The following is a 56,325-nucleotide window of genomic DNA, read 5'->3' on the forward strand; positions in this document are numbered from 1 at the left end:
GCCGGAACTCCGGCGGCTTGGCTGCAGGCACAAGGACTCCTCTCGGAGATGACATCGTCACCTCAGGACAGGTGTCCGGGGAAGCGGGTCAGGCTCCCGCGTGCTCGACCACTTCGCCGAGCACATGGCGCACTCGCCGAGCCGCATGGCGCCCGACTACGGCTACGAGTTCCGCTCGCTCGAGCGCACCGACGACGCCGAGCACCCCGTGACCGTGACGCTGGTGCGCACCGCGGGGGAGCGGGCGGGCGAGGAGAGGGTCGTGCGGGCGCGCTACGTGCTCGGCGCCGACGGCGCGCGCAGCCGCGTGCGGGAGTCGATCGGCTGCACCATGCGGGGCGACTCGGCGTTCCACGCGTGGGGCGTCATGGACGTCCTCGCGGTGACCGACTTCCCCGACATCCGCCTCAAGTGCGCGATCCAGTCGGGCTCGGGCGGCACCATCCTGCTGATCCCGCGCGAGGGCGGTCACCTGTTCCGGATGTACGTCGACCTCGGCGAGGTCACGCCCGAGGACCACCACGCGATCCGCAGCACGACGATCGAGCAGATCGTGGCGAGGGCGAACGCGATCCTGCACCCGTACTCGCTCGACGTGAAGGACGTCGCGTGGCACAGCGTCTACGAGGTCGCGCACCGCCTCACCGACCGCTTCGACGACGTGCTGCCCGAGGAGCGGGGCACGCGGACGCCGCGCGTGTTCATCGCGGGCGACGCGTGCCACACGCACAGCGCGAAGGCCGGCCAGGGCATGAACGTGTCGATGCAGGACGGCTTCAACCTCGCCTGGAAGCTCGGGTACGTGCTGACCGGCCGCAGCCCGGAGAGCCTGCTCGACACGTACTCCGCCGAGCGGCAGGTGGTCGCGCAGGCGCTCATCGACTTCGACAAGGAGTGGTCGGGCCTCATGGCGAGGAAGCCCGGTGAGCTCGACCCCGGGTTCCTCGCCGACTTCTACGTCCGGACGACCGAGTTCCTCTTCGGGTTCATGACGCGGTACGCGCCGTCGATGGTCGTCGCCGAGCCGGTGCACCAGGCGCTCGCGGCGGGCTTCCCGGTCGGCAAGCGGTTCCGGTCGGTCCCGGTCGTGCGGGTCGCCGACGCCAACCCGCTGCACCTGGGCCACCAGCACCGCGCCGACGGCCGGTGGCGCGTCTACGCGTTCGCCGACGCCGACGCGCCCGACGACGGCTCGGCGCTGGTCCGCTGGGCGCGGTGGATGGCCGAGGACGCCGACTCGCCGGTCCTCGCCCACACCCCGGCCGGGGCCGACCGCGACAGCGTCCTCGACGTGAAGCTCGTCCTCCAGCGACGCCACGCGGACGTCGAGGTCACGGCGGTGCCCGAGCTCTTCCTGCCGAGGACGGGCCCGTTCGGGCTGGTCGACTACGAGAAGGTCTTCGCGGCCGACCCCGCCGAGGACGTCTTCGACGCGCGCGAGGTCGACCGGCGCGGCTGCGTCGTCGTCGTGCGGCCCGACCAGTACGTCGCGGGCGTCTTCCCGCTCGACGGCACCGCCGAGCTCGCGGCGTTCTTCCGGCAGCACCTGCTCGTGCGGACGCCGTAGACCTCGACCGAGCGCGACGGGGGACGGTCGTCAGGTCGTACGGCGCGCGAGCAGCGTCGAGTCGTCGATCTGCACCGTCACGCCGTCGCGCACGGTCGTGCGCGGGCGCTGCTCGACGACGAGGGCCTCGAACCCGTCGGGCAGCGCGGGCACGAGGTCGTGCGCGACGAACATCGCGCGGCGGTGCGACGCCGCGAGGTGCGTGAAGACGTCCGACGGTGCGTGCCCGACGACGAGCAGGTGCCCGCCGGGCGCGACCGCGGTCGCGAGCCGTCGGGTCGCCTCGACCATGCCGCCGTCCGGCGGGTGCAGGAAGTGCGTCGTCACGAGGTCCCACGTGCGGCCCGCCGCGTCGAACGTGCGGGCGTCGACCTGCCACCAGTCCACGCGGTCGGCGACGCCGGCCTCCTCGGCGTGCCGTGCGGCGCGGGCGAGCCCGTTCGCGGAGAAGTCGGCGCCCGTCACGCGCCACCCCTGCCGCGCGAGCCAGACGACGTCGCCGCCCTCGCCGCACCCCACGTCGAGCGCGGTGCCGGGCGTCAGGCGCGACGCCTCGGCGACGAGCTGCGCGTTGGGGTGGCCCGACCAGACCGTCCCCTCGCCCGAGTACCGCTCGTCCCACGCGGCCGGCTCGAACATCTCGTCCGGGGCTCCGCCCTCGTGCTGGCCGTGCGCGTGCGCGCTCACCGGGGTGTCCTCGCGTGGTCCATGGGGTGAGCATGCGGCTCCGCTCGCGGGCCGGACAACTCCTGTTGCCGAACCGGCAAGTCCCCGCGCCCTTGTGGCGACGCCGAGCCGCGCGAGAATGGTCCCCCACCGGGAGGGAGGCCGCATGGAGCTGGGCCTGTACCTCGCCGCCGCGGTCGTCGGCGGCCTCCTCGCCACGGCGGTGCGCCTGCCTCCGCTCGTCGGGTACCTCGCAGCGGGGTTCGCCCTCGGGGCCGTGGGCGCGCCCGCGCCGGCCGGCCTCGAGCAGGTCGCGGACCTCGGCGTGGTGCTGCTGCTCTTCGCGATCGGTCTGAAGTTCGACGCGCGCACGCTCCTGCGGCGCGAGATCTGGCTCACGACAACCGTCCACCTGGTCCTGTCGACCGCGGTCGCCGTCGGCTTCCTGGGGCTGCTCGGGGTCGTGGTCCCGACGCTCGTCGGGGAGGAGGGCGTGGGGGCGTTCGCCCTCGTGGGGTTCGCGCTGACGTTCTCCTCGACGGTCTTCGTCGTGAAGGTGCTCGAGGACCGGTCCGACACGACCTCGCTCTACGGCCGCATCGCCGTGGGCCTGCTCGTGCTCCAGGACGTCGTCGCGGTGATCTTCCTGGCGCTCGCGGGCGGCGAGGTGCCGAGCCCGTGGGCGCTCGGGCTCGTCCTGCTCCTGCCCGCCGCGTGGCCGCTGCACCGGATCTGGGACCGGATCGGCCACGGCGAGCTCCAGGCGCTGTTCGGGGTCACGGTCGCGGTCGGGCTCGGCTGGGGGGTGTTCGAGGCGGTGGGCGTGCACGGCGAGCTCGGCGCGCTGGTGATGGGCGTGCTGCTCGCGAAGCACCCGAGCGCGTCCGAGCTGTCGCGGTCCCTGATGACCTTCAAGGACCTCATGCTCGTGGCGTTCTTCCTCCAGATCGGGCTGCACGGGCGCCCGGGCCCGGACGAGCTGCTGCTCGCGCTGCTGCTGCTCGCCGTCCTCCCGTTCCAGGTCGGGTTCTACGCCGTGCTGCTGTGGGCCATGCGGCTGCGGCGCCGCACCGCGTTCCTCGCGGGGCTCGTCCTGGCGAACTTCTCCGAGTTCGGCATCATCGTCGCGGCCGTCGGCGCGTCGTCCGGGCTCATGGACGAGCGGTGGGTCGTCGTCGTCTCGCTCTCGGTCGCGATGAGCTTCGCGGTGTCGGCGCTCATCAACCGGCGCGGCGTCGAGCTCGCGACGCGCATGGTCCGGCTCCTGCCGCACCACAGCACGTACCAGCTGCACCCCGACGACCGCCTGGTCGACATCGGCAAGGCGGACGCGATCGTCCTCGGCCTCGGGCGGATCGGCGCCGCCACGTACGTCCGGCTGCGCGACGAGTACGGGCTGTCGGTGGTCGGCGTCGAGCACGACCAGGCGCGCGTGCACGAGCTCGAGGCCCAGGGCTTCGACGTCGTCCGCGCCGACGCGACCGACATCGAGTTCTGGGCCCGCGTCGAGCGCGCGGGACAGGTGCGCGTCGTCGTGCTCGCGATGCCGTTCCACAACGCGAACCTGATCGCCCTCGCGCGGCTCCAGGCGGCCGGGTTCACGGGCAAGGTCGCCGCGGTCGCGCGGTACGACGACGACGTCGCCGAGCTGCGCCGCCACGGCGCGGACGCGGTCTTCCACCTGTACGGGTCGGCCGGTGTCGCGCTGGCCGAGCACGCGGCCGAGGTGCTGCTGCACCGCGAGGGCGCGGGTCACGCGGTCGACCCGGAGACCGCCGCTGGCCTCCCGCCGGCGGACTGACGCCGGCCGTCAGCGTTCGGGGTCGACCGTGCGGCTCACGATCCACGCGTGCTTGCCGACCTGCCTCACCCGGTCGAACCCGTGGTCGTCGAACAGCTCGACCGTGCCGGTGAAGAGGAACCGGCCGTGGGCGACGCGACCCTCCGTCACCTCCGAGATCGCCTCGACCAGGCCCCCGCCCTGGCGCGCGATCTCGTCGAGCGCGGCGCCGACCGCGATCCGCGCGACGCCCTGCGCTCCTCCTTGACCTCCCGGCGGCTGATGCCGCGCTCGCGCCCCTCCGGGTGCCAGCCGAGGCACCAGCACCCGCCGAAGATCCCGTTGTTGCGCTCGACGAGCTCGGCGAAGACGTCCCACGTCGACGCGTCGAGCAGGCGGACCGAGTACTCCTCGGGAGAGGCCTCGGGCGGGCCCATCCCCGGGCCCATCCCCGGGCTCATCCCACGACCTGCGCCAGCACGCGCGCGAGCTCCGCGGGTGCGCTGACCATCGGCCAGTGGCCCGAGTCGAGGTCGACGTACGTGACGGTCGCGCGCTGGAGCTCGGGGACGTCGCCGCCGTCGACCCACGCACGTGCCTGCTCGGGCGAGAACTCGGGGCACACGACGACGACCGGGACGTCGTACCGCCGCTCGTCCGTGTAGCGGACAAGGCCGTGCGCGACGCCCTCGGGGACGGGGATCGCATCGCGCTCGAAGGCGGCCCGGGCGTCGTCGTCCAGGTCGTCCGAGTCGGGGCCCTCGAACGGCTCCCAGCCCGGGAAGGCCATGGCGCCGTCCCGCACCGGGAAGAACTCCGCGTAGCGCTCGCCGTCCGCGGTCGGCACGCCGCCGATCAGCGCGACGCCCGCGACCCGGTCCGGCCGCGCGTCGGCCGCGAGCCACGCGAGGGTCGCCGCGGCCGAGTGGCCGACGACCCACACAGGGGCCTCGGCACCGTCGACCGCGCGGACCACGGCCGCGACCTGGTCGTCCAGCGTCGCGGCCGCGTCGCCGTCACCCTGGCCGGGCAGCGCGACGGGCACCGGGCGGTGCCCCTGCGCCTCGAGCGGTCCGACGACGGCGTCCCACGCCGACGCGTCGAGCCACAGCCCACCGACGAGCACGATCTCCATGGTCTCTCCGTCCCTCGGGGTGCGATGTCACGACAGTAGGGCGGTGCTCCGACACGGCCCCGACCCCGCCGTGGTGCGCCGTGCAGCGCCGTCGCGCCGCTCGCGCGCAGACGAGGTTCAGGAGCCTGCCGTGGCCCCCGCTCCGCCCGGTGGGGCGGCCCGGGACGGGTCGTCGTCGCCGGCCGGGACCAGGACGGTCGAGAAGAGCCGGCGCGTCCGGGCGCCGTCGGGCCGGTGCTCGAGCCGCGGGAGGATCACGGCGCGCAGGTCCGCGACCAGGTCGGCGAGCTCGTCGTCGGTGAGGTAGAGCGCGTGCTGGCGGTACCCGACGCCGTCGCGCGCCAGGTCGACGTCGTCTGCGTCGAGGTAGCGGTCGAGGTCGCCGACGAGCCCCGCGACGAAGGTGAGGAACGCCCTGCGGTGGTCGTCGAGGCTCATCGTGGCCGCGGCGTCCGCGTCGACGTACGCGGCACCGGCCCGCAGGCGGTACGTGCGCTCCACCGCGCCGCGCACGCGCCGCTCGTCGGCGACCTCGAGCACGCCGCCGTCGACCATCGCCGCGACCTGGCGGTAGAGCGTCGCCGTCGCGACGTCGGGGAGCGCGGCGCGCAGCTCACCCGTCGTCAGAGCGCGGTCGCCGAGGAACGCCTGGACGATCCGCAGGCGCACGGGATGGAGGACGACGTCGGCAGGCCTGAGCGTGGTCACGGACCCAACCATACGCATGATTGACAACATTCTCACTTGTGGGAATAGTGGGTGCGTGCCCACCGTCTCGACCCAGCCCGAGCAGGTCGCCGCGCGGCTCACCGCCGGCGGCCGGTGACGCTGACCGCCGACCGACCCCACCCGCGCCGCCTCAGAGCCACCCCAGGAGACACCGCCATGACCATCACCGACCTGACCTTCACGTCGGATGGGCACACGCTCGCCGCGAGCCTCGCCGTCCCGGCGGGCGACGGCCCGTTCCCCGCCGTCCTCGTGCTTCCCGGCTCGGGCCCGGTCGACCGCGACTCGAACCACAAGCGCCTGCCGCTCGACATCACGGGCGCCCTGCGGCGCGCGCTCGCCGAGGCAGGGCTCGTCGTCATGGCGTACGACAAGCGCGGGGTCGGCGCGAGCCCCGGCGACTGGATGAGGGTCGGTCTCGACGCCAGCACCCAGGACGCTCGTGCCGCCCTCGAGGTGCTGCGCGGACGGCCCGAGGTCGACGCGTCGCACGTCGTCGTCGTCGGCCACTCGGAGGGGGCGATCCACGCCGCTCGCCTCGCCGCGGAGGTCGAGGGGCTCGCGGGGGTGGCGCTGCTGAGCGCCTCCGCGACGCCGGGCGAGGAGCTGCTGCGCTGGCAGACGGGCAACGTCGTCGCGTCGATGCCCGGGTGGCTGAGGCGGGTGCTGTCGGTGCTGCGGGTGGACCTCGTGGCGAGGACCGAGCGCAACCGCCGGCAGATCGCGCGGACGACGACGGACGTCGCGCGGATCGGGGGTCAGCGGCTCAACGCCCGCTGGCACCGCGAGTTCATGTCGTACGACCCCCGCGTCGACCTGGCGCGGCTCACCGTGCCCGTGCTCGCCGTGACGGGGTCGAAGGACCTCCAGGTGCGGCCGTCGGACCTCGAGGTGATCGCGAGCACCGTGCGCGGCCCGGTCGAGGTGCACGAGGTGCCCGACGTCTCGCACATCCTCCGGCCGCAGGCGGGGGCCGCGTCGCTCGCGGGCTACCGCAAGGAGGTCCGGCAGCCCGTCGACGAGCGAGTCCTCCGGCTCGTCGTCGCGTGGGTGGGCCGCGCGGTCGGGGTGCCCGCGCAGCGGTGATCTGGGGAACGCTGCCGTCGCGCCGACGACCCCGGCGCTCGTCCCCTCCGGGGGAACGCCGGGGTCGCGTCACGCGGTCAGGCGCGCGGTCAGGCGCGCGGTCGCCGGTAGGTCGCGCGGGCCCACCACCAGCCGAGCAGCGCCAGTCCCACGCACCAGGCGACCGCCGTCCACGCCGTCCCGGCCGCGAGGTCGCCCCCGCCGAGCAGCCCGCGCAGGGTCTCGATGACCGGCGTGAACGGCTGGTGCTCGGCGAAGACCCGCACCGCGGTCGGCATCGTGTCGACGGGCACGAACCCGCTGCCCAGGAAGGGCAGCAGCAGGAAGATCATCGGCGTGTTCGACGCCGACTCGACGCTGCGTGCCGCGACGCCCATCCCGACCGTGACCCACGTCAGCGCGAGCGTGAGGAGCGTGAAGAAGCCGACCAGCGCGAGCCACTCGCCGACGCCGGCCTCGGGGCGGAACCCGAGGAGCACCGCGACGCCGAGCACCGCGGCCGTCGCGACGAGCGTCTGCACCACCGCGCCGACGACGTGGCCGCCGAGCACGGCCACGGGTGCGACGGGCATGGTCCGCAGCCGCGTGACGATGCCGCCGGTCATGTCCATCGCGACGCTGATCGCGGTGGCCTGCGCGACGGCGGTCGCCGTCATGACGAGCATGGTCGGCGCGATGTAGTCCAGGTAGGCGGCCCGCCCGGCGGCACCCGGGGCGACGCCCTCGGCGACGCCTGCCCCGAAGGCCCCGCCGAAGACGTAGACGAACAGCAGCAGCAGCACGACCGGCATGCCGACGACCACGCCCGTCAGCGACGGGTAGCGGGCCATGTGCAGCAGGCTCCTGCGCGTCATCGTGACGAGGTCCTGCGTCGGCCGGGGCGCGGCGGCGACGGGCACGACAGGGCCGACGGCGGCGGTCATCACGCCACCTCCTTCGAGTCGGCTCCGGACGGGGCGCCCGGAGCGGTGAGGGCGAGGAAGACGTCGTCGAGCGAGCCCGCGTCGTGCGCGGCCTTCAGCCCGGCGGGCGTGTCGTGCGCGACGAGCCGGCCCTCGTGCAGGACGGCGACGCGGTCGGCCAGCTGGTCGGCCTCGTCGAGGTACTGCGTCGTGAGGAGGACCGTCGTGCCGTGCCCGACGAGGGTGCGCACCTGCTCCCACAGGTCGCGGCGCGCACGGGGGTCGAGGCCTGTGGTCGGCTCGTCGAGGAAGACCACGCGCGGGTCCCCGACGAGCGTCATGGCGAGGTCCAGCTTGCGTGTCATGCCGCCCGAGAGCTGCTGGGCGGGCTTGCGGGCGGCGTCACCGAGGCCGAAGCGCTCGACGAGCCCGGCGGCGCGGCGGCGCCCCTCGGCCCGGGGCAGGTGGACGAGGTCGGCCATGAGCCGGAGGTTCTCGACGACCGTGAGCAGGGGGTCCACCGCGGAGAGCTGGCCGGTCACGCCGATGAGGCGTCGCACCGCCTGGGGCTCCCGGGCGACGTCGTGCCCGAGGACCCGTGCCGTGCCGCCGTCGGCCGGCAGGAGCGTCGAGAGGATCGAGACGGTCGTCGTCTTGCCGGCCCCGTTGGGGCCGAGCAGCGCCGTCACCGAGCCGACGGGGACGGAGAGGTCGAGGTCGGCGAGCACAATCTGGTCGCCGTACCGCTTGTGGAGCCCGACGACCTCGATCGCCGGGGTGGGGTCGGGCCCGGAGGGCCTGGTTGCGGGCATGGTCGCTCCTCGCGCGTAGCCGGGGGACTCCCGGCGGCGCCGGGAGCGTCAGATGTCGAGGTCCTCGACCTCGGGTTCGGTGGCGTAGGCCTCCACCAGGGATGCGAGCTCGGCCGGGACGGCCGCCCGGAGCTCGTCGAACGTCTCGAAGACGGTGAGGGCCGCCGATGCCGGGACCTCACCCCACTGCTGGTCCGAGCTGAGGTGCTTGCGCCAGCCCGTCAGCTCACCTTCCTTGCCGGCCGACCAGACGAAGCCCTTGGGCCGCTCGAGGTGGACGGCGAACCGGCCGGTGCGGGTCCGGTAGACCCGGTACCGCTCGTCGCCGTCCTTGGTCGAGCGGTGCCAGTCGACGAGCTCGACGCCCTGGAACCGCTGGACCTTCCGCCGTCCGACGCCGACGCGGACGGCGATCTCGTCGAAGCCCTGGAGGCGTCCCTCCTCGACCTCGACCAGCCGACGCAGCGCCTTGGAGATGGCCGCCGAGAGGTTGCCCCCGGTGAGCTCCTGCGCGCGCTGGAACACGGGCAGGTCGGCGTCGGAGACGTAGATCGTCTTGTTCGGCATGAGGCCATCGTAGGCACAGTCACGAGTATACGCATACGTGTGCGTACACAGAGCAAGCGCGAATCGCCGATGTGAGCATCCGCTCACGTCCTGAGCGTTTGCTTGCCGTGCCCCGAGGCGGCTCGTAGCGTGCGAGACGTCAACGACGACAGCGGGCGCGGCGAGGGGGCCGGCGCCCATGGAGGGGTGACGATGGACGCTCCCCGCGGCGGGCCGACCACGGTCGGGTCCCCGACGCCCAGGCTGCGCATCGCCGGCGTGAGCAAGCACTTCGAGGCGGTCCGCGCGCTCGACGACGTCTCGTTCGACTTCGCCCCCGGTGAGATCCACGCGCTCGTCGGTGAGAACGGCGCAGGGAAGTCGACGCTCGTCGGGATCATCACGGGGCTCCTCGAGCCGACCGCCGGACACGTCGAGCTCGACGGTGAGCGCGTCCAGTTCCGCAACCCGCTGCAGGCGCGCGCCGCCGGTGTGGCCGCGGTGTACCAGGACCCGAACCTCTTCCCGCACCTGTCCGTGGCGGAGAACATCGTCACGGGCCAGTACCCGCGCCGGGGCCCCGTGCTCGACCGCGCCGCGATGTCGCGCGTCGCTCGTGAACGCCTCCACGACCTGGGGTTCGACCTGGACGTGGACCGGCTCGTCGCGGGCCTGACCGTCGCCGAGGCCCAGTTCGTCGAGATCGCACGCGCCGTCTCCGCCGATCTGAAGGTGCTCATCCTCGACGAGCCCACGAGCGCGCTCACGCCCGGCGAGGCGCGCAAGCTCTACGCGGTCGCGGACCGGCTCAAGCGGCTCGGCACGACCGTCGTGTGGATCTCGCACCGCATGGAGGAGGTCCGGCTCCTCGCCGACACGCTCACCGTCCTGCGCGACGGCGCCCACGTGCGCACCGCCCCTGCGGACGAGCTCGACGACACCGAGCTGATCCGTCTGATGGTGGGCCGCTCCGTCGCGCTCGAGCGGGTGCCCCGGACGGAGCCCCTCGGACCCGCGCGGCTCGCCGTCGACGGTCTCGGGGTGCCGGGGGTCTTCGAGGACGTCTCGTTCGAGGTGCGCGAGGGCGAGATCGTCGGCGTCGCCGGGCTCGTCGGCTCCGGACGGTCGGAGATCGCCCAGGCGATCTTCGGGCTCAGTCCCGGGATGGTGGGCACCGTCCGGATCGACGGCGAGCGCGTCAACCCGCGCAGCCCTGCCGCCATGGCCGAGCGCGGTGTCGTCTACCTGCCGGAGGACCGCGACGCCGAGGGGGTCATCTCGTCGATGACGATCGCGGAGAACGTCGCACTGCCGAGCATCCGGCGGCTCAGCCGCCTCGGCTTCATGCGCCCGTCGCAGGAGCGGGCGCTCGCCGCCGAGCAGCGGACCGCACTGAGCATCAAGGGCCGGGTCGGGGACCTCGTCAGCTCGCTGTCGGGCGGCAACCGGCAGAAGGTCGCGATCGCACGCTGGCTCGCCACCGACCCGCAGGTGCTGCTCCTCGACGAGCCGACCCACGGCATCGACGTCGGCACCAAGGCGCAGGTCCACGACATCATGCGCGACCTGGCACGGCGTCGGCGCATGGCGATCCTCATGATCTCGTCCGACCTCCCCGAGGTCCTCGCCGTCAGCGACCGCGTCCTCGTGATCGCGCGCGGTCGGCTCGCGGCGGACCTGCCCATCGAGGATGCCGACCAGGAGTCGATCCTCGCCGCCGCGACCGGCGCGGCCGGCGGTACGGACGCCGTCGAGCCCGCCGACGAGCCCGCCGACGAGCCCGCCGACGAGCCCGGCGGCCCAGCCGCCGAGGGTGCGAGCGTCCCCGCCGACCCGAACCCCGGGAGGTCACCGCGATGAGCACCGTGCAGGACACCGCGACGGCCACGACGGCACCGCCAGGCCTCGCGGAGCGGCTCGGGATGACGGGGGGTGCCGCGGCCCTGCGGCTGCGGTTCGTCGGGGTGGTCGTCTTCCAGCTCCTCCTGGTCGTCGTCTTCACCGCGGTCGCGCCGCGCTTCCTCACGTGGGACAACGCCCAGAGCATCCTCTTCACCGCGGCGATCCTCGCCATCGCGGCCGCCGGCCAGACGCTCGTCGTGCTGACCGGGAACCTCGACCTGTCCGTCGGGTCGATCATGGGACTGAGCGCGTACGTCGTGTTCGACGTCGCGAGCGGCGCGCCCGTCCTGCAGCCGTGGGTCGTGCTGCTCGCGCTCCTCGTCGGAGTGGTGCTCGGGGCGTTCAACGGCTTCCTGGTGGCGGTCGTGCAGATCCCGTCGATCGTCGCGACGCTGGGCACGCTGTCGATCTACCGCGGGTTCGTCTCCTTCTACGCGGACGCCACCGAGGTCACGAGCGGCGAGCTCCCGCGGTGGATCCGCACGCTCGCGACGGAGAGCTGGTTCGGGTTGTCGTCGTACGTGTGGCTCGCCCTGGGGATCGTGCTCGTCGTGGGGTTCGCGCTGCGGTCCCTGCCCTGGGGCCGGCAGATCTACGCGTACGGGTCGAACCCCAGGGCCGCCTACTTCTACGGTCTCGGCTCCCGGCGCATCGTCATCGGCGCGTACGTCGGTGCGGGTGCGATCGCCGCCGTCGTCGGCCTGCTCCTCGGTGCGCAGGTCGGCAACATCAACTCGCTGCTCGCGTCCGGGATCGAGCTCCAGGTGCTCGCCGCCGTCGTGATCGGGGGCGTGAGCATCTGGGGTGGCTCGGGCAGCGTCTACGGCGCCGCATTCGGCGCCGTCGTGCTCGCGACGATCAACAACGGGCTCGTGCTCCTGGGTGTCCAGGAGTTCTACCGCCTGCTCTTCCAGGGTGCGGCGATCGTGCTGGCCGTCGCGGTCGACGCGATGGTCCAGCGACGCGTGCAGAGCGCCGGGAACCGGCGGCGGACGCTGGGGGTGACGGCATGACGCTCGTCCGGCGGTACTCGTCCGAGCTGCTGCTCGTCGTGCTCATCGTGCTCGCGGCGCTGTGGTCGAGCACGCTCTCGCCGTACTTCCTCAACGCCGTCAACCTGCTCTCGTCGGCGCAGTTCTTCGTGATCTTCGCCCTGATGGCGTTCGGGCTGTTCCCGATCGTCGTGCAGGGCGAGATCGACATCTCGCTCGCCTCGACGCTCGCGGTCGGCAGCGTGCTGTTCGCGACCCTCTCGGTCGAGGGCGTGCCGCTCGCCGCCGCGCTGCCGGTCGTCCTCGCCGTCACGGCGGCCCTGGGCGCGGTCAACGGACTGCTCGTCGCCTACGCCGGCCTCCCGTCGCTCGCGGTCACCCTCGGCACGCTCGGTGCGTACCGGGGTCTTGCGTACCTCCTCGCGGGGGACGCGGGCGTCACCGGCATCACGCCCGAGTACCTCCTGCTCGGGTCGTCATGGATCGGGATCGTCCCGTCGTCCGTCGTCCTCGCGCTCGTCGTCGCCGCGCTGTTCGCGGTGCTCATGGGCACGACGTCCTTCGGGCGGTACAGCTACGCGATCGGCAGCAGCCCGGGGGCGTCCCGCATGGCCGCCGTCCCCGTCCGGCGCACCCGGGTGATCGCCTACGCGCTCGCCGGCGCGATGGCGGGGCTCGCCGGGCTCGTGTGGGTGAGCCAGTACCAGTCGGCACGCGGCGACAACGCCGACGGCTCGATCCTCTTCGTCCTCACCGCCGTCGTCCTCGGCGGCGTGTCGATCAAGGGCGGCAGCGGACGGGCGCTCGGCGTCCTGCTCGCCACGGTGCTCCTGGGCACCATCCAGACGGGCATGAAGCTCGCCAACGTGCCGGGCACCAGCCAGACCCTGGTCATCGGCGCCCTCCTCATCCTCGCGATCGGGCTCCCGCAGGCGGTGCACCTCGTGCGCCGTCGGTTCCCCACCGCGCTGCCCCGCCGGGCGGTGACCAGCGGGAACGCCTAGTCGCACACCGAGCTCCGCCCCGGTACGAGCCGGGTCCGCACGACCGCGCTGCACCCCGCACCGCGACCCTCACGAAAGGTGACTCTGGTGAATGGACACCTCCGACGTCGGCGCCGCGCCGTCGTCACCGTCGTGGCCGCTGCCGCCGGCCTCCTGCTCGCCGCCTGCTCGACCGAGGCCCCCACGGCACCCGCGGCCGGGGGCGGCGGCGAGACGCAGGGCGAGGACGCCTCGGGCGACGAGGACATGAAGATCTTCATGGCCCCGAAGTTCACCGGTCTCGCGTACTTCGAGGTCGCCCGCGAGGGCGGCGAGCGCGCGGGCGAGGAGCTCGGGATCGAGTTCGAGTACATCGGCTCCGACAAGGCCGAGGCGACCGAGCAGATCGCGACGCTGACCAACGCGATCCCGCAGGCGCCCGACGCCCTGGTCGTGAGCGCGATCGACGGGGACGCGGTCGCACCCGCGCTGAAGCAGGCGCGGGACGCGGGCATCAAGGTCGTGACCTACGACGCCGACGCCGCCGTCGACGCGCGCGACCTCTTCGTCAACCAGCTCTCCTACGAGCTCGCGGCGTCGACCATGCTCGACGCCGCCCTGCTCAACTCTCCCGAGGGCGGTCTGGTGGCGTTCATCTCGGCCTCGCCGACGGCACCGAACCACACCGCGCACGTGCGGATCATGAAGGAGCTCATCGACACCGACCCGAAGTACTCGTCGCTCAGCTACGTCGACACCGTCCAGTTCGCCGGTGACGACGCGACCAAGAGCCAGGAGCTCGCGCTCAACCTCATCCAGGCCAACCCGGACCTGAAGGTGATCATCTCGTCCTCGGCCGTCTCCGCGCCCGCGGCGCAGCAGGCCATCATCAACGCCGGCAAGAGCGGCGAGGTCTTCGCGACGGGCGTCGCGCTGCCGAGCTCCGTGCGCGACTTCATCAAGGACGGGCACTCGACGGCCTTCATGATGTGGGACCCGGCCGAGCTGGGGTACATCGCCACCGTCGCAGCCCACCAGCTCGTGACGGGCGAGATCACGGCCGAGGAGGGTCAGATGATCGACGCTGGTGAGGCGGGCACGTACGAGGTGCTCGCCGACGGCGAGGTCCAGTACAACAAGCCCCTCATGTTCACGGCCGACAACATCGACGACTTCGACTTCTGACCGCGCGACCGTCCCGCCGTCCGTGCCGCAGGGGACGGGCGGCGGGCGGGAGCCTCGACCGAGACGGGGTGACCCATGGTGGGCGTCCGGGCCGGCGACGAGCGTGAGGAGCGTCGCGGCGTCGTGGTCCGCGCGGCGTGGATGTACTACAAGGACGGGCTGACCCAGGCGGAGATCGCGGAGCGGCTCTTCGTGTCACGGCCCACCGTGGGCCGCCTCCTCGACGCTGCGCGGGCGCAGGGCGTCGTGCGGTTCGAGATCAGCGCGGACCACCTGTCCGCCTTCGAGCTCAGCAAGGACCTCAGGAAGCGGTTCGGCCTCGCCGACGCCGTCGTCGTGCCCCGGATCTCCGACACGGGGCACGACACGCGGGTCAACCAGCGGCTCGCCGACGCGGCCGCCGAGTACGTCAAGCGGTACCTGCGCCCCGGGGCCGTCATCGGCGTCGGCTGGGGCGACACGGTCACGCGGGTCCTCTTCGCCCTGGACCGGGACGCGCTCCAGGGCGTCACGATCGCCGGCGTCGCCGGCGGGATCGACGCCTACACGCGCGAGGTCATGGCGCGGAACACCAACGGCGTCAACGAGCACCTGCGCCTCATCCCGGCGCCGCTCGTCGCGTCGTCGGCCGAGATCGCCGCCGCGCTGCGCCAGGACGGGTCGGTCACGTCGGTGCTCGCGCTCGCGGCGACGGCGGTCGCGACGCTCACGGGCATCGGCGCGGCCCGGCCGCCGGTCTCCTCGATCCGGTCCGGCCTCTTCACCGACGACCAGGTCAGGGCCTTCCGCGAGATGGGAGGCGTGGGCGACATGCTCGGCGCGTGGTTCGACCGCGACGGCGCGGTCATCCGCGAGGCGGCCTCCGACCGGCGGATCGGCATGACGCTCGACGAGCTCCGGGCCCTGCCGAACGTCATCGGCGTCGCGGGCGGCGTCGAGAAGACCGAGGCGATCGCCGGGGCACTGCGGGGCCGCTACCTCGACGTGCTCGTCACCGACGAGGCCGTCGGGGAGGCCCTGCTGGCGACGTGACCCGCCCTCGACCAGTCCACCCTCCGTCCACCACACCGCATGGAGAGACCCGCATGTCCGGTTCCTCGTTCCGCCTCGGCCGCCTGCTCGACGGGCAGTCGCGCCGATCGTTCATGGTGGCGTTCGACCGCACGCTCGCGATGGGGCCCGAGCCCTACGCCGAGGACAGCGGCCGCACGATCGCCGCGATCGCCGCCCACGGCGCCGACGCGATCCTCCTCAGCCCGGGGCTGCTCAAGCAGCACGGCCACCTGCTCGCCCACCGCGGCGCACCGTCGGTCGTGTGCCGCATCGACTTCCCGTTCGTGGGACCCGCCGACCGGGGACGCGGCGAGTCCTTCCGCCTGATCGCCTCCGTCGAGGAGGCCGCGAGCCTCGGTGCGGACGCCGTCGTGATGTTCCACACGCTCGGCTACCGCGACAAGGACGCGTGGGCGGACAACCTGGCCGCCGTCGGGCAGGTGGCCGAGGAGGCCCGCCGGGTGGGCCTGCCCCTCATCGTCGAGGCGGTGCCGTGGGGCGCCGAGGCGACGGACCCGCGGGACCGGCTCGAGGTGGCGACGGCCGCGAGGATCGCGGCGGAGCTCGGCGCCGACGCGGTCAAGACCGAGTACGTCGGGTCGGTCGAGGCGATGCGCACCGTCGTCCAGAGCTGCCCGGTGCCCGTGTTCGTGCTCGGCGGGCCGCAGGTCGGCGTCGACGAGCTCCTGGACTTCACGCGCGACGGCATCGCCGCGGGTGCGACCGGCGTCATCTACGGACGGAACGTCTGGCAGCGAAGCGACAGCGCCGACGTGTCGGCACGCCTGCGCCAGGTCGTGCACGGCACGCCTCGCGCCCGTCAGCCGCACCTCGAGCCCGCCGCGCCCGTGGGATGAGCGCCGACGTGATCCTCGGCATCGACGTCGGGGGCTCCTTCGCGAAGGCCACCGCGTTCGACCTCGGGACCGGCACGGGCGTCACCCGTGGGCGCGCCGTACCCCCGCAGCACCCCGCGCCCGGCCACAACGAGCGCGAGCCGCTCGCGGTGTGGTTCCAGGTGGCCGACCTCGTCCACGAGGTCGTCTCGGCGTTGCCGGCGGGCGCCCGGATCACCGCGGTCGGCGTCACGGGGCACGGCAACGGCCTGTACCTGGTCGACCGGAAGGGCCAGCCGACGCGGCCCGCCGTCATGGCGTCGGACACGCGCGCCGCGGACCTCGTGGCCGCGTGGATCGCCGACGGTGTCGAGGAGCGGCTCCGCCCGGTCACGTGGAACCGGCTGTGGCCCGGTCAGCCCGGGCCGGTGCTGGCCTGGCTGGCGCGGAACGAGCCGTCGGTCGTCGCGCGCTCGGCCGCCGCTCTCATGTGCAAGGACTTCATCCGCGCGCAGCTCACCGGCCGGGTCGCGACCGAGCGCACCGACGCGAGCTGCAGCGGCCTGTACGACAACGCGGCCGGCGAGACCTCGACCGATGTCCTGCTGGCGCTGGGCCTCGAGGCGTACGGAGACCTCGTCCCGGAGGTCCTCGGTTCCGACGCCGTCGTCGGGGAGGTCACACCGGAGGCGGCGGAGGTGACGGGCCTGCCGGTCGGGACACCCGTCGTCGGCGGGCTGGTGGACAACGTGGCGCTCCACCTCGGCTCGGGAGTCCTCGACAGCCGCAGCCTGTGCGTGGCGGCGGGCACCTGGAGCGTGAACCAGCTGCTCGTGCCGGACGAGGAGATGGTCCCGGCCCAGCGCCTCAGCGCCGCGGCCGCCCCGTTCGCCGCGTGCACCGCCGCGACGCCCGGCGCGGCGCTGCTGATCGAGGCGAGCGCGACGTCGGCGAGCACGCTCGCGTGGGCGGTGGACCAGGTCACGACCGGCCTGCGTCCCCAGGCGGAGCGCTCGGGCAGCGACGTCTTCGAGCTGGCTCTGCGCCGCGTCGCGGCCCGCGCACCTCAGGACGACGACCCGTTCTTCCTCCCGTTCCTCGACGGCAGCAGGGACGACCCGCAGGCGCGCGGGGCATGGCTCGGCCTCTCGTCGTGGAACGACGAGACGGCCCTGCTCGGCGCCGTCGTCGAGGGCGTGTGCCTCGAGCACCGACGCCACGTCGACCGCCTGTCCCCGCGCAGCGACGCGCTGCCGCTGCGGCTCTCGGGCGGCGCGGCCCGCAGCGCGGCGTGGGCCCAGCGGTTCGCGGACACGACGCGACGGCCCGTCGAGGTGTCGTCCTCGCAGGAGCTCGGCGCCGTGGGGGTGGCCGTGATCGCGGGCGTGGGGGCGGGTGTGTTCGGCTCGGCGGCGGAGGGCGCGGCGGCCCTCGACCGGACGTGGACCGTCTTCACCCCCGACGACGACGCCGTGGCGCACTTCGAGCGCCGCTACGCGCGCTACCTCGACTACGTCGACCGGCTGGACCTGCGGCGCGGGTGAACCGGACGCGTCGGGCTCAGCGCGGCGACGCGAGGTACGTGTGCCCCGCCGCCCGCAGGCGGTCCACGAGGACGTCGCCGAGCCCGGTCGCGGGCGTGAGCGAGCCCGCCCGGTCGGGCAGGCGGTCGTCGTCGTGCGCGAGGGCGAGAGCCGCCTCGCCGATCATCACCGCGGTCGCGGCGTAGCCCGGGTCCCCGCTGCCGGCGGCCACCGCGCGGTAGTGCCTCCCGGTCGTCGTCGTGGCGTGCACGTCCATGCGGAACCAGCCGTCGCGGCGGGTCTGCTCGTCGGGTCCGGTGCCGGGCTCGGGGAGCACGCGGTCGAGCAGGGCGCGCGTCGGCGGCAGGGCGAACGCGGCGGCCGCGAGGCCGAGCCCGGCCGTGATGCCGAGCGCGCGTGCGGCACCCCGGGCGCCGCGTCCGGCGGCCATGACCTCGCCGTAGCGGAGCGTCCGGCCGTACGCCCAGCCCAGGAGCGCGTTGGACCGGCGGACGACGCGCGAGTTGAACGACGCCATCGGGAACGCCGTGACCCACCCGCCGTCGACGGCCCTGCCGGGTGCGGGTGCGTCGGGCGGCTGGGGGACGTCGGGCTCGGTGGCCCGGTCGGGGCTCAGCGAGAAGGGGTCGGCGAGCAGCCGTCGCGCTGCCGGGTCGCTCGCGGCGAGCTCGACGACGCCGCGCATCGTCGCGAGCGTCCCGCCGCTGACGCCGCCGCGGGCCCGCGCGACCAGGCGCACGTGCGCGAGCGCGCCGGCGTCGTCGGCCACGACCCGGCGGTGCAGCGTGAGGACCGCGAGGTCGGACGGGACCGAGTCGTACCCGCACGCGTGCACGAGCCGCGCGCCGGTCGACCGCGCCACGTCGTCGAACCGGTCGACCACCGCCCGCACGAACGGCGCCTCGCCGGTGAGGTCGGCGTAGTGCGTCCCGGCGCGCGCGCAGGCCTCGACCACGGGCATCCCGTGCCGCAGGTACGGGCCCACGGTGCTGACGACGACGCGCGTGGACGCGGCCAGCGCGGCGAGCGAGACCGGGTCGCCCGCGTCGGCGACGACGACGGGCCACGTGCTCGCGGGTCCGGGCAGCCCGGCTCGCACGCGCTCGAGCCGCTCGCGGGACCGGCCCGCGAGCGCGACGCGCGTGCCGGGCGGGGCGTGGTGCGCGAGGTGCTCGGCGACCAGTGCGCCGACGAACCCCGAGGCTCCGAAGACGACGACGTCGTGGTCCCTCGCGCGGTCGCTCATCCGCCGATGCTCGCCGCGCGCAGAGGCGCTCGCAACAGGCCACCCAGGCCACCGCCGGCCCGTCGGAGCGGGGAGGGCGCGCGCGGGTGGGCGCTGTGCGGTCAGGCCTGCCCGCGGGGTGCTCGCGCCGCGCCCAGGGCCCCCAGCCGGCCCGTCAGGAACGCGCGCTCGCGGTCGTTGCCGGTCCGCTCGATCGCCGCGGCGTAGGCGGCGGCCGCGTCGTCGTCGCGGCCCAGGCGCCGCAGCAGGTCGGCGCGGACGGCGTGCCACAGGTGGTTGCGCTCGAGCGGGATCGCGTCGACGAGCGCGAGCCCGGCGGCCGGACCGTCGACCTCCGCGACCGCGACGGCACGGTTGAGGGCGACGAACGGCGTGGGCGTCAGCGCGTGCAGGTGGTCGTACAGCGCGACGACCTGCGGCCAGTCCGTGCGGTCCGCCGACGGCGCGTCGGAGTGCACCGCCGCGATCGCCGCCTGCAGCTGGTACGGACCCGGCCTGCCCAGACGCAGGCAGCGCCGCACGAGCGTGCGCCCCTCCCACGCGAGCGCCTCGTCCCACCGGCTGCGGTCCTGGTCGGCGAGCAGCACGATCCGGCCGTCGTCGTCGGTCCGCGCGGGACGGCGCGACTCGGCCAGCAGCATCAGCGCGAGCAGGCCGAGCACCTCGGGCTCGTCGGGCATGAGCCGCGCCAGGAGCCGCCCGAGGCGCACGGCCTCCGTCGCGAGGTCGACCCGGCCGAGCTCGGGGCCTGCCGTCGCCGTGTGCCCCTCGGTGAAGACGACGTGGACGACGGCGAGCACGCCCGCGAGGCGGTCGGGCAGCTCGGCGGGCCCGGGCACGCGGTAGGGGATCCCCGCGTCGCGGATCTTCGCCTTGGCGCGCACGATGCGCTGCGCCGTCGTCGCCTCGGGGACGCCGAACGCGTGCGCGATCTCCGCCGTCGTGAGCCCGCCCAGCAGCCGGAGCGTCAGGGCGACGCGCGACGGCAGCGCGAGCGCGGGGTGGCACGCCGTGAAGACCAGGCGCAGGCGGTCGTCGGGCAGGTGCTCGTCGACGGGCAGCCCGGACATCACGACCTCCTCGGCGCTCGCGGTCACCGCGCCGCCGACCAGACCCTCGAGGACGGCGCGGTGCTCACGCACCCCGCGCGTGCCCTCGCGGCGCAGCCGGTCGACGGCGCGGCGTCGTGCCGTGGTCAGGACCCACCCGGCAGGGCTGGGCGGCAGGCCCGTGACCGGCCACGTGCGGGCCGCCTCGGCGAACGCCTCCTGCACGGCCTCCTCGGCGGCGTCGAGGTCGCGCAGGCTCCGCGCGAGCACCGACACGGCGCGGCCGTACTCGCGCCGGTAGACGTCGGCGACGTCGTCGGGGCCCGCGAGCACGGTCAGCGCCCCCCGTGCCGCACGGGTCGCACCTCGATCGGCAGTCCCGTCGCGCGGGTCAGGCGACGGCCCCACTCGAGCACCGCGTCGACGTCCTCGACGACGACCACCGAGAACCCGCCGAGGTGCTCCTTGGCCTCGACGTACGGGCCGTCGACGGTGAGGACCTCGTCGCCGTCGGACCGCAGGACGGTCGACGAGCCCGGGCCGTGCAGGCCGGCCGCGAACACCCACACGCCCTCGTCACGCATGTCCTGGTCGATGCGTCCCACCTCGACCATGACCGGCTCGAGGAGCTCCGGCGGCGGGGGAGGACCGACGGGCTCCCACAGGGACAGCACGTACTGGGTCATGGTGCACCTCCGGCTCCGGGGCGGCCCGGTGCCGCCCTCACCCACTCAGACGAATGGTCGCGGCGCGGATCGACACAGGGAAGGGCGGGCGGGGGTCGGCCGGGTGCGTGCCGACCCGCGGCCGACCTCTGCCCGCGCCCGGCCTCCGCACGCGGCCGACCTCTGCGCGCGGACGTCTCACGTCGTCACGGCAGCGGCCGATGGGACGGGGAAGCGGTCCTTCAAGCAGACGGAGGCACAGTGACGTCGTCCCCGACCCTGCTCGTGTTCTCCCCGAGCACGGGTGGGTACTACTTCGGGGCGCTCCTGCGCGGAGTCGCGCGCGAGCTCGCCTCGGTCGGTGGACGCGCCGTCGTCGTGCAGACGCTCGAGCCCGGCGCGCGTAGCGACGAGCAGGGCGAGGCGCCCGACTTCGCGCCGCGCGTCGCGTGGGACCACGCCGACGGCGTCCTGTCGATCACGTCGGCGGTCCGCGGCGAGTACCTGGCCCCGCTCGCGGCGCGCGACCTGCCCGTCGTCGTCGCGAGCGGCACGGCGGCGGGCGTCGTCGTCCCGACCGCCGCGCCCGACAACGCCGGCGGCACCACGGCCGCCGTCGAGCACCTCGCGCAGCACGGCCACACGCGGATCGGCTTCGTCGGCAACGTCGCGCAGCGTGACGTGCGCGACCGGTACGACGCGTACGTCCGCACGCTCGAGCGCCACGGGCTGCGGGCCGACCCCGCCCACCTCTTCGTCGCGCCGGACAACGGCACGTCCGGCGGGCGGGCCGCGGGCCACGCCTTCCTCGCCGCGGGTGAGCGACCGACCGCGCTCGTGGTCGCGACGGACCGGAACGCGCTCGGCCTCATGAGCGTCGTGCAGGCCGCGGGCGTGGACGTCCCGGGCGACGTCGCCGTCGTCGGCTTCGACGACATCGAGGCGTCGGACGTCTCCGCCCCGCCGCTGACCACCGTCTCGCAGCCCTTCGACGAGGTCGGCGCGCTCGCGACGCGGCTCGTGCTCGAGGGCGTCGGGGGCCGGCCGGTGCCCGCGACCCCGCACGTCGCGCCCGCGTCGCTCGTCGTGCGCGCGTCGTGCGGGTGCCGTCCGCGGTCCGACGGCGACGCGCGGACCCGTGCGGCCGACGACGACCTCGCGCAGGCCGGCGACGTCGCGCGAGCGGGGGACGCCGACCGGGCCCGGACGGCCGCCCTGGTGCTGCGTGCCGTGAGCAGCGGCGTCCCGGGGCGCGACGTCGACGCCGAGCGGCTCGTCGACGACGTCCTGCGCGTCGTGCACGCGCCGACGCCGGACGCCGCCGCCCTCCGGCGCCTGCTGCGCAGGCTGACCCCGCGCGCCGACGCGATGCGCGCCGTGACGCGTGTCCTCGAGCGCCACGTCCGCGCGACGCTCGACGCGCCGGCCGCGGCGACCCTGGTCGCCGGTCTGCGCGACCTCCAGGCGGGTGCCTTCCTGCAGCAGGCGGCGGAGGTCGAGCAGATGCTCGACGAGCAGGTCGCGGTCGACGCGGGCCTGCTGGACACGCGCGACCCCCGCTCGCTCAGCTGGCTGGCCGGGACCGGCGTCCGCGGCGCGGTGCTCGCGACCTGGGAGCGCGACCAGGAGCTCGTCGTCGCGGGGACGTACGACCCCGACGGCCGGCTCGCGGTGCAGGTCGGCGAGCCCGTGCCCGTCGAGCGGTTCCCTCCCGCGTCGCTCGTGCGGACCGCCGCACCCGACGAGCGCCTCGTGTGCTTCGTCGTACCCGTGCGGACGCGCGAGCGCGACTGGGGTCTGCTCGCGCTCGTGACGGAGATCGAGGCGACGTCGGCGCGCGAGACGTACCACCACTGGTCGGCGCTGCTCGCGTCGGCCCTCGAGCAGCAGGCGCTCCAGGCGGCGGCCCACGCGAGCGAGCAGCGACACGCGCTCGCCGCGGAGGCCGCGCGGGACGGGCTGTGGGAGGTCGACGTCGTGACCGGGGCCACGTACGTGTCCGAGCGCGGCCGCGAGCTGCTCGGGTTCACGCGCGACGAGCCCCTCGAGGCCGCGGCGTGGAAGCGCGGCGTGCACCCCGACGACCTGCCCGGCCTGCGCGCGGCGATCCGTGAGGTGATCGCGGTCCCCGGGGTCGCCGTCGAGCGCGAGTACCGCGTCACGCTGCCCGGCCAGACCGAGGCGCAGTGGCGGCTGGTCCGCGCGCTCGGGGTCGCGGACAGCACGGGCGCGTGCGCGCGGATGGTCGGCTCGCTGTCCGACGTCGACCCGCGCAAGCGGCTCGAGGAGCGGCTGCGGCTCGGCGCGCTCTACGACGAGGTCACCGGGCTGCCCAACCGTCGCCACCTGCTCGACCGGCTCGCGCAGGCCGTCGAGACGTCGCGCCGCCACCCCGACCGCGGCTACGCGGTCGTGTTCCTCGACCTCGACGGGTTCAAGCTCGTCAACGACTCCCTCGGGCACCTCGTCGGCGACCAGCTCCTCACCGTCGTCGCCGACCGCCTCCGTCGTCAGGTGCGCGCGGCCGACACCGCGGCGCGCTTCGGCGGCGACGAGTTCGCCGTCCTGCTCGCGGACCCGGTGCCCGACGAGGTGCTCGTCATCGCGCACCGCCTCCAGCGCGCGATCGCCGAGCCCGTCGTCCTCGCGGGCCAGGAGGTCACGGTCACGGCGAGCATCGGCATCACGACGTCCGACGTGGGCTACACCGACCCCGAGGACGTCCTGCGCGACGCCGACACCGCGATGTACGACGCCAAGGCGACCGAGCGCGGCACCGCCAGCGTCTTCGAGCGGGGCATGCACGTGCGTGCGACGGGCCGTCTCCAGGAGCGTGCCGAGCTGCGCCGCGCCCTCGTCGACGGGCAGTTCGTCGTGCACTACCAGCCCGTCGTCGCGCTCGGCGACGACGCGGCCCGGGCCGGGGGCGGCACGACGTCGGAGGAGCCCGCGGCGGCGTCGTCGGCGGAGGCGGTGGCGACGGGACGCGGGTCCGGGGTGTCGCACCTCGAGGCGCTCGTGCGCTGGCACCACCCCGAACGCGGTGTGCTGCTGCCCGCAGAGTTCCTCCCGGCGCTCGTCGACAACGGGTCCGTCGTGACCCTCGGCGAGCAGGTCCTCGAGCAGGTCTGCCGCCAGCTCGCGGAGTGGGAGCGGCAGGGCGCGACGCCGACGGTCGCGGTCAACCTCTCGCACGCGGAGTTCTGGGCCGCGGACCTGCCCGAGCGCGTCCGTGCGGTGCTGGACCGGCACGGCGTCGCCGCCGACCGGATCGTCCTCGAGGTGACCGAGGCCGTGATCATGAGCGACATGGGTGGTGCGCAACGGGTGGCCGGCGCGCTGCACGACCTCGGGGTCGCGCTGCACATCGACGACTTCGGTACGGGCCACTCGTCGCTGGCCGCGCTGCGCGACCTGCCCGTCGACGCGCTCAAGATCGACGGGTCGTTCATCCGCGGCATGGACGACGCCCGGACCGGCGAGCTCGTGCGGGTCGTCGTCGAGCTCGGGCGCGTGCTGGGTCTGGGCGTCGTCGCCGAGTGCGTCGAGACGGCCGACCAGGCGGCCGCGCTCGCGGCGATGGGCTGCGGCCGCGCGCAGGGCTGGTTCTACGGACGCGCCGAGCCGGGCGACGTCGTCGGCCCTCTGCTCGAGCGCACCGCTGCGCGGGAGCCCGCACGCGCCTGACCGCCCGCGCCCGGGCTCCCTTCCAGGCCCCGCGCGCGACGTCGAGATCAGAGTTGTGGTCGGCGCGTCGCGCGACACGCCGACCAGAACTCTGATCTCGACGGGGATGAGGGTGAGGGGCAGGGGCAGGGGGAGGGGGCGGGGCGCGCGGAGCAGGCCGAGTCCGAGCTGCGCCGGCTCGGCCTCGAGGACCCGGCGTAGGATCGGCCGCGATGACGACCGACCGCGTCCCCCCGCGCCGAGCGGTCTTCCTCGACGTGGACGGCACGTACGCCCACCACGGCGTCGTCCCGCCCGGGCACGCGGACGCCGTCCGAGCAGCACGGGCGGCCGGCCACCGCGTCCTTCTCTGCACCGGCCGCCCGCGCTCGATGCTCCCCCCGCGCATCCTCGAGGCCGGGTTCGACGGGCTCGTCGCGGGTGCGGGCGCCTACGTCGAGGTGGACGGCGAGGTGCTGGTCGACCAGCGGTTCCCCGCGGACGTCGCGGCACGTGTGCTCCGCACGCTCGACGAGCACGACGTCGCGTACCTGCTCGAGGCCCCCGAGGCGCTGCACGGCCTCCCGGGCGTCGACGTCCGGCTGCGCCGGCTGCTCGCGGGACGCCTCGGGCGGCGTGAGCACCGCCCCGCCGACCAGGACGGCCCCGTCGACATCCTCGCCGCGCTGCGCATGAGCGAGGACCTCACGACGACGCCGTTCGGCAAGGTCACCTACTTCGAGTCCCCGCTGCCCGGCCCCGCGCTGGTCGAGGCGATCGGCGCCGAGGTCGGCGTGCTCCCGAGCTCGGTCCCGGGCCTGGGCGAGTCGTCCGGGGAGATCTACCTGCGCGGCGTGCACAAGGCCGTCGGCATCGAGACGGTCGTCACGCACCTGGGCGTCGCACGCGAGGACGTCGTCGCCGTCGGGGACGGGCTCAACGACGTCGAGATGCTCGCGTGGGCCGGCGTCGGGGTCGCGATCGCGGGCGCGCACCCCGACGTGCTCGCCGTCGCGGACCGGGTCGCGCAGGGCCCGCAGGTCGAGGGCCTCGTCGCGGCGTTCGCCGAGCTCGGCCTCACCTGACCGCGGGGCGCCCGCCCGCGACGTCGGCCCTGGACCTCGGCCCTGGACCTCGGCCCTAGTGTGGGCGAGTGCGCGACGCCGCCCCCTCGCCGCTCGTCCGGCTCCCGGACGGCACGGTCAAGCAGACCTCGCCGCTGACCGGCACGGAGGTGTGGAGCGTGCCGCGACGAGCCCACCGTCCGATGTCCACGAGGGCGGAGTCGCCCCGTCCCCGCCCCGACCACGACCTCGTCGCGCACCGGTGCGCGTTCTGCCCGGGCCGCTACCTCGAGACGCCGCCGGAGAAGGCGCGCGTCGAGCGCGACGGCGACGCGTACGTCCTGCGCACCGGCCTGCTCGCGTCCGAGGTCACGGCGCGGGTCGCCGAGCTGCGCCGGTTCCCCAACCTGTACGAGATCGTCGGCGTCGACTTCTGGCGTGCGGACCACGGCTGGGTCGTGCCCGACCACGTCCGGGCGCGCGCCGCGGCGTACCTCGCCGAGCCCGAGGGCGCCGCGCACGTCGCCGCGATCCTCCGCCTGCGGGCCGCCGCGGCCGGCGCACCCGACGCGTGGGACGCGCTCGACGACGACGCGCGGGTCGACCGTGCCGCCGACCTCTTCGCGGGCACGCACGACGTCGTCGTCGCGCGGCGCCACCACGTGGACGGGGCCGAGCACGGCGACGAGCTCGCGGGCGCGGGGACCCTGACGCCCGACGAGCACGACCGGTTCGTGCGCTTCACGGTCGAGGCGGTCCGCTCCCTCTACGCCGAGCAGCCGCACGCGCGGTACGTCTCGGCGTTCCAGAACTGGCTGCGGCCCGCGGGGGCGTCGTTCGACCACCTGCACAAGCAGGTCGTCGCGATCGACGAGGTGGGGCCGCGCGTCGGCGGCCTGCTCGAGCGCCTGCGCGCCCAGCCCGACGTCGTGCGCCGCCGCGTCCTGGACCACGCGCGCGACGAGGGCCTCGTGGTCGCGCGGACGGATCGCGCCGTCGCGGTGGCCGCCGTCGGCCGGCCCTACCCGTCGTTCGAGGTGTGGTCGCTCGACGACGGCGCGCTGCCGTGGCAGCACGACGACGTGGCGCTGCGCGACATGGCGGACCTCCTGCACGCGGTGCACGCCGCGACCGGCCCGGCCGTGCCGAGCAACGAGGAGTGGTACCACCGGCCCCCGGACGCGGACGAGCGGCTGCCCTGGCACGTCGTCGTCGCACGGCGGGACGCGACCGCGGCCGGATTCGAGGCGTCGACCGGGATCCACGTCACGACCACGGACCCGCGCACGCTCCGCGACGCGGCGGTCACGCGCCTGCGCACCCTCCGCGACGAGGGCGAGGTCGCCCCGCTCACCCTGGGCGACGCGTGACCGCCCGCAGGCGGACTCGTCCTCCGTCGCGGAGGCGGGTGCCGCGGACGGGCGTGCGGAGCAGCATGGGGGGATGGACGCCTTCGACCCCGCCCGCGCCGTCGCCGACCTGCTCACCGTCCGCCGCGCGTTCGGCGAACCCGTCCGGGAGGGTGACGTGATGATCGTCCCCGTCGCCCGCGTCATGGGCGGCAGCGGCGGCGGGTCCGGCTCCGGGCCCGCGTCGACCGGGACGTCGGACGCCGCGACCCCCACGGGGTCCGGCGGCGGGCTGGGGATGCGGGTCCAGCCGCTCGGCGTGTACGTGATCAGCGGGTCGGAGGTGACGTGGCGCCCGGCGCTCGACCTCCAGCGCGTGATCGCCGGGGGCCAGGCAGTCGGGGCGCTCGCGCTCGTCGTCGCGCTCGTGGGGCTCCTGCGTGGCCGCCGCTGACCGTCCCGGCCGGTGGCGGCGGCGGTGACCGTCGACCACGTCGCCTAGATTGGCGTCGCATGAACTCGAACGGCCCGCGAACCGAGCCGCTCGACGCCCGCGCGTCCGCCCCTGAGGTGACGCGATGACCGTCGAGTGGCTGCTCCTCCTCCTCGTCCTGGTGCTCGTCGCCGCCAACGCCCTCTTCGTCGCGGCGGAGTTCGCGCTCGTCACGGTCGACCGGCCGACGATCACCCGGCTCGCCGAGTCCGGTGACAAGCGGGCCTCGTCCGTCCGGAGCGCGCTGCGGACGCTCTCGACGCAGCTCTCCGGCGCGCAGCTCGGGATCACGGTGACCAGCCTCGTGGTCGGCTTCATCGCCGAGCCGTCGATCGCGGCGCTCCTCCTCGGCCCGCTCGCGTCGACCGGCCTCGACCCCGACGCGGCCGCCCCCATCGCGTTCACCGCGGCCTTCCTCATCGCGACGGCGACGCAGATGGTGTTCGGCGAGCTGGTGCCCAAGAACTGGGCCATCGCCGAGCCCGTCCGGGTGGGCCGCGCGGTCGCGGGCGCGCAGCGCGGGTTCACGTGGGCGAGCGGTCCGCTGCTGGCCGTGCTCAACGGGACCGCGAACCGCATCGTGCGCATGCTCGGGATCGAGCCCCAGGAGGAGCTCGCGTCGGCCCGGTCGGCGCAGGAGCTCAGCGCCCTCGCCGAGCGCTCGGCCCGCGAGGGCTCCCTCGACGCGGAGGCCGCTCGCCGCCTGAGCCACTCGGTCGAGCTCGCCGAGCGCACGGCCGCCGACGCCATGACGCCGCGCCCTCGCGTGCGCTTCGTCGACGCGACCGACCCCGTCGACGTCGTGCTCGAGCTCGCCGCCCGGACGGGCCACGCCCGGTTCCCGGTGCTCGGCGAGGGCGTCGACGACGTCGTCGGCGTCGTGCACTTCAAGCACGCGCTCGCCGTCCCCAAGGCGGAGCGCGGGACGCGCACCCTCGGGCAGATCGCGCGTCCGGTGTCGGCCGTCCCGTCCGCGATGCCGCTCGACGTCGTGCTCGAGGAGCTGCGGGGTGGCCTGCAGCTCGCCGTCGTGGTCGACGAGTACGGCGGGACCGACGGGATCATCACGCTCGAGGACCTCGTCGAGGAGATCGTGGGGGAGATCCAGGACGAGCAGGACCGCCCGCTCGGCCGGTTCCGGCAGGTCGGCGCGAGCTCGTGGTCGCTCAGCGGGCTGCTGCGGCCCGACGAGGCCGGTGAGCTCACGGGGGTCGAGCTGCCCGAGGGGAGGGACGCGGACACCCTGGGCGGTCTGGTGACCGAGGTGCTCGAGCGGTTCCCCGAGGTCGACGACGACGTCGTGCTCGACGCGCGCGACACGAGGCACCCCGACGACCTGGGGATCCCGGCCGCCGTCACCGCGCGGTTGAAGGTGACGCGCGTCGACGGGCGCCGGGTCGACCGGCTCCTGCTGACCGTGGACGACGACGGCCCCGTCGGCCGACCCGGCCCACCCCCGGAGTCCCGGCCGGCCGCCGACGACGCCGGCGCCGACGACGCCGGCGACGCGTCCCGCCCCGCCCCGGGAGGCACGGATGTCTGACGTCACCGCGCTGTGGATCGCCGTCCTGCTCCTGCTCGGCAACGCGTTCTTCGTGGGCGCGGAGTTCGCGCTCATCTCCGCGCGCCGCACCCAGATCGAGCCGCGTGCCGCGGCAGGTTCCCGTGCGGCACGCGTGACGATCCGCGCCATGGAGCGTGTGTCGCTCATGATGGCCGGCGCCCAGCTGGGCATCACGATGTGCTCGCTCGGCCTCGGGGCCATCGCGGAGCCCGCCGTCGCGCACCTGCTCGAGATCCCGCTCGCGGCGGTCGGCGTCGAGGGTGCGCTCCTGCACACCGTCGCGTTCGTCATCGCGCTGTCGATCGTGGTGTTCCTGCACATGGTGCTCGGCGAGATGGTCCCCAAGAACATCGCCATCGCGGGGCCGGAGCGGTCGGCGCTGGTCCTGGGACCGCCCCTGTACCTCGTGGTCCTCGTGCTCAAGCCGCTCGTGCTGCTCCTGAACTGGATCGCGAACGGTGTGCTCCGTGCGCTCCGCGTCACGCCCAAGGAGGAGGTGTCGTCGGTCTTCACGGCCGACGAGGTGTCGTCGTTCGTCGCCCAGTCGCGCGACGAGGGCCTGCTCGACGAGGCGCACCACGACGTCATCGCGGGCGCGCTCAGCATCAGCACCGAGACCGTCTCGGGCGTGACGGTGCCGCTCGCCGAGCTCGAGACGCTGCCGCTCGGCGCGACGCCGTCGGACGCCGAGGAGGCGTGCGTCCGCACCGGGTTCTCGCGGTTCCCGGTCGTCGGTCCGGACGGTGGGCTCCACGGGTACGTCCACCTCAAGGACCTGATCATGGTGTCGCCCGAGGAGCACACCGCGCCGCTCGCCCGGCGTCACGTGCGGCCGCTCGCGCGCATCCCCGCCGACGCGACGCTCGACGCCGCGCTCGCCGCGATGCAGTCGCGCGGAAGCCACGTGGCGCTCGTCACCCGCGGCGACGAGGTCGTGGGTGCCGCGATGCTCGAGGACGTCGTCGAGCGCCTGGTCGGCGAGGTCGTGGACGCAGGTCGGTGACTCCGGCGCGCCGCGGCCCGGGATGCGTCGCCGGTCGCGGCCGCCTCGGGGCGCTCGTCGCCTCGGCGCTGCTCGCCGCCGGGTGTGCCGCCGGGTCCGGCGGCGACGGGGCGGCCGGGGCGCCCTCGACGCACGCGCCCTCCTCGTCACCCGCCGGACCCGTCGACGCGTCGCCCACGCCGGCCCCGTCGTCGCCCGCCCCGTCGCCCGACCCCTCGGCCGCTGCCGCGCTCGCCGCACTCGAGGCGGCGCACTCCGCGCGGCTCGGAATGTTCGCGGTCGACACGGCCAGCGGTCTGACCGTCGAGCACCGGGCGGACGAGCGGTTCGGCTACGCCTCGACGCACAAGGCGCTCTCCGTCGCCGCGCTCCTCGCTGAGCTGGCACCGGCCGAGCTCGACGCGGTGGTCCGGTGGACGGCCGACGACGTCGTCGCGCACTCGCCGGTCACGCAGGAGCGGACCGGGACGGGCATGACGTGGCGCGAGCTCGGCGCCGCCGCGGTCACGCACAGCGACAACACCGCTGCCAACCTCGTGCTCGACCGGCTCGGTGGCCCTGCGGGCTTCGAGCGGGCGCTGCGCGACCTGGGTGACGACGTGACGTCCGCCGACCGGGTCGAGGCCGCGCTGAACGAGGTCGCGCCCGGGGACGCACGCGACACGACGACGCCCCGGGCGCTCGCGGCCGGCCTGCGCTCCTACCTGCTCGACGGTGCGCTGACGCCGGAGGACGCGCACCTGCTCCTCGGCTGGATGCGCGACTCGACCACCGGTGCGGGCCTCGTCCGGGCCGGCGTGCCGGCCGGCTGGGACGTGGCCGACAAGTCGGGCGGCGGGTCGTACGGCATCCGCAACGACGTCGCCGTCGTCCGCCCGCCCGGCGGGGAGCCCGTCGTGATCGCGGTCATGACAGCGAAGGACGAGCGGGCGGCGGAGGGCGACGACGCGCTCGTGGCCCGCGCGACGGAGGTCGTCGTCCAGCACCTGGGCCTCACGGGCTGACCACGGGCGGGCACCGCGAGCCTCGTCAGGCGGGGTGGCGGTCGCCGAGCCACGGCGCGAGCACGTCGGCGCTGCCGAGCCACGGAGCGAGGCCGACCCGCCACTCGTCCTCGGTGACGAGCGCGTCCTCGAAGGCCTCGCGCAGAAGCTCCTGCTGGTCGCCGGTGCCGGTGATCACGAGCCTCGTGCGCGGTACGTGCCGCCCCCACTCGCCCATCCCGCCGATGCTCAGCTGCCCGCCCGAGCCGTCCCAGACGCACACCGAGTCGGGCCGCGTGGGGACCCAGAAGACGCCCCGCCCGCGGACCGGGCCCGCGCCGAGGTCCTCGATGCGGTCGAGCAGCCGCTCGGGGTGGAAGGGGCGGTCGGAGTGCAGGTCCAGCGTCCACACGCCGTTGTCGCCGGGCGTCCGCGCGGGAGCGGCCCGGCGGGGGTCGGTTCGGCGCTCACCGGCGAGCGGGTCGTGCCGGTGCGCGAGGAGCGCACCGACGTCCAGCCGGTCGAGCCCGTCGACGCGCTCGGAGTCGGCCGCGCGGACGTGGTCGACCAGGTCGGACGCGACCGGCGGCACGTCGCCCGCGACCACGACGACGTCGGCGTGGCCGAGCTGCGCCGCGAGCGCCTCGCCGACCGCGCGCCGGTCGTCGTCGGTCAGGGCGAGGTCGCGCTCGGCGAGGAGGGCGTCGCCGAGGAGGTCCTCCTCGAAGCCCGCTCCGTCGACGGCCGCGACGACGGCGGCGAGCCGCAGGCGCGCGAGGCGCCCCCCGCGGGTCTCGGCGGCGAGCGTGCGTGCGGCGGGCAGCGACTCGGCCGAGACCGGCAGCGCGAGCAGGACCGCGGCGCTGCCCTGGGCGGCGAGACGGCGCAGGGTCGGCACGGCGTCCTCGCGGACCGCGCAGCTCGTGCACGGGTGCTCGAGCGGTACCACGACGTCCTCGACGATCCCGTCGGCCGTCATGACGAGGCGGCGGATGCCTCCGCCGTTCTCGGTCTCGACGATGTCGTGGCGGACGGCGACGGTCCCCGGGGCGTCGAGGAGGACGTTCATGACGACCGCGTCGCGCAGCACGGGGTCGACCGTCGCGAGGACGGACAGGGGGACGGGAGCCGGCACGTTTCTGCCTCCTTCGTGGTGGGTGGTCGGCGCCAGCGTAACGCTTGACGGGAATGATTCTCATTCCTAGTGTTGCTCGCGCGCTGCGCCGGTCGCACCGCCCTCCCGGAAGGAGCCCTATGTCCGCCAGGTGCCAGGTGCTCGGCACTGTCCCCGGCTTCGGCCACTCGATCTCGCACTCCCACGTCCGCACCAGGCGCCGCTTCGACCCCAACGTGCAGCGCAGGCGCTACTGGGTGCCCTCCCTCGGCCGGCACGTCCGCCTCACGGTGAGCGCGCGCGGCATCCGCACGATCGACCGCCGCGGGATCGACGCCGTGGTGGCCGAGATGCTCGCGCGCGGGGAGCGGATCTGATGGCGGGCCGGCAGCAGGCGCTGCGCCCCGTCGTGAAGCTCAGGTCGACCGCAGGGACGGGCTTCACGTACGTGACCCGCAAGAACCGCCGCAACGACCCCGAGCGGCTCGTGCTGAAGAAGTACGACCCGGTCGTCCGGCGGCACGTCGACTTCCGTGAGGAGCGCTGAGATGGCGAAGAAGAGCAAGATCGCCCGGAACGAGCAGCGGAGGGTCGTCGTCGAGCGGTACGCGCAGCGGCGGCGCGAGCTCAAGGCCGCGTCGGTCGACCCGCACCGGACGGCGGACGAGCGGACCGCCGCGATGGCCGCGCTCCACGCGCTGCCGCGCGACGCGAGCCCGACGCGCGTGCGCAACCGCGACGTCGCCGACGGGCGCCCGCGTGGCTTCCTCCGCGCGTTCGGGCTGTCCCGCATCCGCATGCGGCAGATGGCCCACCGCGGCGAGCTGCCGGGCGTCACCACGTCCAGCTGGTAGGAGGAACGCACGTGAAGCAGGGCATCCACCCGGACTACCACCCGGTCGTCTTCCGCGACCCCTCGGCGGGTTTCGCCATCCTCACCCGCTCGACCGTCACGTCCACGACGACGGTCGAGTGGGAGGACGGGAGCACGTACCCGGTGGTCGACGTCGACGTCTCGTCCGCGTCGCACCCGTTCTACACGGGTCGGACGCGCGTGCTCGACACGGCCGGCCGCGTCGAGAAGTTCCGGCGGCGGTACGGACGACCGGTCGAGGAGGAGCGGTGAAGGTCCGCGCCTCCCTCGCGTCCCTCAAGAAGAAGGAGGGCTCGATCGTCGTCCGCCGGCGCGGCCGGACGTTCGTCATCAACAAGAAGAACCCACGCTGGAAGGCGAGGCAGGGCTGATGGCCGTCCCGAAGCGGCGCTCGTCGCGCAGTCGCACCAGGTCCCGCCGCGCGCAGTGGAAGGCCCAGGCGCCGGAGCTGGTGACCGTGCGGCTGGACGGCAGGGACGTGCGCGTCCCGCGTCGGCTCCTGCGCGGCATCGAGCGCGGTCTCGTCGACGCCGACGCGCTCTGACGCCGTCCGGTCTCGCGCCGTCCGGGTCGGGCGACGCGACCGGCCGGGCGCACACTGGGTCATGGGTACGGCGAGGGTCCTGCGGGTGCTGGGCGTACTGGTGACCGTCGCGGTCGCCGGTGCGGTGGTGGCCACGTCGGGGCGGGACGCCGGGTGGTTCGTCGTGCCGCTCGTGGGCGTGCCCCTCGTCGCGGCGGCGGGCGTGCTGGTCGTGACGCTACGACGGTCCGGTGCGGCCGGCGCGACCTGGTCGGCGGCCGTCGTCGTGCTCGGCTGGGCGCTCGTCACCGGGCTCGGGACGGGCGGCTGGTTCGCGGCGCCGGGCCTCGTCCTGCTCGCGGCCGCCGTCGCGACCTCGTCCGGGCCGTCCACGGGGTCCTCCGCGTCCGCCGGGCGTCCTCGCCCGGCTCGGCGCCCGGCGTCGAGGCCGGGGTCGCCGTCGACCACCGGCTGACCACGCCGCGGCTCCGGGAGGACGCCGCCGAGGGGCGTCCAGCGGGGTGTCCGGAGGGGACCCCGTCCGGGCCGCCCCACGTGGCCGACGCGCGCGGTCCGGGGCGCGACGGCACACTCGGTACGGTCCGACCCCGCCGACCGACGAGGAGCCGTGCCCGACGCCGACCGGTCCACCGAGCCCTGGGTGCGCGCCTGAGCCGGGTCCGTCCGCCGGACCGGTTGGCGGCTCGTGCCCGCGGTCCGGGCCGGCCGCGCGTCCCGCCCGCGCGCGTACCGCCGTCCGCGCGGCACCGCAGCCCTCGAGCGAACCCGTCCCGGAGGACCCGTCCATGCCGCTCCACCCCGCGCACGCACCCCCGCGTCGCCTCCTCGGGATCGACGCGGCGCGCGGCATCGCGCTCCTCGGGATGATCGTCGTCAACGTCGGTCCCGTCGAGGGTGAAGGTGCGCTGCACCGGCTGTACCTCCTGCCCTACGGGCGGGCGTCGGTCCTGTTCGTCGTCATCGCCGGCATCGGGATGGGGTTCATGCTCCGGTCCCGACGGGGCGAGCGGCGCCGCTGGCCGACCGTCGCGTGGCGGGCCGGCCTGCTCCTGGTGGGCGGTCTCGCGCTGCAGCTGGTCACCGACGACGTGAGCGTGATCCTGCCCGTGTACGGCGTCCTGTTCCTCCTCGCGCTCGTGCTGCAACGGGCACCGACGTCCCTCCTGCTCGGCCTCGCGCTCACGATGACGCTGGTCGGTCCGGTCCTCTACGTGGGCCACGTCGTCCTCGAGGGCGGGGAGCACCTCACCGAGCCCCTCGAGCTCGGCGACCCGGTGGGCACCGTGCTGCACGGGCTGGTGCTCTCGGGCCGCTACCCCCTCGTGACGTGGTGCGTGCCGTTCCTCGTGGGCCTGTGGCTCGCCCGGCTCGACCTGCGGGACGCCGACGTCCTCCGGCGGATGATGCTGTGGGGCGGCCTGCTGGCGGTCGCCGGGTTCGCGCTCAGCCAGGTCTCACGCAGCGCTCTCGGACGCGAGGCCGACGTCGGCCTCGGCCGGCTCCTCACGGGCGCCGCGCACGGGCAGATGCCCCTGTGGCTCGTGAGCAGCGTCGCGGGCGCCGTCTTCGTCGTGGGACTCATGGTCGTGGTCGCGCCACGCGTCCCGCGGCTCGCCGCGCCCCTCGCGGACGCGGGCGGCCTCGCGCTGACGCTGTACGTCCTGCACGTGCTCGTGCTCGCGGCGGTCAAGCCGCCCGACGGGTTCACCCTCGCGCAGGGGATGGCCGTGAGCCTCGCGCTGTCCGTCTCCTTCCTCGTCGCCGCCGTCGGCTGGCGTCGACTCGTCGGGACCGGACCGCTGGAGGTCCTCCTGCGCGCCTCCTGGTTCCGTCCGCCCCCCACCCGGGCCGCCGCCCCCGCGGCGGTCGCGCATCCCCTCACCGACCCCGGAGGAGCTCCGACGCATGAGACGTGACCGACGCAGCGACGACCGACGCAGCGACGTGACGACCCGCGCGGGCGGCGCGCGGGCGATCCGCGCGGCCGTGGCGGCCGGGGCTGCGCTGTCGCTCCTCGCGTGCAGCCCGGGCGCCGCGGGCCCGGAGCCGACGACGGCGACGAGGGCACCCGACCAGGCCCCGACCGCCACGCCCACGCCCACCCCCACACCCCCTGCGGCTCTGGGCGCCTACGGCGTCAGCGCGGGTCACCCGCTCGCGAGCCGGGCGGGGATGGCGATGCTGGAGCAGGGCGGCACCGCGGTGGACGCCGCCGTCGCCGCCGCGTTCGCCGACGCGGTCATGCAGCCCGCGTCGTCGGGCATCGGCGGCGGGGGTGCGTCGATCGTCGTGACGGGCGACACGGTCCTCAACTACGACTACCGGGAGGTCGTGAACCGGTCCGGGTCCGTCCCGGCCTCGGGTGTCGGCGTGCCCGGGTTCGTCAAGGGGATGGCCGAGCTGCACGCGGAGCACGGGGTGCTCGAGTGGGCGACGCTGCTGGGCCCCGCCATCGAGATCGCGGAGGACGGGGGACCCGTGTCGGGGTACCTCGCGCGGACGATCGGCAGCGACCTGGGGCGTGCGGTCACCTCGGGCCTCGCGCACTTCACGCGCGACGACGGGTCCCCGCTGCAGGAGGGCGACCTCCTGGTCCAGGGCGACCTCGCGGCCACGATGAGGACGCTCGCGCAGGAGGGGCCCGACGCGTTCTACCGCGGGTCGCTCGTCCCGGCGCTCGCCGCCGTCCCCGGCATCGACGCCGAGTCGCTCGCCGCCTACACCGTGCAGACGTCCGCCCCGGCGCGCGGCCCCGTCGGGGAGTACACGATGCTCTCGGGAGCCCCGGCGCTGCCGGGGGCCGCGATCATCCAGATGGTGCAGATCGCTGAGGCGAGCGGGATCGCCGACGTCGACCCGGCGTCGGCCGACTTCGTCGAGATCCAGTCCCGTGCGTGGCAGGTCGCCGACGACTCGGTGCAGCGGTTCTTCGGTGACCCCGACTTCGTCGACGTGCCCGTCGAGCAGCTGACCGACCCGGCGGCCAACGCCGCGATCGCGGCGGGTCTCGGGGACGCGGCCCCCACCGCGGCGGGACCCGCCTACGAGGGAGCCGCCAACACGACCCACATCTCGGTGGTCGACGCCGACGGGACCGCGGTCTCGATGACCAACACGATCACCAACTACTGGGGCTCGGGTCAGTACGTCGCCGGGTTCTTCATGAACGACCAGCTCGAGCGCTTCGGCGACATCGGCGTGGCGGGCACCAACGCCCCCGAGCCGGGCCGGAGGTCCGTGACGTGGAGCTCGCCGTCGATGCTCCTCGACGACGAGGGTCGTCCGGTCCTGGTGGTGGGCACCCCGGGTGGGCGGCAGATCCCCAACACCACCGCCCAGGTCGTCACGCTCTGGGCGCTGCACGGGCAGGACCTCGCCACCGCCGTGGCGGCCGAGCGCTTCATGCTCACCGACGGCCGGATGCGGCTCGAGACCGACCGCCTCCGCGGTGAGCTCCAGGCACGCGGCTACGCGGTGCGCGTCACGTTGCCCGAGTACCGCGCCAACTACGGCTCGGTGCAGGCGCTCGAGGTGGACTGGGACGCGCGGACGGTCGAGGGTGTCGCCGACACGCGCCGGTCGGCCGGGTTCGAGACGGCCGCCGGCGACCCGGGGCGCTGAGGGCCCCACCGCCCGGGGCGCGGGGCCGACCCGTGCTCCCGGATGCCTTGACCCCTCACCGGTGCGGTCCTAGCGTCCGAGATGTCCGACTCCCGGAGGCTCCCATGAGCGCCGCCGTCACCGCCGACGACCTGCACGACCTCCGTACCCGTGTGGCGGGTCGCGTGACCGGCCCGGACGACGCGGGCTACGACGCGGCGCGGGCGATCTGGAACGCGATGGTCGACCGGCGTCCCGCCGTCGTCGTGCGCGCGGCGGGCCCCGGGGACGTCGCACCCACCGTGGCGTTCGCGCGCCGACGGGGCCTCGACCTCGCGGTCCGGGGTGGCGGGCACAACGTCGCCGGCAACGGGACGGTCGAGGGCGGCGTGGTGCTCGACCTCGCCGACCTGCACCGCGTCGACGTGGACCCGGGTGCGCGCACGGTGCGGGTCGAGGCAGGGGCGACGCTCGCGCACGTGGACGCGGCGACCACGCCGCACGGTCTCGCCGTCCCCCTGGGCGTCGTCTCGGGCACCGGGGTAGCCGGGCTGACGCTGGGCGGGGGAGTCGGCTGGCTGACCCGTGCGCACGGGCTGACGGCGGACGCCGTGGTCGCGGTCGAGCTCGTCACGGTCGACGGGGAGACCGTCACGGCCGACGCGGACCACCGCCCTGACCTCTTCTGGGCGCTGCGCGGCGGCGGCGGGAACTTCGGCGTCGTCACCGCGTTCACGTTCCGTGCGCACCCGCTCGGTCCCGAGGTCCTCGCGGGGAACCTCGTCTACGGCGTCGACAGGTGGCGCGACGCGTGGACAGCGCTGCGCACGTGGACGAGCGACCTGCCGGACGAGATGACGACGATCACCACGACCCTCTCGCCGCCCCCGGTGCTCGAGGCGGGAGACGAGCCCCTGCTGGTCGTCGGCCTGGCCTGGGCCTCGCCCGACCGGGCGAGCGGTGCGGCGCTCGTGGACCGGCTGCGTCGGCTCGCGCCGCCCGACGTCGACGACGAGGTCGGGGACGTCGACTGGCGCGCCTGGCAGTCGGCGTTCGACCCGGTGTTCCCCCAGGGCGTGCGCGCGTACTGGCGCAACACGTCGTTCGACGCGCTCGACGACGACGTCGTCGACGTGCTCGTGCGGCGGGGAGGCGAGCAGCGCTGGGTCGGCACCGCGTTCGACGTGCACCACATGGGCGGCGCGTTCGGCCGGGTCCCGCAGGCCGCGACGCCCTTCCCGCGGCGGTCCGCGGGGTTCTGGCTCAACATCTACGGCTTCTGGTCCGACGCCGCCGACGACGACGAGCGCGTCGCGTTCGTGCGCGGCATGTCCGACGACATGGCACCGTTCGCGTCGGGTGGGCGGTACGTGAACTTCGAGGGGCGCCAGCCACCGGGTCACCGGCCGGTCGACCTGCGCGCGGTGTACGGCGAGGCCGCCTACTCCCGGCTCGTCGACGTCAAGCGCCGCTACGACCCCGAGAACGTCCTGCGCGTCAACACGAACGTCCCGCCGGGCTGAGCCCGCCGTCGGTCGCTGCCCCCTCGGCCGGCGGCCTCCACGCCTGGTCCCCGCCCGGCTGCCCTGCCAGCAGCCGCGCGACGTCCTCGGCGGGCATCGGCCGCGCGAGGTGGAAGCCCTGGAGCCGGTCGCAGCCCGCGTCGCGCAGCGCCGCGAGCTGCTCGGCGGTCTCGACGCCCTCGGCGACGACGGACAGGCCGAGCGCGCGCGCCATCGCGAGGATCGCGGTCACGAGCGGGCCGCAGTCGCCGTCCGACCCGATCGTCCGGACGAACGACCGGTCGATCTTGAGCTCGGAGACCGGCAGCACGCGCAGCCGCGCGAGGGCCGAGTGACCCGTGCCGAAGTCGTCGATGGACAGGTGGACGCCGAGGGCGCCCAGCTCGCCGAGCACCGCGCCGACCGCCGGGTCCTCGGCCATGAAGAGGCTCTCGGTGACCTCGAGCGTGAGCAGGGACGGCGCGAGTCCGCTCGTCGCGAGCGCGTCGGCGACCACCTCGACGAACCCGTCCGCCTGCAGCTGGCGCACGGAGACGTTGACCGACATGGCCACGTCGACGCCGTGGTCGTGCGCGAACGCCACGGCCTGACGGCATGCCGTGCGCAGGACCCACTCGCCGATGACGAGGATCGTGCCGCTCGCCTCGGCGACCGGGATGAATCGTCCCGGGGGGACCGTGCCCCACGACGGGTGCTCCCAGCGGACGAGCGCCTCGAGACCCGCGACCGAGCCCGTGCGCGCGTCGACGACGGGCTGGTACTCGAGCCGGAGCTCCTCGCGGCGCGCGGCGTGACGGAGGTGGTTCTCCAGGCGCAGGCGCTCCTGCGCCTGACGCAGCAGGTCCTCGCGGTACACCTGCACGGTGCCCTTGCCCGCGGCCTTGGCGGCGTACATCGCCAGGTCCGCGCTGCGCAGCAGCGACGTCGCGTCGGTGCCGGCGGTGCTCGTGCTGATCCCGATGCTCGTCGTCGTCCGCAGCGCGAGCCCCAGCACGTGGAAGTCGCGTGCGAACGCCGCCAGGACGCGCTCGGCCAGCTCGGCCGCGGCGGCCTCGTCGGCGCCGGGCAGGATGACGGTGAACTCGTCGCCGCCGAGGCGCGTCACGGTGCCGGCCTCGCCGACGACGTCGCCCAGACGGGCCGCGGCGGCTGCGAGGAGCGCGTCGCCGGTCTCGTGGCCGAGCGAGTCGTTGACGAACTTGAAGTCGTCGAGGTCGAGCATGATCACCGCGAGCCGCGCGCGCGTGCCCGCGGCGGTGGCCTCCTCGTGCAGCTCGGCCACGCGGCGCAGGAACAGCGCGCGGTTGCCGAGGCCCGTCAGCGGGTCCTCGAACGCCATGCGGCGCATCTGGCGCAGCGCCGTCTGCAGCCGGTCCGCGAGCCGGCGCTGCTCGCCCAGGTCGCCCGTCAGCAGCAGGAAGCGCAGCGACACGAGGCACGACGTGACGATCGCGACCGTGACGAGGAGCGTCGCGCTGCCCGGGTGCCGCGCGATGAGCACGAGCGGGACGACCGTCGCGGCGAGCAGGAGGGCGTGGCGGACGTAGCGGCCGGCCGGGGCGGGCGGCGTCGTCGGCGCCTCGTCGTCGCGGCGCAGGAGTCCGGTCAGCGCGGGGTGCGCGGCCAGCGCGGCGAACGCCGTGTAGGAGAGCATCCACGTGGCGGTCAGCGGGCCGGTCGGGTCGAACGTGCCCTGCACGATCTGGAGCCCGTACACCGCGTCGGCCGCGGCCTCGACCGTGATCCACACCAGCAGCAGCGCGCCCGCGGGCGTGCGCAGCATCCGCCCCGAGACAGCCAGGCGCGCGACGAGCGCGAGGAGCAGCAGGTTCGCGGCCGGGTACATGAGGGTGACGGCCCGCTCGACCGGGCTCGTCGCGGACGCGACCGCCGGACCGATGAGGACGACCCAGATCACGGCGGTCGCCGACGTCGTCACGATGAGGGAGTCCGTCAGCGCGAGCCGGCTCTCGACGCGCCCGTCGTGCGACGACGCCCGCAGGACCGCGACGAGGAACACCCCGTACAGGACGAACGCGGCGAGGAAGACGCCGTCGACCACGGACGGGTACGGCAGCTCGTGGCCGAGCGCGACGGGAGCGCCGAACCAGGCGGTCATCGCGACCGCGTAGAGCGCGACGCCCGTCCAGAGTGCCTGCAGGAGGGTGCGTGCGCGTCCGGACGCGGCGCGGACCTGCGGCCCGAGCAGCGCGACCGTGGCGACGAACGGCACGAGGAACGCGGCGACCTGCAGCCCGCTGCCCGGGCGGGCGAGCAGGAAGGTGACGACGGCCGCGAACCCGCCCACGAGGACGGCGACGACGCGCGGGGTCAACGCGGTCCACCCCCAGGGGTTCGGCTGCTGCGACGGGCGCGCCGGCGCAGGACGCGACGGCGGCGTACGTCCCATCGGCCGCGGGCGGCGGGAGTTGACCTCCCGCCGCCCGCGCGAGCGGGTGACTCAGACGCGGACGGGCTGCGACCCCGCGCCGGACGACGCGGCGTCGGCCGGTGCCTGGACGCCGATGCCCCACACGAAGACCGGCTCGGTGCCGTTGACCGCGTGGTCGCCGACGACCTTGGCCTTGAGGGTCCACGGGTTGTGGGTCGCGACCGTCCGGGCGTTGCGCCAGTGACGGTCGAGCGCCTTGGCCGTGCTCGTCGACGACGCGCCGAGGGCGTCGAAGATGGACCCGACGGCCTGCGGCACGAGCGTGCTGAGCACGACCTGCGCCTGGGCCGTCTCGAGCTCCGTCCGCACGTTCACCGCGTGCTCGGCGTCGGCGTCGAGGTCCCGCGCGGCGTACGCGGCGTCGATCGCGTCCGCTGCCCGCAGCGCCGTCGCGGTCGCGACGTAGGCGACCGACCCGATCTGCCCCACGGTCGCGAGCGCCTGCGGGTCGTGCCGCACGAGGGTCGCGTTGTTGTGCGTGAACGCCCGGGTGCGGCTCCGGACCTGGTCGGCGGCGTCGCGCGCCGCGGCGTGCGCGATCCCCGCGAGCGTCGCGAGGTGGAAGTGCTGGTAGAGCGCGGTCTGGTAGCGGAACCGGCTCTCGAACTCGAAGACCGCGTCGGGCTCGACGCGCGCCCCGTCGAAGATCGTCGTGCCGGTCCCGGTGAGACGCTGCCCGAACCCGTCCCAGTCGTCGAGGATCGTCACGCCGTCCTGCCGTGCGCGGACGATGACCGCGACGTCCGACCCGTCGGGCCGCTTGGCGACCGCGTCGATCCAGTCCGCGAAGATCGAGCCCGTCGTGTAGAACTTGCGGCCCGTGAGCGTGAGGTCGTCGCCCGAGCCGTCGAGCACGGTGGCCACGCCACCCGCACCCGGCTCGGTCCACGCGTTGCCGGCGAGCTCACCGGCCGCGAACCGACGCAGCCACGCGCTCCGGTCCTCGCGGGGGTGGTGGTACAGCTGGTCCTCGACGAGCGCGAAGTGACCGCGCAGCGCCTGGACGACGTTGCTGTCGGCCGTCGCGAGGTCGACGAGCAGGCGCGTGAGCTCGGCCCACGTCAGCCCGTCGCCGCCGAGCTCGACGGGGATGCGGGCCGCGCCGAAGCCCGCGGCGCGGAGCCACTCGACCTGCTCGAACGGCAGGGTGCGGGTGAGCTCGGCGTCGACGGCTCGGGCCGCGATGCGCTCGAGGACGGGGCGGTACTTCTCGACGGCGGCGTCGTAGCGGGTGCCGGTCATGGGGAACCTCCGGGATGCGTGATGGACGGGTCTGGGTGGTGGTGCGGGGTCGGGGCCTCCGGCAAGAGGCCGTGGGTGGACGGGACGGTGGTCGTCGTCGGTGTCCGCGGCGGGTCGCGGCCGACGACGGTGGGACCGGGCTCTGGTGGGAGCGGGTTCCGGTCCGGGTGGGCTCCGGCCGGGGTGGGCTCCGGTCCGGGCAGGGGCCGGCCCGATGTGCTCCGCCTGGGCGGGCGCGGCCGCACGACGGGGCGGGCCGCACGACGGGGCGGGCCGCACGACGGGGCGGGCCGCACGACGGGGCGGGCCGAGCGCCGGCTCGTGCCGAGCGCGGAGCGGGGGTGGCCCGGCGCGGTCGACGCGCGGGACCTCCCGGGACCCGGGAGGGGTCAGCGGCGGGGCGCCGTGACCTGCCCGGGGCTGCACATTCGCGTGCCGGCGGCGTCGCGCGGCACGTGCGGCAGGTGGCGGGTCATGTCCGGGAGGATGGCAGCCGTCTCACCGACCGCCAAGACGCGTCCCGGTGCGTGGGACGACGACGGCCGGCCGGTCCTCGTCGGACCGGCCGGCCGTGGTGGCGGCGCGGGGTGCCGCCCTGAGCGCCGGCGATCTGGCCGGCGCCGGGCGGGTCCTCACACCCGGGCGGGTCAGGCGTCCGAGCCGCGCCCGTTGCCGTTGCCGCCGCCCGTGCGGACGCCCATCCCCATGCCGTTGCCCCTGCCGTTCGAGGTGCCGTCGCCCATGCGCACCCCGCCGACGGCCTCCTGGTCGACGAGCGCGGTGAAGCGCTCGGTGAGCTGCGCGGCCCGCTCGTCGGCCTCCTCCTGCGTGAGACGGCCCTCCTCGACGGCCGCCGCGAGGTGCTCGGTCGCGGCCGCGACGAGCGCGGCGACCAGCGCGTCCTCGTCGACCCCCTGCGCCTGGGCGACCGACGCGAGCGTCGCGCCGTCCTCCGCGAGCGCGGTGCGCAGATCGTCGGTGGTGAGACCGAGCGTCTCCGCGGCGACGTCGAGCGCGAGCCCGCGCGCGTGGCCGAGCCCCAGCCCGCGCGAGTGGCCGAAGCCGGGGCCCATCCCCCCGCCCCGCCCGGGAGCGAGCGCCGCCGACCCGTCGAGGGTCTCCGCGACGCGGTCCGCCTGCTCGTCCGTGAGCGTCCCGTCGTCGACGAGGTCCGCGAGCGCGTCGCGGATCGCCTCGACGCGACCCGTCGTCGTGCTGCTGCCGTCGTCCTCGGCGGCCGACGCGGCGGCCGCGAGGCCGAGCCCCGCGACGCCCATCGTCCCCGCGACCCCGGCTGCCACGAGCTTCCTGCTGATCCTCATGGTCGTCTCCTCCTCGTGGCCGGACCTGCGTCGGACCTGCCGATGGGACCACTGTGCTCCCACTGCCTGGGACCACGCTGTGACGACCCTCTGAGTTCACCGACCGACCCACCCTGTCGAGGTGAGGGTTGTGGTCGGCGTGTCGCGCGACACGCCGACCACAATCCTCACCTCGACGGGCGTGTGGCTAGCGTCGCTGCTGGCACGACGAGGGGAGCGACCATGACGGGGCGGTCCGACGGGCGACGTGTGGCGGTCGAGGTGGCCGTGCAGGACGTGGCCGGGGCGCGGGTCGCGGCGCGGGCCGGTGCCGACCGGGTCGAGCTGTGCGCGGCGCTCGGCGCGACGGGTGGTGTCACGCCCGGACCCGGGCTCGTCGCGCGCGTGCTCGAGGCGCTCGCGGACCTGGACGGATCGGACGCGCTCGGCGTGCACGTGCTGGTGCGACCGCGGCCGGGCGGCTTCGTGCACGACGCCGACGAGGCGGACGTGCTCGTCGCCGAGGTGCGGTCGGCCGTCGCGGCGGGCGCCGCGGGCGTCGTCGTCGGCGCGCTCACCGGGGCCGGGGTCGTCGACGCCGCCCTCGTCGCGCGGCTCGTCGACGCGGCGGACGGGCGGGAGGTGACGTTCCACCGCGCGCTCGACGTCGTCGCCGAGCCCCTGCGCGCCGTGGACCGGCTCGCGGACCTCGGCGTCGTGCGGGTCCTGACGTCGGGGGGCCGGCCGCGCGCGGCCGACGCCACCGTCGAGCTGCGCACGCTGGTCGCGCACGCAGCCGGCCGGCTGCAGGTCATGGCCGGCGGGGGAGTCGTGCCGGGCGACGTCGCCCGGCTCGTGCGCGCGGGGGTCGACGCGGTGCACCTCTCGGCCCGAGCGTCCGTGCCCGACCGCGGCCCGGCAGGGCCCGGCGGCGGGGCGGGTGGGGACCTGGACGTGACCGATGCGGCGCTGGTCGGGCAGGCCGTCGCCGCTGCGGCGACCGGGTGACGAGACCGGGCCCGTCCAGGACTTACTGACAGGTCGGAAAGTGTGGTTTGCTCCCGATGGGCCCGGTCTCATCGCCGCGGGCGGCCCCTCCGGTCGAACCCGACCGTCCGCTCCGGCGTCGTCGGGCCGTCCGCAAGTCACTCGACGGAGAGGACCTCGCATGGACTCCCACCAGCCCCGGCGCCGACGTGCCCGCATCGCCGCACCGGCGGTGCTCGTCGCCGCCGCGACGGCGGTCGCCTCGTCGGCCGCCGCCGCACCGCCACGCCCCGCCGGACCGCCCGACCTCGGGTCCGACGTCGTCGTCCTCGACCCGAGCATGTCCACGGACGAGATCCAGGAGACGTTCGACGAGATCCACGCGCGCCAGGTCGACGCCGAGATGGGCACCGACCGCTACAGCCTGCTCTTCCTGCCCGGCGAGTACGGCTCGGCCGAGGACCCGCTGCAGATCCAGGTCGGCTACTACACCGAGGTCGCGGGCCTCGGTGCCTCGCCGTCGGACGTGACGATCCACGGCAAGATCGAGACCTACAACCGGTGCCTCTCGGACGACCCGGCGAACCCGAACTGCATCGCGCTCGTCAACTTCTGGCGCACGCTGTCGAACCTCACGCTCGACATCGAGGCCGCCGGCCAGGACGGCTGCCGCGCGTCGGCCAACTTCTGGGCCGTCTCGCAGGCCGTGTCGGTGCGGCGGGTCGACGTCCGCGCCGGCGAGGGCGACCCCGCCTTCTCGCTCATGGACTACTGCACCGCCGGCCCGCAGTACGCGAGCGGCGGCTTCATCGCCGACTCCCGCTTCGGCGACGTGATCAACGGCTCCCAGCAGCAGTGGCTCACGCGCAACAGCGAGGTCCGCAGCTGGTCCAACGCCGTCTGGAACCAGGTGTTCGCGGGCGTCGAGGGCGCCCCTGACGACGCGACCTTCCCCGACCCGCCCTACACGACGCTCGACGAGACGCCGCTGAGCCGTGAGAAGCCGTACCTGCACGTCGACGACGACGGGCGGTGGGCCGTGCGCGTCCCGTCCGCGCACGAGGGCACGCGCGGCATCACGTGGGCCGACGGCGAGACGCCGGGCCGGACGGTCCCGCTGAGCGACTTCTACGTCGCGTCGCCGGACGACTCCGTCCAGCACATCAACAGCCAGCTCGCGCGGGGCAAGCACCTGCTCCTCACGCCCGGCGTCTACGACGTCGCGCGCACCATCGAGGTCCGCCGTGCCGGCACGGTCGTGCTCGGCATGGGCCACGCGACGCTCACCGCCGTGGACGGCGCGGTGCCGATGCGCGTCGCCGACCGCCCCGGCATCGTCGTCGCCGGCGTCACGATCGACGCGGGCACCGAGGAGTCGCCCGTGCTGCTCCAGGTCGGCGGCGACCGCCGCGGCGACGGCCACGCGTGGGGCCGCAGCGGCCGGGGCGAGCTCGACCCGATCACGCTGAGCGACGTCTACTTCCGGGTGGGCGGTCCGCACGTCGGGCGCACCGACGTCGCGCTGCAGATCGACGCCGACGACGTCCTCGTGGACCACACCTGGGTGTGGCGCGGGGACCACGGCGTCGAGGGCTTCACCGAGGGCGTCAACGGCGACACGGAGCGCTGGCGCACCAACACGGGCCGCAACGGCGTCGTCGTCAACGGCGACCGGGTCACCGCGACGGGCCTGTTCGTCGAGCACTTCCAGGAGCACAACACGATCTGGAACGGCGAGGACGGCCGCGTCGTGCTCTACCAGAACGAGCTGCCGTACGACCCGCCGACGCAGGCCGACTGGACCGAGCCCGACGGCACACTCGGCTGGGCCGGCTACAAGGTCGGCGACGACGTGCGGACCCACGAGCTGTGGGGCGGCGGTGTCTACGTGTTCAACCAGAACAACCCGTCGATCGTCACCGAGAACGGGTTCGAGGTGCCGCAGACCGAGGGCGTCCGCCTCAACCACGTCATGACCGTCAACCTGAGCGCCGGCACCATCCGGCACGTCGTCAACGGCGTGGGCGGTCAGGTCGACAACACGAACACGGGTCAGCCCGCGTACGTCGTCAGCTACCCCTGACGTCCGGGCGGCTCGGGCGCGGACACGTGCCGCGCACCCGAGCCGACCGGGACGTGACCGACGGAGGGTCGCCCGCGCACCGCGCGGGCGACCCTCCGCCGTCAGCGGGCACGCCGGGCCCGCCCTCCGCACAGGCGGCAGGCGTACGGTGGCCGCAGGCCCGGGACGCACGCCCTCAGCTCGACGGCGGACCACCCGGCGCCATCGAGGAGGGCGTCATGCCCGCCCAGCCCGAGACCACCCGCCACCGGCCGTCCGCGGCCGGCGCCACGCGCCCGGCGGAGAGGCCCACCACGCGTCGAGGTCCGTCGCCGACCCGCACCGGGAGGCAGGGACGGAACCGCACGCGCGCCGGAGCCGCGTGGGTCGGCATCTGCGTCGCCGCGCTCCTGCTCGTGGCGCTCATCGTCTTCATGCTCCAGAACACCGGACCCGTCGAGGTGACGTTCCTCGGGATGACCGGCACGGCCCCGCTCGGCCTCACGCTGCTCATCGCCGGCGTCGGCGTCGGGCTCGTCGCGCTCGTCATCGGGACCACGCGCATCACCCAGCTCCGGCACCGCCTCGGCGCCGGCCGCACCCCGCGGTGACCCGCGGCGCACCGCCGCCGCCCGACGTCCGGCCCACCCGCGCCCGCGGCGTGGTCACCCGTAGTACCGCGCACCACGACCTGATCGGCGCTGACCCCATGCTGCACACCTCCGCACCCTCCGTCGACCCCGCCACCGAGGCCCCCGCCGAGATCCCCACCACCGAGACCCCCACCCCCGAGACCCCGGCCGCCGGGTCGCCCGCCGGCGAGTCCAGCACCGCGGTCCCGAACGGGCACCTCCGCCTCACCTCCGTCCTCGCCTCCGGGCTGCCGGCCGAGGTCGGCACGCCCGACGAGCCGCGCCGGTACACGGTGCCCGCGGTGTTCTCCCGTCAGGTGGGCCCGCGCGAGAAGGCGTACCTCGAGGACCCCTCGACGGCCCGCCGGCTCGCGGCGGACGGCCACCCCGGCGTCGAGCTGCGGGTCTCGGACCGTCGACTGCTGATCGGGAACACGACCCTCGCCGAGCTGCGCGACGGGCTCGCGTCGCGGATCGCCGCGGTGCTGCGCGAGATGGGCGACGCGATGGCCCAGGAGCAGACGCGGCTCGACGACGAGCGCAGCGAGCGCCTGGTCCACGAGCAGGAGCGTGCGGCAGCGGTCACCGCGCTGGCGGCAGACATCCGGTTCGACTGAGAGGCCCCCGGGGCGAGGGGGTCGCGTCAGCGCCGCGCGGGACCGGTCCCGCCGTCGTCGGCCTCCTCGCGTCCCCGGTGCTCGTCCGTGCCGCGGTCGTCCTCGACCGTCGGGTCCTCGTCGGCGTGCGCGATGTGCCGCAGCTCGCGCCAGATGAGCACGACGAACACCGCCGAGCCGACGAACGCGAACCAGAACGGCGCCGTGACGCCCCAGCGCTGGGCGAGCGCACCGCCGATGCCCGAGCCGACGACGAGCCCGCCGAACACGCCGACCATGTTGACGCTGCCGACCCGCCCCTGGAGCGCGCTCGGCACCGCGCGCTGGCGAACGGTGGTCGACGTCGTGCCCCACACGAACGCGTGCGCCCCGAACACGACGAAGATCACCATCGCGACCCAGGCCTGCCGCGTCAGCGCGAGCGCGAGGTGCGTGAGCGTCTCGATGACCAGGCCGATCCGCATGAGGTCCGCGAGGCTCACGCGGCGCGTGATCCAGCCGTACGCGGCGGTGCCCGCCAGGCCGCCGACCGCGCTCAGGGTCGTGAGCAGCCCGAAGCCGACCGCGCCCATGCCGAGACGTTCGGTCGCGTACAGGACGAGCACCGACCACGCGGCACCGAACGTGATGTTGAACGTGAAGATCGTCAGGACGAGCGTGCGCACCGCGGCGTGCTGGCGCACCCAGCGGAACCCTTCCGCGATGTCGTGGCCCAGGTGAGACCCGGTGCGCTCGCGCCGGCCGTGCGCGGGCAGCACGAGGCGCGACGCGAGGACCGCGCCGAGCGCGACGAGGACCGCCTGGCTCGCGAAGGGCCACACGACGCCCGCGGCGAACAGCGCGGCGCCGAGCGGTGGCCCGGCGAGCTGGTTCATCGTGATGAACCCCGTCTGCAGGCGCGCGTTCGCGACGCCGAGGTCGACGCGGCGCACGAGCATCGGCAGGAGCGTCTGGGCGGCGTTGTCGGCGAACACCTCGGCCGTCGCGAGCGCGAACAAGGTCGCGAGGACGACCGCGACGGGCACGTCGCGCGTCGTCAGGGCGAGTGCCAGGACCACGAGCATCACGGCGCGCGCGAGGTCGACCGCGACGACGAGGAGGCGCCGGTCCAGCCGGTCCGACAGCGCGCCCGCGAGGAGCCCGAAGAGCAGCGGCGGCAGCCACTGGAGGGTCGCGGCGAGCGCGACGACGAAGGGTGACTCCGTGAGCGAGGCGACGAGGAGCGGACCCGCGGCGAGCGCGACGCCGTCGCCGAGGTTGCTCGCCCACGAGGAGCCGAGGAGCCAACGGAAGCCCGTCCCCAGGCGGCGGGGGAGGACGGTCTCGACGAGGCGGCTCACGAAGCGGTGATGCTACGCCCCGGGTCCGCTGCGACCTTGGTCCCCCGAGGGTCCCCCGGCAGGCGCGGACCCTGGGACCCGTGCTCTTCCTGCAAGGCCTGACCCACGACCCGTCGACCCGGACGCTGCGGGTCCGCATGGTCAACCCCAGCCGCACGCGGTGGGCGCTGTTCGAGTACCGGGACGTCCCCGAGGAGCTCTACGACCAGCTCCGGACGGCGGGCCCGGACCGCACGGGCGTCCTGGGCAGGCTCGGCGCCGAGCACGACGTGCGGCGCGTGGGGGAACCCGCGTGGCACCGCGCCGGGACGGTCGACGTCCGTCACGGCGGGTAGGGCTCACCCGACGCGTCGTCGTGCGACCCGCTCGTGCGGCCAGCACCGCACCGGGCGCGGGAGGAACGGCAGGACGGCCCGCACGGTGAGCCGCAGGACGGCGAACGCAGCACGCTCGCGTCGGCGCCAGGGCAGGCCGTACGCGATCCGGACCGCGGGCGGCAGCAGCCCCGCGGCGACCAGTGCGGGGAGGCGCCGCAGCCCGCGCGGGAGCACGGGCGGCGTCGGGTCGAGGACGTCGCGGGCCAGCCCGCGCGCCGTGCCGTCGACGGCGAGCGTGCTCGCGACGTGCTCGGTGACGAGCTCCTCGACGGACGCCCAGTCCGTCGTGAGGTCGCGGGCGTCGACGCCGAGCACGACGCCGAGCACGCCCATGTCCCGGTGGTAGGCGTCGCGCTCGTCGGGACCCAGCGGGCGGACGAACACCTCGGTCGCGCGGACCGCGGACCACTCGAGCGTCGTGAGGACCCACCGGGCGAGCGTGGGGTCCTGCGCGCGGTAGGGCGTGCCGGCGGCGACGTCTCCGACGCGCACCGGGAGCCGGCCGCGGACGGGGGCGTGCGCGCCCGCGACGCGCGCCGCGGCGCCGCGCACCTGCTCGGTGTCGCCGAACGTCACCGTCAGGACGGCGTCGAGCGTCCCGCGGAGGCGGCGCAGCGGGTCGTCGACGAAGTCGCTGTGCGCGGCGACCCCGGCCGCGACGAGCGGGTGCGCCACCTGGAGCAGCAGCGCGGCGGGGCCCGCGAGCAGGAGCGCGCGCTCACGTCCGACGCGCCACGCCGCCGAGTCCGGGCCCAGCAGTCCCGGGTCGCCCGGTCGCCCCGGTGGGGGAGGGTCCGGGAAGAACCGCGAGAGCCGCACGCGTGCCTCCTCGGGACGAGACCGCCCGCAGCCGCGGCCGGTCGGACCATCGTGCCCGAGAGGGATCCGCACCGGGGGTGCCCGCCGAGCGACCATCCGCGACCCACGCCTCCGTCGCACCTGCGGATTCCGTCGTCGGGGCCGCTTGTCACTGATGGAGTCATCGGAGTCACAGGCTCGGGGCGACCGATCGAGTCGCCGATCGGCCTTCGCGCAGTTTGACGCACGGGGCGGGCGGACTCATACTCGTCCTCGACGGTGCGCATCGCCTGCCCCCTGCGCGGTGCGCACCGTCGTCATGTCCGGACTTTCCCGGGCCGGCCGCGCCGACGCGTTGCCCGCACGCTCCTCCTGCCCTCGCCCGGGCACCCTCCCTGCGCTCCCGCCGACGGCGACGCGCTCGCGGCCGAGGTCGCTGCCCTGGGGGCCCGCGTCACCCCGTGCGCCCGGCGCGCCAGCCCGACCGCCGCGGGCGGGGCGGTTAGCGTGGAGGCCGTGACCCTTCCCGCGCGCCGCCACGACGAGGGATCCGACGACTCGACCGGTCCTGACGCCGGAACCCCCGCCGAGGACACCACCGCCCCGTCGACGGGTCCGGCCCCGACGCCGGACCCCGGTCGCCGCGCCCCGCGGCGCACCTCCGTCCTGCGCCGCCCCTTCCGCGGCAGGACGTCCGCCGCCGACGCCCGGACCGCCGACGACGCTGCACCCGACGACGCTGCACCCGACGACGCTGCACCCGCCGACGACGCAGCGCCCGGACCTGCGCGCGCGGGTGCACGAGACGCCCGCGGACCCGTCGAGCCCGGCTCCTCCGACGACGCCGTCGACGGCCAGGGCCGGCCCGACGCCACCCGGCCCGCAGCCCCCGGCGCGGACGCGGACGGCGCCCCGAGCTCCGCCGACGACGGCGACCCGAGCGCCGCGAGGACGGGCCGCGGTGCCGCGCCCGGTCCCGTCGGCGGGGGACACGCCGAGGCGGGTGCGGCCACCACGACCCCCCGCCCGACGACGGCGCCCGCCGCGGACGAGCCGAGCGACCCGATCGCCCGCGCGACGCGACGCTGGCGTGCCGCGCTCCTCGAGCGCGCGGGCGACTCGGCGCTCTCGGACGTCGAGCGGCTCGGCGACGCGGTCCTCGACCTGTCGGCCGCGCACCCGTCCGGGATCGCGCAGATGTTCGCGGGGCGCGAGACGCGGCTGTCGAACCTCGTCCGCGACGGCGGCGCGCTCGCCTCCGCGCGACGCCGGGCCCGGGCCGTGGCGGCCCGCGCCGACGACCACGCGCAGCGCTACGGGCTGGCGTCCGCGTTCCTCGCGATCGGGGTCGCCACCTGGTCCGAGCCCGGCGGCACGGGTGCCGCCGGCGACGCGCCCGGCGACGAGCCGCGGACCGTGCGTGCACCGGTGCTCCTGCGTCCGGTCGCGATCCGCCCGCGCGGCCGCGGGGAGAGCGACTACGACCTCGCGCTCGACCCGTCGCTCGACGTGAACCCGCTCCTCGCGGGGGCGCTGCGCACGCGAGGCGCGCTCCTGGACCCCGCAGCGCTCGCGCGCGGCGCCTTCACCGAGCACGGGTTCGACCCCCGCGCGGCGCTCGACCGGCTGCGCTCGCTCGGGCTCGCGCTGCTGCCGGACTTCGAGCTCGACGAGCGCCTCCTCGTCGGCACCTTCGTGCACCCCGAGCAGGCGCTGGTCGACGACCTCGACGCGCTGCCCGTCGTCGAGCACGAGGTGCTGCGCGCGCTCGCGGGTGACGCGGCGGCCGTCGCGGCGCTCGCGCACCCCCTCCCGCCTGTCCTCACGGGGGACCGGCCGCTCGAGCAGGAGCGCGGGGTCGGCGACCTCGACCCGGCGCAGGTCCACGTCCTCGACGCGATCGCCGCGGGGCACCACGTGCTCGTCGACGCGCCCACCGGGAGCGACGTCGCGGGCACGCTCGCGGCCGTCGTCGCGGACGCGGCCGCGGCCGGCCGCACGGTCCTGTACGTCGCGGGTCACCGACGGGCCGCGACGGCGCTCGTCGAGCGGCTCGCGGCTCTCGGTCTCGACGAGACCGTCCTGGACATCCCGCCCGAGCCGACGTGGCGCACGCAGGTCGCGGGCCGGCTGCTCGCCGCGATGACCGTCCAGCCCGTCGAGGTGCCCGAGGACGAGGTCGCCGTCGTGCAGCGCGAGCTGCTCGACCGCCGCCGCCGCCTCACGGGGTACATCGAGGCGCTGCACCGCACGCGCGAGCCGTGGGGGGCGTCGGCGTACGACGCACTCCAGGCGCTCGCACGGCTCACGTCCGCACGGCCCGGTCCGCAGACGCGCGTCCGCCTCTCGCCCGCCGTGGCCGAGTCGCTCACCGCCGAGCGGCGGGCCCAGGCCGCCGCCGACCTCGTCCGCGCGTCCGTGCTCGGAGCCTTCAGCGCTCCCGTGCGCGCGTCCGCCTGGTACGGGGCGGACATCCTCACGGCCGCGCGCGCCGACGACGCGCTGCACCGCGTCGAGCGCCTCCTGACGGACACGCTCCCGCGCGTCCAGGCCGAGGTCGCGCGCGTCGCCGAGGAGACGGGCCTCGTGCCCGCGACGACGCCGCGCGAGTGGGGTGAGCAGCTCACCATGCTCGCCGAGGTCCGCAAGGCCCTCGACGTGTTCCAGCCGATCGTGTTCGAGCGGTCGGCGGCGGACCTCGTCGCCGCGACCGCGACCGCCCAGTGGCGCGCCGAGCACGGCGTGGAGATGAGCGGCATGCTCCGCCGGCGCCTGCGCAAGCAGGCCAAGGACCTCCTGCGGCCCGGCCGCCCGGTCGACGACCTGCACGCGGCGCTCGTCCACGTCCAGGAGCAGCGCGGCGTGTGGCAGGCGCACTGCCCGGCGGGCGGGTGGCCGCGCATCCCCGTCGGGCTCGCGGACGTCGAGCACGACCACCGCGAGCTGAGCGAGGACCTCGCGTGGCTCGGCGGGGTGCTCGCCTCGGGCGACGCCGCGGCGTCGGGCGCGGGCGGGTCTCGCGCGACCGACCTCGCCGGGCTGGCCTGGGACGAGCTCGACGGCCGCCTCCGCCGCCTGCGCCAGGACCGTGCCGCGCTCGACCTCCTGCCCGAGCGCACCGCCGTCGTCCGCCACCTCGCCGGCCAGGGGCTGGGCGACCTGCTCACGGACCTCGAGGACCGGCAGGTCCCCGCGGGGCTCGTCGCCGCCGAGCTCGACCTCGCGTGGTGGAGCACGGTGTTCGAGGCGATCCTGCGTCAGGACCCCGCGCTCGCGGGCTACGACGGGACGGCGCTCGCGCGCCTCGTCGCCGAGTTCCGCACGCTCGACCGGCGGCACCTGCGCGACCGCGCCCTGCTGAGCCTCGCGTCGTCGCGCGAGCTCCTGCGGACGAGGCTGCGCGGGGCGGACGAGGAGTCCCAGGCGCTGTTCGCCGAGCTGGTCGAGCACCGGTTCGCGGGCCTGCGGACCGCCGCCGAGCGCTACCCCACGGTCGTGCGCCACCTCCGGCCGTGCCTCGTCGCGTCGCCCGTGCTCGTGCCGCAGCTGCTCCCGGCCGGCCGGACCGAGGACCTCGTGGTCCTCGACGCCGCCGGGCACCTCCCGGTCGAGGTGGTCGTGCCCGCGCTGGCGCGCGGTCGCCAGGTGCTCGTCGTGGGGGACACCCGCAGCGCGTCGGGCAGCGCGCTCGCCGAGCTCGCCGCGGTCCTGCCGACGGTCCCGCTGCACGCCGACGCGTCACGACGCGACCCGCACCTGACCGCCTTCCTCGCCGAGCACGGGTACGCGGGCCGCCTCACCGCGACGCCGCTGCCGTCGACGCGTGCCCTCCTGCGGCTCGACGTCGTCGCCGGCACGGGCATGCCCACGGGCGACGGGGGAGCGGTCGAGTCGACGCAGGCCGAGGTCGAGCACGTCGTCGAGCTCGTCGTCGAGCACGCGCTGACCCGGCCCGACGAGTCGCTCGCCGTCGTGAGCGCGTCGCCGCAGCACACGGCGCGGCTGCGCGAGGCCGTGATGACCGAGGTGCGGGACAACCCGGCGCTCGGCGCGTTCTTCGCGGCGGACCGGTCCGAGCCGTTCGTCGTCACCGAGGTCGGCGCGACGCAGGGACTCAGCCGTGAGGCGGTCATCCTGTCGGTCGGTTTCGGGCGCACACCCCACGGGCGCGTCCTGCACCGGTTCGGCGCGCTGAGCGAGCCCGGGGGCGAGGGGCGCCTGCTCGAGGCGATCGGCAGCACGCGTCACCGGCTCACGGTCGTCTCGTGCTTCGCCGACGACGACCTCGACGTCGAGCGCCTGCGCGCACCCGGCGCGCGCCTGCTGCACGACCTGCTCGTCCTGGCCGCCGAGCGCACCGCCGCGACGGGCGACGCGCGTGCCCGGCGTGAGCCGCACGCCCCCGACGCGTCGGAGTCGGACTCCGACCGGCTCGTCCTGGACCTGGCCGAGCGGCTGTGGCGCACGGGCCTCCTGGTCGAGATGCGGCACGGCGTCCCGGGCGGCGCGACCATCCCGCTCGTCGTCGGGCACCCCGAGCTGCCGGGCGAGATGCTCGTGGCGGTCCTGACCGACGACGAGTCCTACGTCGCCGAGCCCAGCGTGCGCGTGCGCGACAGGCAGGCCGCCGAGCGGCTCGAGCGGCTCGGCTGGACGGTCGTCCAGGTGTGGTCGGCGGCGGCGTTCCTGGACCCCCAGGGCGAGGCCGACGCCGTCGTGGAGGCGACGCTCGACGCGCTCGCGCGGCGTCGCGCCCAGCGGGTCGCGGTGCAGGGCCGGCCGTCGCGCGCACCGGACCGGGTCGGCGCCGACGCACGCTCCGTGACCGACGACGCTGGCGACCTCCCGGGCGACGAGGCGCACGACGAGCTCGTCACGGCGGTCCCGACGCCCCGCGGCCCGCGGCCGCCCGTCGAGCGCGGGCTCCCGGTGAACGCCTACAGCGACGACGAGCTCGACGACGTCGCGGCCTGGGTCCTGGCCGACGGCGCGCCCCGTGACGAGGCCGAGCTGGCCGCCGCGCTGCGGACCGAGCTCGGCATCACGCGCCACGGCGCGCGCATCGACGCGGCGATCGCGGGTGCGGTGCGGCGCGCGCTCGGCTCGTGACCGGCGCAGGCGCGACGCGCCCCGACGGCGCGGGTTCCGGCCCGCCGGACGACGGCGGCGCGGGCGCCGGCCCGCCGGACGACGACCGGACGGGGACGACCCCTGCGGCCCCGCGCCGTAGGGGCCCGCGCCGCGCGACGGGTGGTACGCCGGCGACGACCCCGCCGACGGACGGCGCGCGGGACCCCTTCGGCGTGAGCCGGGACGACACCGACGAGGGCTGGGGCGGTCGCGGCGGCGACGACGACGAGCGCATCCTGCGCGAGGTGCCGCCGCACTGGTGAGCCGACCGGCGAGCCGCGGTGCTGAGCAGCGCGTGAGACCGGAGCTGATGGCGTGGCCGGCCGCAGGGCCCGAACCGGTGGGCGGGGCCTCCGACGCCGCCCACCGGGGCGCGGGGTCAGACGTCGGCGCGGCGCGCCAGGAGGTCGCGGATCTCGGTCAGCAGGAGCACGTCCTCGGCGGGTGCGGGCGGCTCGGGCTCGACACCGGCCTTGCGACGCTTGGCGAGCGTGTTCATCGGCAGGACGATCAGGAAGTACACGACCGCGGCGATCACGAGGAAGTTGAGGATCGCGCCGACGACCGCGCCGATCGCGAGCACGGGCGCGTCAGCACCCGAGCCGAGCGGCACGGTCCAGGTCTCCGCGAGGTTCGGTGCACCGCCGATCGCCGCGATGAGCGGGTTGACGATCCCCTCGACCACGGCCGTCACGAGCGCCGTGAACGCGGTGCCGATGACGACCGCGACCGCCAGCTCGATGACGTTGCCCCGCATGATGAAGTCCTTGAAGCCCTGGATCACGGTTCCTCCTCGGTGGGTGTCGGGAGGATCCTGCCACCGTCGTCGATCGAGGTCCGCGAGGACGCGCTCACCCGACCAGGACGGCACCGACGGCGTGCCAGGCGGCGAGCGAGGCGAGCCGGCGCCCGTCGTCCGGGCCGACCGCCAC

51 protein-coding genes and 1 pseudogene (1 of these 52 only partly in view) are annotated in these 56,325 nt (G+C 75.4%); 33 read left to right on the forward strand and 19 right to left on the reverse strand.

Annotated features, from left to right (window positions below; translation table 11 throughout):
- Positions 1-94: 94 nt before the first annotated feature.
- Positions 95-1,567, forward strand: a pseudogene (locus tag IEV86_RS15750) (FAD-dependent monooxygenase); the annotation flags it as partial.
- 30 nt (positions 1,568-1,597) lie between these two features.
- On the opposite strand, the gene IEV86_RS15755 reads toward IEV86_RS15750, so the two are convergent.
- Complete coding sequence (locus IEV86_RS15755; protein WP_043606258.1) at positions 1,598-2,254, reverse strand: class I SAM-dependent methyltransferase; 657 nt, start codon at positions 2,252-2,254, stop codon at positions 1,598-1,600.
- 145 nt (positions 2,255-2,399) lie between these two features.
- Between IEV86_RS15755 and IEV86_RS15760 the strand changes: the two genes are divergently transcribed.
- Complete coding sequence (locus IEV86_RS15760) at positions 2,400-4,034, forward strand: cation:proton antiporter domain-containing protein (protein WP_043606261.1); 1,635 nt, start codon at positions 2,400-2,402, stop codon at positions 4,032-4,034.
- A gap of 9 nt (positions 4,035-4,043) precedes the next feature.
- On the opposite strand, the gene IEV86_RS18020 is transcribed toward IEV86_RS15760, so the two are convergent.
- From IEV86_RS18020 to IEV86_RS15775, 4 genes are all read right to left on the reverse strand, one after another.
- On the reverse strand, positions 4,044-4,184 hold the full coding sequence (locus tag IEV86_RS18020; protein WP_202595161.1) for a hypothetical protein: 141 nt from the start codon (positions 4,182-4,184) through the stop codon (positions 4,044-4,046).
- The gene (locus IEV86_RS18025; protein WP_052426171.1) at positions 4,181-4,474 is read right to left on the reverse strand and encodes a hypothetical protein; all 294 of its coding nucleotides are present in this window, start codon (positions 4,472-4,474) and stop codon (positions 4,181-4,183) included. Before IEV86_RS18025 ends, IEV86_RS18020 begins: the two co-directional genes overlap by 4 nt.
- Positions 4,471-5,148 carry an alpha/beta fold hydrolase gene (locus IEV86_RS15770; RefSeq protein WP_043606265.1) on the reverse strand — a complete coding sequence of 226 codons (678 nt, stop codon included), beginning with the start codon at positions 5,146-5,148 and terminating at the stop codon, positions 4,471-4,473. The genes IEV86_RS18025 and IEV86_RS15770 overlap by 4 nt, the downstream gene beginning before the upstream one ends.
- 117 nt (positions 5,149-5,265) lie before the next feature.
- Positions 5,266-5,856 (reverse strand): helix-turn-helix domain-containing protein, encoded by a 591-nt coding sequence (locus IEV86_RS15775; protein ID WP_229734696.1) that lies wholly within the window; start codon positions 5,854-5,856, stop codon positions 5,266-5,268.
- A gap of 177 nt (positions 5,857-6,033) precedes the next feature.
- On the opposite strand from IEV86_RS15775, the gene IEV86_RS15780 reads away from it, so the two are divergent.
- Complete coding sequence (locus tag IEV86_RS15780; protein WP_043606272.1) at positions 6,034-6,963, forward strand: alpha/beta hydrolase; 930 nt, start codon at positions 6,034-6,036, stop codon at positions 6,961-6,963.
- A gap of 89 nt (positions 6,964-7,052) precedes the next feature.
- Here the strand turns inward: IEV86_RS15780 and IEV86_RS15785 are convergent, their stop codons facing one another.
- Genes IEV86_RS15785 through IEV86_RS15795 form a run of 3 tightly spaced genes read right to left on the reverse strand, consistent with a single transcriptional unit; the run spans position 7,053 to position 9,244 of the window.
- The gene (locus tag IEV86_RS15785) at positions 7,053-7,886 is read right to left on the reverse strand and encodes an ABC transporter permease (protein ID WP_081978709.1); all 834 of its coding nucleotides are present in this window, start codon (positions 7,884-7,886) and stop codon (positions 7,053-7,055) included.
- The gene (locus IEV86_RS15790; RefSeq protein WP_052426172.1) at positions 7,886-8,677 is read right to left on the reverse strand and encodes an ABC transporter ATP-binding protein; all 792 of its coding nucleotides are present in this window, start codon (positions 8,675-8,677) and stop codon (positions 7,886-7,888) included. Before IEV86_RS15790 ends, IEV86_RS15785 begins: the two co-directional genes overlap by 1 nt.
- 48 nt (positions 8,678-8,725) lie before the next feature.
- Complete coding sequence (locus IEV86_RS15795; RefSeq protein WP_043606276.1) at positions 8,726-9,244, reverse strand: EXLDI protein; 519 nt, start codon at positions 9,242-9,244, stop codon at positions 8,726-8,728.
- A gap of 192 nt (positions 9,245-9,436) precedes the next feature.
- Between IEV86_RS15795 and IEV86_RS15800 the strand changes: the two genes are divergently transcribed.
- The 7 genes from IEV86_RS15800 (at position 9,437) to IEV86_RS15830 (ending at position 17,718) form a co-directional block, all read left to right on the forward strand.
- A complete protein-coding gene (locus IEV86_RS15800; protein ID WP_081978710.1) occupies positions 9,437-11,083 on the forward strand; it encodes a sugar ABC transporter ATP-binding protein in 1,647 nt (548 codons plus the stop codon).
- On the forward strand, positions 11,080-12,138 hold the full coding sequence (locus tag IEV86_RS15805) for an ABC transporter permease (RefSeq protein ID WP_052426173.1): 1,059 nt from the start codon (positions 11,080-11,082) through the stop codon (positions 12,136-12,138). The genes IEV86_RS15800 and IEV86_RS15805 overlap by 4 nt, the downstream gene beginning before the upstream one ends.
- A complete protein-coding gene (locus tag IEV86_RS15810; RefSeq protein WP_052426174.1) occupies positions 12,135-13,121 on the forward strand; it encodes an ABC transporter permease in 987 nt (328 codons plus the stop codon). The genes IEV86_RS15805 and IEV86_RS15810 overlap by 4 nt, the downstream gene beginning before the upstream one ends.
- Positions 13,122-13,208: 87 nt before the next feature.
- A complete protein-coding gene (locus IEV86_RS15815) occupies positions 13,209-14,285 on the forward strand; it encodes an autoinducer 2 ABC transporter substrate-binding protein (protein ID WP_043606278.1) in 1,077 nt (358 codons plus the stop codon).
- Between the two features lie 75 nt (positions 14,286-14,360).
- Positions 14,361-15,317, forward strand: a complete 957-nt coding sequence (locus IEV86_RS15820; RefSeq protein WP_043606281.1) for a sugar-binding transcriptional regulator — start codon at positions 14,361-14,363, stop codon at positions 15,315-15,317.
- Positions 15,318-15,370: 53 nt separating this feature from the next.
- The gene (locus IEV86_RS15825) at positions 15,371-16,195 is read left to right on the forward strand and encodes a class I fructose-bisphosphate aldolase (RefSeq protein WP_052426175.1); all 825 of its coding nucleotides are present in this window, start codon (positions 15,371-15,373) and stop codon (positions 16,193-16,195) included.
- Positions 16,192-17,718, forward strand: coding sequence for an FGGY-family carbohydrate kinase (locus IEV86_RS15830; RefSeq protein WP_043606284.1), 1,527 nt, complete (start codon positions 16,192-16,194; stop codon positions 17,716-17,718). Before IEV86_RS15825 ends, IEV86_RS15830 begins: the two co-directional genes overlap by 4 nt.
- Positions 17,719-17,734: 16 nt before the next feature.
- Here IEV86_RS15830 and IEV86_RS15835 read toward each other — a convergent pair whose 3' ends face one another.
- From IEV86_RS15835 to IEV86_RS15845, 3 genes are all read right to left on the reverse strand, one after another.
- On the reverse strand, positions 17,735-18,964 hold the full coding sequence (locus IEV86_RS15835; protein WP_043606287.1) for a saccharopine dehydrogenase family protein: 1,230 nt from the start codon (positions 18,962-18,964) through the stop codon (positions 17,735-17,737).
- A 101-nt stretch (positions 18,965-19,065) separates the two neighbouring features.
- Positions 19,066-20,352 (reverse strand): RNA polymerase sigma factor, encoded by a 1,287-nt coding sequence (locus tag IEV86_RS15840; RefSeq protein WP_438501600.1) that lies wholly within the window; start codon positions 20,350-20,352, stop codon positions 19,066-19,068.
- Positions 20,349-20,699, reverse strand: coding sequence for a YciI family protein (locus IEV86_RS15845; protein ID WP_188484751.1), 351 nt, complete (start codon positions 20,697-20,699; stop codon positions 20,349-20,351). Before IEV86_RS15845 ends, IEV86_RS15840 begins: the two co-directional genes overlap by 4 nt.
- Positions 20,700-20,939: 240 nt before the next feature.
- Here IEV86_RS15845 and IEV86_RS15850 point away from each other — a divergent pair, with 240 nt between their 5' ends.
- The 7 genes from IEV86_RS15850 to bla all read left to right on the forward strand — a co-directional run bounded on the left by IEV86_RS15850 (position 20,940) and on the right by bla (position 30,821).
- Positions 20,940-24,365 carry an EAL domain-containing protein gene (locus IEV86_RS15850; RefSeq protein ID WP_052426176.1) on the forward strand — a complete coding sequence of 1,142 codons (3,426 nt, stop codon included), beginning with the start codon at positions 20,940-20,942 and terminating at the stop codon, positions 24,363-24,365.
- Between the two features lie 212 nt (positions 24,366-24,577).
- Positions 24,578-25,429: an HAD family hydrolase gene (locus IEV86_RS15855; RefSeq protein WP_043606297.1), complete on the forward strand. Its 852-nt coding sequence runs from the start codon at positions 24,578-24,580 to the stop codon at positions 25,427-25,429.
- 68 nt (positions 25,430-25,497) lie between these two features.
- Positions 25,498-26,778, forward strand: a complete 1,281-nt coding sequence (locus IEV86_RS15860) for a DUF4921 family protein (protein ID WP_043606300.1) — start codon at positions 25,498-25,500, stop codon at positions 26,776-26,778.
- Positions 26,779-26,851: 73 nt separating this feature from the next.
- Positions 26,852-27,211, forward strand: coding sequence for a GerW family sporulation protein (locus IEV86_RS15865; protein WP_043606303.1), 360 nt, complete (start codon positions 26,852-26,854; stop codon positions 27,209-27,211).
- Positions 27,212-27,335: 124 nt separating this feature from the next.
- Positions 27,336-28,793: a hemolysin family protein gene (locus tag IEV86_RS15870; RefSeq protein ID WP_081978707.1), complete on the forward strand. Its 1,458-nt coding sequence runs from the start codon at positions 27,336-27,338 to the stop codon at positions 28,791-28,793.
- Positions 28,786-29,817, forward strand: a complete 1,032-nt coding sequence (locus IEV86_RS15875; RefSeq protein WP_043606306.1) for a hemolysin family protein — start codon at positions 28,786-28,788, stop codon at positions 29,815-29,817. The genes IEV86_RS15870 and IEV86_RS15875 overlap by 8 nt, the downstream gene beginning before the upstream one ends.
- Positions 29,814-30,821 (forward strand): class A beta-lactamase, encoded by a 1,008-nt coding sequence (gene bla / locus IEV86_RS15880; RefSeq protein ID WP_188484752.1) that lies wholly within the window; start codon positions 29,814-29,816, stop codon positions 30,819-30,821. The genes IEV86_RS15875 and bla overlap by 4 nt, the downstream gene beginning before the upstream one ends.
- A gap of 25 nt (positions 30,822-30,846) precedes the next feature.
- Here bla and IEV86_RS15885 read toward each other — a convergent pair whose 3' ends face one another.
- A complete protein-coding gene (locus IEV86_RS15885; RefSeq protein ID WP_043608844.1) occupies positions 30,847-31,935 on the reverse strand; it encodes a GTP-binding protein in 1,089 nt (362 codons plus the stop codon).
- Positions 31,936-32,054: 119 nt separating this feature from the next.
- Here IEV86_RS15885 and rpmB point away from each other — a divergent pair, with 119 nt between their 5' ends.
- From rpmB to IEV86_RS15935, 10 genes are all read left to right on the forward strand, one after another.
- Positions 32,055-32,291 carry a 50S ribosomal protein L28 gene (rpmB, locus tag IEV86_RS15890; protein WP_043608841.1) on the forward strand — a complete coding sequence of 79 codons (237 nt, stop codon included), beginning with the start codon at positions 32,055-32,057 and terminating at the stop codon, positions 32,289-32,291.
- Positions 32,291-32,461, forward strand: a complete 171-nt coding sequence (gene rpmG / locus IEV86_RS15895) for a 50S ribosomal protein L33 (RefSeq protein WP_043608838.1) — start codon at positions 32,291-32,293, stop codon at positions 32,459-32,461. The genes rpmB and rpmG overlap by 1 nt, the downstream gene beginning before the upstream one ends.
- A 1-nt stretch (position 32,462) precedes the next feature.
- Positions 32,463-32,768, forward strand: coding sequence for a 30S ribosomal protein S14 (gene rpsN, locus IEV86_RS15900; protein ID WP_043608835.1), 306 nt, complete (start codon positions 32,463-32,465; stop codon positions 32,766-32,768).
- A gap of 11 nt (positions 32,769-32,779) precedes the next feature.
- The gene (locus IEV86_RS15905; protein WP_043608833.1) at positions 32,780-33,040 is read left to right on the forward strand and encodes a type B 50S ribosomal protein L31; all 261 of its coding nucleotides are present in this window, start codon (positions 32,780-32,782) and stop codon (positions 33,038-33,040) included.
- Positions 33,037-33,159: a type B 50S ribosomal protein L36 gene (ykgO, locus tag IEV86_RS15910; RefSeq protein WP_043608831.1), complete on the forward strand. Its 123-nt coding sequence runs from the start codon at positions 33,037-33,039 to the stop codon at positions 33,157-33,159. Before IEV86_RS15905 ends, ykgO begins: the two co-directional genes overlap by 4 nt.
- The gene (gene rpmF / locus IEV86_RS15915; RefSeq protein ID WP_043608828.1) at positions 33,159-33,332 is read left to right on the forward strand and encodes a 50S ribosomal protein L32; all 174 of its coding nucleotides are present in this window, start codon (positions 33,159-33,161) and stop codon (positions 33,330-33,332) included. The genes ykgO and rpmF overlap by 1 nt, the downstream gene beginning before the upstream one ends.
- Before the next feature lie 61 nt (positions 33,333-33,393).
- Positions 33,394-33,786: a hypothetical protein gene (locus IEV86_RS15920; protein ID WP_152605728.1), complete on the forward strand. Its 393-nt coding sequence runs from the start codon at positions 33,394-33,396 to the stop codon at positions 33,784-33,786.
- A gap of 331 nt (positions 33,787-34,117) precedes the next feature.
- Positions 34,118-35,248, forward strand: coding sequence for a DUF418 domain-containing protein (locus tag IEV86_RS15925; protein WP_052426467.1), 1,131 nt, complete (start codon positions 34,118-34,120; stop codon positions 35,246-35,248).
- A complete protein-coding gene (locus tag IEV86_RS15930) occupies positions 35,238-36,953 on the forward strand; it encodes a gamma-glutamyltransferase (protein WP_043608823.1) in 1,716 nt (571 codons plus the stop codon). Before IEV86_RS15925 ends, IEV86_RS15930 begins: the two co-directional genes overlap by 11 nt.
- 104 nt (positions 36,954-37,057) lie before the next feature.
- Positions 37,058-38,455 carry an FAD-binding oxidoreductase gene (locus tag IEV86_RS15935; protein ID WP_043608821.1) on the forward strand — a complete coding sequence of 466 codons (1,398 nt, stop codon included), beginning with the start codon at positions 37,058-37,060 and terminating at the stop codon, positions 38,453-38,455.
- Here the strand turns inward: IEV86_RS15935 and IEV86_RS15940 are convergent.
- The 3 genes from IEV86_RS15940 to IEV86_RS15950 form a co-directional block, all read right to left on the reverse strand.
- On the reverse strand, positions 38,430-40,790 hold the full coding sequence (locus tag IEV86_RS15940) for a putative bifunctional diguanylate cyclase/phosphodiesterase (RefSeq protein ID WP_052426466.1): 2,361 nt from the start codon (positions 40,788-40,790) through the stop codon (positions 38,430-38,432). The two genes, IEV86_RS15935 and IEV86_RS15940, sit on opposite strands and share 26 nt — an antisense overlap.
- 126 nt (positions 40,791-40,916) lie before the next feature.
- Entirely contained in the window at positions 40,917-42,149 is a 1,233-nt protein-coding gene (locus IEV86_RS15945) for an acyl-CoA dehydrogenase family protein (RefSeq protein WP_043608819.1), read from the reverse strand.
- 647 nt (positions 42,150-42,796) lie between these two features.
- The gene (locus IEV86_RS15950) at positions 42,797-43,471 is read right to left on the reverse strand and encodes a hypothetical protein (RefSeq protein WP_152605764.1); all 675 of its coding nucleotides are present in this window, start codon (positions 43,469-43,471) and stop codon (positions 42,797-42,799) included.
- Between the two features lie 222 nt (positions 43,472-43,693).
- Between IEV86_RS15950 and IEV86_RS15955 the strand changes: the two genes are divergently transcribed.
- The 4 genes from IEV86_RS15955 to IEV86_RS15970 all read left to right on the forward strand — a co-directional run bounded on the left by IEV86_RS15955 (position 43,694) and on the right by IEV86_RS15970 (position 47,748).
- Positions 43,694-44,458 (forward strand): copper homeostasis protein CutC, encoded by a 765-nt coding sequence (locus tag IEV86_RS15955; protein WP_043609398.1) that lies wholly within the window; start codon positions 43,694-43,696, stop codon positions 44,456-44,458.
- Positions 44,459-44,618: 160 nt separating this feature from the next.
- Positions 44,619-46,520: a pectate lyase-like domain-containing protein gene (locus IEV86_RS15960; protein WP_043609394.1), complete on the forward strand. Its 1,902-nt coding sequence runs from the start codon at positions 44,619-44,621 to the stop codon at positions 46,518-46,520.
- 218 nt (positions 46,521-46,738) lie between these two features.
- Complete coding sequence (locus IEV86_RS18030; protein ID WP_081978909.1) at positions 46,739-47,110, forward strand: LapA family protein; 372 nt, start codon at positions 46,739-46,741, stop codon at positions 47,108-47,110.
- 98 nt (positions 47,111-47,208) lie between these two features.
- The gene (locus IEV86_RS15970; RefSeq protein WP_052426507.1) at positions 47,209-47,748 is read left to right on the forward strand and encodes a hypothetical protein; all 540 of its coding nucleotides are present in this window, start codon (positions 47,209-47,211) and stop codon (positions 47,746-47,748) included.
- A gap of 26 nt (positions 47,749-47,774) precedes the next feature.
- Here IEV86_RS15970 and IEV86_RS15975 read toward each other — a convergent pair whose 3' ends face one another.
- Positions 47,775-49,088 (reverse strand): MFS transporter, encoded by a 1,314-nt coding sequence (locus IEV86_RS15975; RefSeq protein WP_081978908.1) that lies wholly within the window; start codon positions 49,086-49,088, stop codon positions 47,775-47,777.
- 80 nt (positions 49,089-49,168) lie between these two features.
- Between IEV86_RS15975 and IEV86_RS15980 the strand changes: the two genes are divergently transcribed.
- A complete protein-coding gene (locus IEV86_RS15980) occupies positions 49,169-49,423 on the forward strand; it encodes a hypothetical protein (protein WP_043609389.1) in 255 nt (84 codons plus the stop codon).
- Between the two features lie 3 nt (positions 49,424-49,426).
- Here the strand turns inward: IEV86_RS15980 and IEV86_RS15985 are convergent, their stop codons facing one another.
- Positions 49,427-50,284, reverse strand: coding sequence for an oxygenase MpaB family protein (locus IEV86_RS15985; protein WP_052426506.1), 858 nt, complete (start codon positions 50,282-50,284; stop codon positions 49,427-49,429).
- Between the two features lie 495 nt (positions 50,285-50,779).
- Between IEV86_RS15985 and IEV86_RS15990 the strand changes: the two genes are divergently transcribed.
- Positions 50,780-55,372 (forward strand): PDDEXK-like endonuclease domain-containing protein, encoded by a 4,593-nt coding sequence (locus IEV86_RS15990; RefSeq protein ID WP_229734697.1) that lies wholly within the window; start codon positions 50,780-50,782, stop codon positions 55,370-55,372.
- Positions 55,373-55,772: 400 nt separating this feature from the next.
- Here the strand turns inward: IEV86_RS15990 and mscL are convergent, their stop codons facing one another.
- Complete coding sequence (gene mscL / locus IEV86_RS15995) at positions 55,773-56,177, reverse strand: large conductance mechanosensitive channel protein MscL (RefSeq protein WP_043609926.1); 405 nt, start codon at positions 56,175-56,177, stop codon at positions 55,773-55,775.
- 67 nt (positions 56,178-56,244) lie between these two features.
- On the reverse strand, positions 56,245-56,325 hold the final stretch of the coding sequence (locus IEV86_RS16000) for an SAF domain-containing protein (protein ID WP_052426547.1). It continues 561 nt past the right edge of the window; 81 of the gene's 642 nt are visible here — the last part of the coding sequence; its start codon lies beyond the right edge, outside the window; it ends in the stop codon at positions 56,245-56,247.

Origin of the sequence: Cellulomonas carbonis, assembly GCF_014636275.1 — a bacterium.
Classification (GTDB): domain Bacteria; phylum Actinomycetota; class Actinomycetes; order Actinomycetales; family Cellulomonadaceae; genus Actinotalea; species Actinotalea carbonis.

What these genes read in the sequence shown, in the direction of transcription:
- IEV86_RS15810 (WP_052426174.1), top strand. Translation starts at nt 12,135, where the DNA reads ATGACGCTCGTCCGGCGGTACTCGTCCGAGCTGCTGCTCGTCGTGCTC.
- rpsN (WP_043608835.1), top strand. Translation starts at nt 32,463, where the DNA reads ATGGCGAAGAAGAGCAAGATCGCCCGGAACGAGCAGCGGAGGGTCGTC.
- IEV86_RS15820 (WP_043606281.1), top strand. Translation starts at nt 14,361, where the DNA reads ATGGTGGGCGTCCGGGCCGGCGACGAGCGTGAGGAGCGTCGCGGCGTC.
- IEV86_RS15920 (WP_152605728.1), top strand. Translation starts at nt 33,394, where the DNA reads ATGGGTACGGCGAGGGTCCTGCGGGTGCTGGGCGTACTGGTGACCGTC.
- IEV86_RS15930 (WP_043608823.1), top strand. Translation starts at nt 35,238, where the DNA reads ATGAGACGTGACCGACGCAGCGACGACCGACGCAGCGACGTGACGACC.
- IEV86_RS15805 (WP_052426173.1), top strand. Translation starts at nt 11,080, where the DNA reads ATGAGCACCGTGCAGGACACCGCGACGGCCACGACGGCACCGCCAGGC.
- IEV86_RS15780 (WP_043606272.1), top strand. Translation starts at nt 6,034, where the DNA reads ATGACCATCACCGACCTGACCTTCACGTCGGATGGGCACACGCTCGCC.
- IEV86_RS15795 (WP_043606276.1), bottom strand. Translation starts at nt 9,244, where the DNA reads ATGCCGAACAAGACGATCTACGTCTCCGACGCCGACCTGCCCGTGTTC.
- IEV86_RS15935 (WP_043608821.1), top strand. Translation starts at nt 37,058, where the DNA reads ATGAGCGCCGCCGTCACCGCCGACGACCTGCACGACCTCCGTACCCGT.
- IEV86_RS15770 (WP_043606265.1), bottom strand. Translation starts at nt 5,148, where the DNA reads ATGGAGATCGTGCTCGTCGGTGGGCTGTGGCTCGACGCGTCGGCGTGG.
- IEV86_RS18025 (WP_052426171.1), bottom strand. Translation starts at nt 4,474, where the DNA reads ATGAGCCCGGGGATGGGCCCGGGGATGGGCCCGCCCGAGGCCTCTCCC.
- rpmB (WP_043608841.1), top strand. Translation starts at nt 32,055, where the DNA reads ATGTCCGCCAGGTGCCAGGTGCTCGGCACTGTCCCCGGCTTCGGCCAC.
- IEV86_RS18030 (WP_081978909.1), top strand. Translation starts at nt 46,739, where the DNA reads ATGCCCGCCCAGCCCGAGACCACCCGCCACCGGCCGTCCGCGGCCGGC.
- IEV86_RS15945 (WP_043608819.1), bottom strand. Translation starts at nt 42,149, where the DNA reads ATGACCGGCACCCGCTACGACGCCGCCGTCGAGAAGTACCGCCCCGTC.
- IEV86_RS15835 (WP_043606287.1), bottom strand. Translation starts at nt 18,964, where the DNA reads ATGAGCGACCGCGCGAGGGACCACGACGTCGTCGTCTTCGGAGCCTCG.
- IEV86_RS15960 (WP_043609394.1), top strand. Translation starts at nt 44,619, where the DNA reads ATGGACTCCCACCAGCCCCGGCGCCGACGTGCCCGCATCGCCGCACCG.
- rpmF (WP_043608828.1), top strand. Translation starts at nt 33,159, where the DNA reads ATGGCCGTCCCGAAGCGGCGCTCGTCGCGCAGTCGCACCAGGTCCCGC.
- IEV86_RS15800 (WP_081978710.1), top strand. Translation starts at nt 9,437, where the DNA reads ATGGACGCTCCCCGCGGCGGGCCGACCACGGTCGGGTCCCCGACGCCC.
- IEV86_RS15855 (WP_043606297.1), top strand. Translation starts at nt 24,578, where the DNA reads ATGACGACCGACCGCGTCCCCCCGCGCCGAGCGGTCTTCCTCGACGTG.
- IEV86_RS15870 (WP_081978707.1), top strand. Translation starts at nt 27,336, where the DNA reads ATGACCGTCGAGTGGCTGCTCCTCCTCCTCGTCCTGGTGCTCGTCGCC.
- IEV86_RS15865 (WP_043606303.1), top strand. Translation starts at nt 26,852, where the DNA reads ATGGACGCCTTCGACCCCGCCCGCGCCGTCGCCGACCTGCTCACCGTC.
- IEV86_RS15955 (WP_043609398.1), top strand. Translation starts at nt 43,694, where the DNA reads ATGACGGGGCGGTCCGACGGGCGACGTGTGGCGGTCGAGGTGGCCGTG.
- IEV86_RS15790 (WP_052426172.1), bottom strand. Translation starts at nt 8,677, where the DNA reads ATGCCCGCAACCAGGCCCTCCGGGCCCGACCCCACCCCGGCGATCGAG.
- IEV86_RS15845 (WP_188484751.1), bottom strand. Translation starts at nt 20,699, where the DNA reads ATGACCCAGTACGTGCTGTCCCTGTGGGAGCCCGTCGGTCCTCCCCCG.
- IEV86_RS15825 (WP_052426175.1), top strand. Translation starts at nt 15,371, where the DNA reads ATGTCCGGTTCCTCGTTCCGCCTCGGCCGCCTGCTCGACGGGCAGTCG.
- IEV86_RS15760 (WP_043606261.1), top strand. Translation starts at nt 2,400, where the DNA reads ATGGAGCTGGGCCTGTACCTCGCCGCCGCGGTCGTCGGCGGCCTCCTC.
- IEV86_RS15925 (WP_052426467.1), top strand. Translation starts at nt 34,118, where the DNA reads ATGCCGCTCCACCCCGCGCACGCACCCCCGCGTCGCCTCCTCGGGATC.
- IEV86_RS15970 (WP_052426507.1), top strand. Translation starts at nt 47,209, where the DNA reads ATGCTGCACACCTCCGCACCCTCCGTCGACCCCGCCACCGAGGCCCCC.
- IEV86_RS15830 (WP_043606284.1), top strand. Translation starts at nt 16,192, where the DNA reads ATGAGCGCCGACGTGATCCTCGGCATCGACGTCGGGGGCTCCTTCGCG.
- IEV86_RS15875 (WP_043606306.1), top strand. Translation starts at nt 28,786, where the DNA reads ATGTCTGACGTCACCGCGCTGTGGATCGCCGTCCTGCTCCTGCTCGGC.
- rpmG (WP_043608838.1), top strand. Translation starts at nt 32,291, where the DNA reads ATGGCGGGCCGGCAGCAGGCGCTGCGCCCCGTCGTGAAGCTCAGGTCG.
- IEV86_RS15950 (WP_152605764.1), bottom strand. Translation starts at nt 43,471, where the DNA reads ATGAGGATCAGCAGGAAGCTCGTGGCAGCCGGGGTCGCGGGGACGATG.
- IEV86_RS15785 (WP_081978709.1), bottom strand. Translation starts at nt 7,886, where the DNA reads ATGACCGCCGCCGTCGGCCCTGTCGTGCCCGTCGCCGCCGCGCCCCGG.